The organism is Neorhizobium sp. AL 9.2.2, assembly GCF_013317225.1.
Taxonomy (GTDB): domain Bacteria; phylum Pseudomonadota; class Alphaproteobacteria; order Rhizobiales; family Rhizobiaceae; genus Neorhizobium; species Neorhizobium soli.
This window is the reverse complement of the sequence record NZ_JAALXU010000007.1, coordinates 57,672-113,795: the sequence shown is the minus strand read 5'-3', so window position 1 is coordinate 113,795 and position 56,124 is coordinate 57,672. Positions and strand designations below refer to the sequence as shown.

Below are 56,124 nucleotides of genomic sequence, written 5' to 3'. Positions count from 1 at the left end.
CCGATGGCGTAACGCTGGCGGACGGCATCCGTCAGGTCGGCGGAGATCCCGACACCGTATTCACGCGCACCGATATCAAAGCCTTCCTCGAACTGCATATCGAGCAGGGCACGGTGCTGGAGCGCGAAAACGTCGATATCGGCATCGTCGGCGCCATCACCGGCATCTCGCGGTTCGAGATCCTTGTCGAGGGCCGCGCCGATCATGCCGGTACCACGCCGATGAATGCCCGTTACGATGCGCTAGGGGCCGCATCGATCATCGTGCTCGGCATCGAGGAGATCGCCCGGGAGCTTGCGTCGGGTCAGAGCTATTTCGCTGGCACGGTCGGCGAGTTCTCGATGGAGCCGAACGCCGCCAACGTCATCCCCTCGCATGTGCGCATGCTGATCGATGCGCGTGCCGTCGATAATGCCGTGATGGACGAATTCGTCGCTTCCGTCACCGCGCTTTGTGCACAGACCGCGAGTGAGCGTAGCGTAACCATCGCCGACCCGCGCCGGGTCTCGCATGCGGCGCCGACGCCGATGTCGGACATGGTGACCGGCGTGCTTGCCGAAAGTGCGCAGCGGATCGGCGCGACCAGCCGACCGATGGTGTCGGGCGCCGGTCACGATGCGGCCTTTCTCTCAAAGGTGGCGCCGGCTGCGATGATCTTCATCGCCAGCAAGGATGGCCGCAGCCACGCGGCGGAGGAATGGTCCGACAACGACGATATCGCACTGGGCGCTGCCGTTCTCTACGAGGCGGTCTTGGCACTCGACAAACAATAGGGGCGAGGGCATGGGTCGCATACTGACGGAGAAGGATGTCGAGGCGGCGGTGCGCGGCGGCTCGGTCTATGCGGCGGGCGGCGGCGGCTGGTCGGATCACGGCCGCATGCTCGGCTATGCGGCCGTCTCGGTCGGCAGGCCCGAACTCGTGACCATCGACGAACTGTCCGACGACGACTGGGTGGCGACGGCTGCCGCGATCGGCGCACCGGCCTCGACCACCGCCTGGGAAATGCAGGGCATCGACTACGTCAAGGCCGTGCAGCTGCTGCAGGATGCGCTCGGCGAAAAGGTTGCGGCGCTGATGATCGGCCAGAACGGCAAATCCTCGACGCTCAACGGCTGGCTGCCATCGGCCATCCTCGGGACCAAGGTGCTCGATGCCGTGGGCGACGTGCGCGCCCATCCGACCGGCGACATGGGCTCGATCGGCATGGCGAATTCGCCCGAACAGATGATCCAGACGGCAGTCGGCGGCAACCGGGCGGAAAACCGCTACATCGAACTCGTCGTGCGCGGCGCCACCGCCAAGGTCTCGCCGATCCTTCGCACCGCCTCGGACATGTCCGGCGGCTTCATCGCCTCCTGCCGCAATCCGCTGCGCGCGTCCTATGTGCGCAACAATGCAGCGCTCGGCGGCATCAGTCTGGCGCTGACGCTTGGCGAGGCGATTATCGAGGCCGATGCGAAGGGCGGATCTGCCATCATCGACGCGATCGTCAGGACCACCGGCGGCACTATCCTGGTCGAGGCCGAGGTGACCGCCAAATCCGTGGTTTATACCAAGGAAGCCTTCGATGTCGGCACGATCACGCTTGGGTCAGGCGACGGGGCGATCACGCTGCATGTCATGAACGAATACATGGCGGTGGACGACGCCGGCGGCAACCGCCTCGCCACCTTCCCGGATATCATCGCGACACTGTCGCCGCCGGGCGAACCGTTGAGCGTGGGTCAACTCGAGGTCGGCATGCCGGTGTTTCTGCTGCATGTGCCAAAGACGCTCATTCCGCTGTCCTCCAGCGTCAAGGACCCGTCAGTTTATCCGATCTGCGAGAAGGCGCTGGGGATCAGCATTGCGGATTATGCGCTGGGGTAGGGAGAAAAAGACCCCGCCCCAAACCCCTCCCCACAAGGGGGAGGGGCTTAACCTGCCGCACCGACAGCGCTGGATATAGGACGCGACAGTGCCGCAGATCTTCTCCCCCCTTGTGGGGAGATGGCCGGCAGGCCAGAGGGGGTTTGGTTGCCGCTGCCCTCACCCCGCTCGCGGGGAGAGGCGACGTGCCTCGATCGGGGCAGGGAGAGTACCGCTGGTTTTCTCCCCCCTTGTGGGGGAGATGGCCGGCAGGCCAGAGGGGGCTTTCTTGGCCCAGCACTATATTGGGTGAGGCAATCCTCACGAGACAGGAGATCACGCCATGCCCAGGCCCAACCCGCGCCATCCGAACTTCCCGATCCCCGGCGGGCCCGAACTGCGCGCCAAGGGCTGGCGGCAGGAGGCTCTGCTGCGGCTTCTGGAAAACGTGCTGTCGGTCGGCGAGGATCCGGAAAACCTGATCGTCTACGCGGCGCTCGGCAAGGCGGCGCGCAACTGGGCGGCGCATGAGGCGATCGTGCGCACATTGAAGACGATGGACGAGGACCAGACGCTGATCATCCAGTCCGGAAAGCCGGTCGGGCTGTTGAAGACCCATGACAGGGCGCCGCTGGTGATCATGGCCAATTGCAACATCGTCGGGCAATGGGCGAAGGCCGAGTATTTCTACGCGTTGCAGGAAAAGGGCCTGATCTGCTGGGGCGGGCTGACGGCCGGTGCGTGGCAGTATATCGGCAGCCAGGGTGTCATTCAGGGCACCTATGAAATCTTCATGCGGATCGCCGAGAAGCGTTTTGGCGGATCGCTTGCCGGTCGCTTTATCCTGACCGCCGGCCTCGGCGGCATGGGCGGCGCGCAGCCGCTGGCCGGTCGCATGGCGGGCGCTGCGATCCTGGTGGTCGATATCGATCCGGAGCGGGTCGCCAAACGCCGCGAGATCGGGTTTCTCGACGAGGTTGCGCCGGATCTCGATACGGCGCTTGCGATGATCGATGCGGCGGTAGCCGACAAACGTGCCGTCTCGATCGGCCTCGTCGGCAATGCCGCCGACATCTACCCGCAGATCGTCAAACGCGGCATCGTGCCCGATATCGTCTCCGACCAGACCTCGGCGCATGATCTCGTCTATGGCTATGTCCCCAAGGGGATGAGCCTTGAGGAAGTCCGCCGGCTTCGCAAGGAGGGCCAGGGCCAGCTGATGGCGGCAAGCCTCGCCTCGATCGCCGATCATGTCCGCGCCATGCTGAGCCTGCAGGAAAAGGGTGCGGAAGTGTTCGACAACGGCAACCTGATCCGCACCCAGGCGCGCGAAGGCGGCGTTGCCAACGCGTTCGACATCCCGATCTTTACCGAAGCCTATCTGCGGCCGCTGTTCTGCAAGGCGATCGGACCGTTCCGCTGGATGGCGCTGTCGGGCGAAGAAAGCGATATCGCCCGCATCGATGATCTCGTGCTCGAACTTTTCCCGGATAATTTCATCGTCACCAACTGGATCCGGCTGGCGCGCGAAAACGTGCCCTTCGAAGGCTTGCCGGCGCGCATTGCCTGGCTCGGGCATGGCGAGCGCACGAAGCTCGCGCTTGAAGTCAACGCGCTGGTCGCGAAGGGCGAACTTGCCGGACCGATCGCGTTTTCGCGCGACCATCTCGATGCCGGCGCCATGGCGCATCCCAATATCATGACCGAGAACATGAAGGACGGATCGGATGCGATCGCCGACTGGCCTCTGATCAACGCGATGACGATGTGCGCATCGATGGCCGATCTCGTCGTCATCCATTCGGGCGGCGGGGGCTATGCGGGTTACATGACGTCAGCCGGCGTTACCATCATTGCCGATGGCACCGAAAAGGCCGTCGAACGGCTTGAACATTCGATCACCAACGACACCTCGCTCGGCATTATCCGCTATGCGGATGCCGGCTATGAGGAGGCGATCGAGGCTGCCGAAACGGCCGGCCTGAAATTGCCCTAGAACGGGTCGTCGTTAAAGCTTTGGAGGGGTGCGTTAACCTTTTGTTAACCACCCCGGCGCTACATCTAACGTCAACGATTTGTTTACGTAGATGACCAAAGTGCTAACAGACGCTCGCTCAATCCGTATCAAGGGCCGCTCGTTTTTGGCGGTCGTCTTGTCCCCCGATCTGCCGCTCGACAACTGGCTCTCGCGCCTTGACGATCTGGCTGCCCGCTCGGCCGGTTTCTTTCTCGACCGCCCGGTCGTGCTCGATATTTCCGAGATCTCGATCGACAAGATCGAGCTGAAGGACCTGCTCGAACAGCTGGCCGAACGCAATGTCCGGATCATGGGTATCGAAGGCGCTCGCCCGTCGATGCTTGGCCCCGGCATGCCGCCGGCGATGCGGGGCGGCAAGGCTGCATCCGATTTCGAAGTCCCGGAAAAGTCCGAGGATAAGTCGGCTCAAGAAAGCTCCGGACAAGTTGGCGCTGCTACCAAGCAAGGTGCCCAGCAGCCGGAAACGGATACCGACAGTCAGCTCCGCAACGAGCCGATCAAGGTTGCCGAGGTCCGGCCGGTCATCCAGTCGCTGGTGATCAACGAACCGGTTCGCTCCGGTCAGTCGGTCATCTTCGCGGAAGGTGACGTGACCGTTATCGGTTCGGTTGCCTCCGGTGCCGAAGTGATTGCCGGCGGTTCGGTGCATGTCTACGGCGCAATACGCGGCCGAGTCATGGCTGGATCATTGGGGAATGCAACGGCTCGGATCTTTTGCCGCAAGCTCGAGGCCGAACTGGTCGCGATCGACGGCATCTACAAGATGGCCGAGGACATGGACACAAGCCTTCGCGGGCAGCCGGTCCAGCTCTGGCTCGACGGCGACATCATCATGGCAGAAACGCTCAATTAAGAAATGTGAAAACGCAAATGATAACGGGCCGGCAGGACACAGGAGAGATTGGTATGGGGAAAGTCATAGTTGTGACTTCGGGCAAGGGAGGGGTCGGCAAGACGACCTCGACCGCGGCTCTCGGCGCAGCGCTCGCCAGCCGCGGCGATAAAGTCGTCGTCGTCGATTTCGATGTCGGGTTGCGTAACCTCGACCTCGTCATGGGTGCCGAGCGCCGGGTCGTCTACGACCTCGTCAACGTCATCCAGGGCGATGCGAAGCTTCCGCAGGCCCTGATCCGCGACAAGCGCCTCGACAACCTGTTCCTGCTGCCGGCTTCTCAGACCCGCGACAAGGATGCCCTGACATCCGAAGGTGTCGAGCGCGTAATGGCGGATCTGAAGCGCTACTTCGACTGGATCATCTGCGACAGCCCTGCCGGCATCGAGCGCGGTGCGACACTTGCCATGCGCCATGCGGACATGGCCGTCGTGGTCACCAATCCGGAAGTCTCTTCGGTGCGCGACAGCGACCGCATCATCGGTCTTCTCGATTCCAAGACGCTCAAGGCCGAAAACGGTGAGCGGATGGAAAAGTATCTTTTGCTGACCCGCTACGACGTCAACCGTGCCGAGCGTGGCGACATGCTGAAGGTGGACGACGTTCTGGAAATCCTGTCGATCCCGCTGATCGGCATCATTCCGGAAAGCATGGATGTGCTGCGTGCCTCCAACATCGGTGCACCGGTGACGCTGGCCGACGCCAAGAGCGCTCCGGCCCAGGCTTATTTCGATGCCGCGCGGCGTCTCGCCGGCGAGGTCCTGCCCATGACCATCCCGGGCGAAAAGCGCGGTCTCTTCGGCAAGATCTTCGGAAGGAAGGCCGCATGAACATGTTCCGCCTTTTCAACAGGCCGAAATCGGCGCCCGCGGCCCGCGAGCGTCTCCAGGTACTGCTTGCTCATGAACGCATGGTTGTCGGCACCGATCTGGTCGCCGTGCTGCGCGAGGAAATTCTGGCCGTCATCGCCAAACACGTCCAGCTGGACGCCGACCGCGTAACGGTAAAGATGGATCGCGACGAGCACTGCACTATCCTGGAGATCGACGTCGAGATCCCGCTCAATGCGAGCGCCCAGGCCGCAGCCTGAACGTCTCTATCGAGTTAGCCTCCCAAGGCTGGTTTGAAAGGCGGGTATGTCCGGCGGGACATGCCCGCCTTTTGCGTCGTCCCAGCGGACTTCCAGATGGCCGCCGAGCGCCCGGACACCCTTGTCGATGGCTTTGAAATCCGGGTAGCGGCTCTTGTATCCGCGGGTCTGGAAATACTGGCCGGTGCCGGCCTCTTCATCCATATCGCGCATGATCCACCGGATCGCGTAGCAGCGGCTTCGCAGCTGATCCAGCGCCGGAATGCCTGTCAGCTTGTAGGGCTTCCGGCTGCGGCGAAAACCGTAATAGCGGGCCGCCGCCTGGATCCGGTCCCAGCTGACGCCCGGAAACGCGTCGCAGATCTCTTTCCGGTCTGCGGCGGGATAGAGCCTGCGCAATTTCTGCCGGGCCGACCATCCCCAGGCCTGCCGGCGTGGTGCAAGACCCAGTCTCTGGCAGCGTGTCTGTATGGCCTTTTTCGACCGGGCATGCAGAACCTGGCTTATGGCAAAGTAATCGGGATGAAAGATCCGGCAGATCAGGTCTTCCTCATCCGTCCAGAGCTTGTGTCCGCTGACGGTGAAGCCCGAACGCAGTATCTTCAGTCGTGTCCGCTCGGTGAGAGCTAAGTCTTTCGCAAGCTGCGCCAGGTCCATTGCAGGGTCCTCTGACGCTGGCGGCTATGGCTTCTTGACGTTGAGCGCCCGGAACGAATTGAACGTGCCTCCCTTGTCGGTGAACAGGTCCACAAGCGGCTTCGGCAGACCGTTCAGCTCCCGCAGCTTGAGCGCGAGGAAGGCAAATTCCAGCTTGAGGCGATCGATTTCCTGCGCCCGGGCATCGAGAATGCGTGCCTCGATCTCAGCTTTCTGGCGAAGAAGATCATCCAGTACGGACATGACAACGCTCCAAAATATGACGTTTGAATTCGGCTTTCTTGAAAAATTGCATGCGGGAAAAACCGTGTGCGGTCACACGTTCGGACAAGCTGTCACGGAAATTCGATTTTGCCAATCGCCGTCGCCATTTCCAACGTCACCCGATTCTGATGTCGCTATGCTGGCGCGTGTTTACAGAGGTGCTATACAGGCCAATGATTTAGGTAGGCGTCTCGGGCAGTCGCAAATGCGAGGCGTCACTATCGCGGCCAATGACCATGCCTTCGGAGTTCCAGATGAATTTCCATTCGCCCTATAGCCACGGCTTCATTCGCGGCGCCGCCTGCACGCCCGTCTGCGAACTCGGCGACCCGGACTTCAACGCGCGTGCGACGCTGGATCTGGCCCGTGAAGGTCACGCGCGCAGCGTTGCGCTGATGGTGTTTCCGGAACTTGGCATTTCCGGCTATTCGATCGACGACCTGCTCGGCCAGGACGTTCTTCTCGATGCGGTCGAAAGCGCGCTTGCAACGATCGTCGAGGAAAGCAAGGCGCTGCTTCCCGTGCTTCTTGTCGGCGCACCGCTGCGTCACGAAGGACGTCTGTTCAACTGCGCCGTCGTCATCCATGCAGGCCGCATTCTCGGTGTGGTGCCGAAGACCCATATCCCGAATTACCGCGAATTCTACGAGAAGCGCTGGTTCGCATCCGGCCGCAGCGTGCGCGACATGATGATTTCGGTTGCCGGACAATCGGTGCCCTTCGGCATCGATCTGCAGTTTGCCGCTGAAAATATCCGCGATTTCATCTTCCACGTGGAGATCTGCGAAGACGTCTGGCTGCCAGCGCCGCCGAGCGATTTCGGCGCCATGGCCGGTGCTCTGATCCTCACCAACCTGTCGGCCAGCAACATCACCGTCGGCAAGGCGGAGATGCGCAAGCTGCTTTGCGCCACCCAGTCGGCGCGCAACTTTGCGGCCTATCTCTATTCGGCGGCCGGCCCCGGCGAATCCACCACCGATCTCGCCTGGGACGGCCAGGCCTGCATCTACGAACTGGGCGATCTGTTGGGCGAGACCGAGCGGTTTCCGGCCGGTCCGCAGATGTGCGTCGCCGATATCGATGTCGAGCGGCTGCGTCTCGAGAGAATGCGCACCGGCACGTTCAACGATGCCGCAACGCTGCATCTGACGGCAGGCAAGACGTTCCGGCGCGTCCTGTTCGACTTCGAGCGGCCGCAAGAAACGCTTGATCTGGAGCGGGCCATCCAGCGCTATCCGTTCGTGCCATCAGATCCGAAGCGGCTCGACCAGGATTGCTACGAAACCTTCAACATCCAGGTCCAGGGCCTGATGAAGCGGTTGAAATCGACCGGCATCAAGCGGCTCTGCATCGGCATCTCAGGCGGCCTCGATTCGACCCATGCGCTGCTGGTCGCAGCCAAGGCCTATGACCAGCTCGGCTGGCCGCGCACCGATATTCTCGGCTTTACCATGCCGGGCTTTGCCACCGGCGACGACACGAAGTCGAATGCCTGGGCGCTGATGCGCGGCATGGGCATTATGGCCGAAGAGGTCGACATCAAGCCGCTTGCCACCCAGCTTCTGCACGATCTCAAACATCCGTTCAGCGGTGGCGAGCCGGTCTATGACGTGACGTTTGAAAATGTGCAGGCTGGCCTGCGCACCGATTTCCTGTTCCGCGCTGCCAACCAGCGCAACGCGCTTGTGCTCGGCACCGGCGACCTGTCGGAGATCGCGCTTGGCTGGTCGACCTACGGCGTCGGCGACCAGATGAGCCATTACAACGTCAACGCTTCGGTACCGAAGACGCTGATCCAGCACCTCATCCGCTGGGTCATCGAGGCCGAGAGCTTCGATGACGAAACCAATGCGACGCTGCAGCGCATCCTCAATACGCTGATTTCGCCGGAACTGGTGCCGGCGGGCGCCGATGGCGCCATGCAAAGCACGGAAGACAAGATCGGCCCCTACGATCTGCATGATTTCACGCTCTACTATCTCACCCGTTTCGGCCTGAAGCCGTCGAAGATCGCCTATATGGCGCTGCAGGCCTGGAAGGATGCCGGCGCTGGTGCCTGGCCCTCGCATTTCCCGGAGGAGAAGAAGCGGCAGTTCGACCTTCCCGTCATCAAGCGCTGGATGGAGACGTTCCTGTTCCGCTTCTTCACCATCAGCCAGTTCAAGCGCTCTGCGTCGCCGAACGGGCCGAAGGTGACGTCGGGCGGATCGCTGTCGCCGCGCGGCGATTGGCGGGCGCCGTCGGATGGCAATGGCCGGATCTGGATCAAAGAGCTCAAGGACAACGTTCCGGACGCATGACCTCGGCGGGTCACAACACGCAATTGTCAGGCGGAATCGGCGAAATCGGGAAACCGATGGGCGCCTAAGGGGTTGTTCCTTCCAGAGACAACAGGGAAGGAGCTCAATTCATGGAACTCAACCGTCGAACCGTTCTCACCGCAACCGCTTTCACAGCGGCCGCTGCGGTGTTTCCAATTCCCAATATCGCACGGGCCGCCGCGCCGTTTGCACAGCCGAAGCTGCCATTCGGCGAGGGCGATCTGGCACCCGTCATTTCCGCAAAGACCGTGGGCCTGCATTACGGCAAGCATCACAAGGCCTATTTCGACAAGCTGAACACGCTGTCGACCGGCACCAAATATGCCGACATGGATCTTGAGGCGATCGTTGTGGAATCAGCCAAGTCCGATGCCGATGCGGACAAGAAGATCTTCAACAATGCCGCCCAGGCCTGGAACCATGTGGCCTACTGGGATCAGTTCGTTCCCGGTGGCCCGAACCGACCGCAGGGCGAGCTGGCAACGACGATCAACGAGACGTTCGGCGACTATGATGGCTTCATCAAGCGCGCCGTCGATATCTCGGATACGGTCTTCGGCACAGGCTGGGTGTGGCTCACTCGTGATGACGCCGGCAAGCTGGCACTGATCGGCTATGAGGACGGCAAGAACCCGATTGCTGTCGGACGTCCCGCCTATCTCGGCATCGATATCTGGGAACATGCCTATTACGTCGATTACGAGAACCGAAAGCCGGAGCATATCCGCGCCGTCCTCGACAAGCTCGTGAACTGGCGTTCGGTCGAGGAACGCATGGCCGCCTGAGGCTGCGATGTTCCCCTTAGTCAACAGAGAGAGGAGTGCCCATGGCCCAGGATCCATTTGAACCCGTACCCGGCCCAATCCCGCCAACACCCGCTCCGCCGGTCCCTCCGATCGGTGAGCCGGAGCCCGACAGGTTGCCGGATGAAGATCCGGTGCCGAACCCGGATGAAAACGACGATCCGCCGCAATACGCCTGAGTTAGCGGCTCACCACGAAGAACGGACGGCCGGTCAAGGGACCGGCTGTCTTTCTGTCTGCTTCGCCGGAAGGCGCCACAGGCCCGTCCGCTTTCCCCTCACCAGTGCCTGCATCGGCCGCTCCAGCGCCTCATAGGCGAGGACGCCGACCAGCGTGCCGGCGACCACGGCGATCGTGGTTGCCGCGACAGGCGGCAGGGATGCAGACGACAGGATCTTGACGGCGACCGAGACCGCAAACGTATGCCAGATGTAGATTGAGTATGACGCATCGCCGAGATAGGCGAGGGCAGGGATCTTTGGGACCGAGCGGCTCTTTTCAAGGCTGAGCGCGCCGGTCACCAGCATGATCGCAAGCGGTCCACAGGACCACGCATCGAATTCAAGCTTGAAAATCTGGATCGCCGCGAACCCGGCGATCGAAAGGCAGATCAGCGCCAGCCCGATCGGGGCCGGCGGGACCTCGCCGCGCTGCCAGAGTTTCGCAAGCGCTGCACCGGCCACGAATTCCAGAATGACCGGGGCCGTGTAGAAGCCAACCGACGGATTTTCGGGCGGCATGACGAGGCCGATTGCGACAAGCGTTCCGAACACCAGCGCCAGCAACGGAAGCCGGGCCGATGGGCGCGCAAACAGGGTGAGCGCAAACACGGCGTAGAAGAAGATCTCGTAGTTCAGCGTCCAGCCCTGCACGAGGACAGGCCAGAGTGCGCCGGTGCTGGGCGAGGCAACGGGCAGGAACAGCAGCGAGCCCAGCACATGCGGCAGGCTCAGCACGAGGTTTGGAAACGCACCGGCGAGGGCGCCGGCGATCATCAGAAGCGTCGCCGCCCAGTAGATCGGCACGATGCGCAGCAGCCGGTTTTTGAAGAACTTGCCGGGACTTGCCGAGCGGGCGTCGCTGATCGCCATCATGATAAAGCCGCTGACGACGAAGAACACGTCGACACCCGCCGCACCGATGGTGAAGTGCAGGCCGCTTTTCTCGCCGGCATGAAACAGCACCACGGCCAGCGCCGCAAAGGCTCTCAGATACTGGATCGAATAGAGAGTAGGCATTGTCTTCACGTCCTTCGACGCCCGTTCGGGCGTGTCAGCCTGCCGGAATGCCCGGTTCGCCATTTTGCCCGCGCTCGGGCCCCGTGGGTGAATTCGGCATGAAACCGTATTGAGGGCGGTCCGCCTTTGCCTTGACCGGCCTTACCGCCAGCGTCAGGCGACCGGCCATGAAGTAGAACAGAAAAGACCCGACCTGGTATGGGTTGAGGATGTCGATCTCCACGAAGGACCGAATCACAAGCAGGGTCGACAGCCCGACAAACAGCAGCGATTCCGGCGTGCGCGAGATGGTCAGCAGCCGTTTCAGATGGCCGGTGAGGCAGGCGATCAGGATGAAGACAAGCAGGCCCGTGCCGATGATTCCAGTCTCCACCATGCTTTCGATATAGGTGTTGTGGAAATGGAATCCGCTGCGGCCGGTAATGAAGAATTCCTGCCAGAGGCGTTCGGCCTCGGAGGCGCCTGGAACCCAGTATCCCTGGTAGCCCATGCCGATGATGGGAGACTGTGCAGCGGCGGCAATGCCCTGCTGCCATAGATAGGTGCGGCCCGTCAGGGTCGAGTCCTTGCCGAACACGCCGAGGATCGCATCCATCGCGCCGAACTGCAGCGCACCGACGATGCCGGCAAGCCCGAACACGAGCGCAATCGCAAAGAAGCCGCGTCGGTGCTTCGGCGAAAAGAACATGAACCCCTGCAGGCCGATGCAGAGCGCAACGACACCGGCCGTGGTTATGACAGAGGTCGCAGACTGCGAGGCGAGGAGGCAATAGGCCGACAGAAGCGCGCTGCCGCCGGCACCGATCATCCAGATGCCGCGCATGCGAAACAGCATCACCGCCGCATAGGAGAAGATCACGCCGAGCGACGCGAAGAAACCCAGCTGATTCTTGGAGGAAAATGCGCCGACGAAGCTGAACGTATTGTCCATCGCGTCCATCAGATAGGTGCCGAACAGGATCGAATAGACGAGCACGATCCCGGTTCCGATCAGGCCGCCGCGCAGCAGCGTCTTTGTGCTGAGCATCCGCATGGCAATCAATGCGCAGACGATATGCGTCAGATACTGGATGGCCGTGCGCAGCGACACGCCAAAGGCTGGCGACCAGAAAGCGGAGATGAAGCAGAAGATGCCGAACGAGAAGATCCAGAGAAACCGGGAATAGCGGCCCAGCACCCGTCGGTAGTCGGTTACGACCGGAAGGAACCATACGCCGTAATAGGCAAGGATCGAGATCTGCCCGAACCTGCTCGAATAGGCGAAGACGAAAAAGGACAGCGCGACAGCGGCAATCCCGTAGATCTCGTTCTTCTCCGGGTCGATCAGGGACGACTTGGCAATCTTCATCCGGTTACCCCTATTGCATCAGCAGTTCGGATGTCACCTTCACCACGTCGCCCGGCATTAGACGGGCATTCTCGTCCACGGCCACTTCCTTGGGGCCGTCGCCTTCGTCGCGCACGACGGTGTATTTGATCGTCGCGGCTGTCTTGCTCGGGTCGAAGCGCAGCGCCTCGGCGGACTGTGCAACTGCCTCCGAGATCAGTTGGCGGCTGGTGGTCAGCTGCAGGCCGAGCTTTTCAAGTTCCGCTTCGGTATCCTGAAGCTCCTTTGCCCGGTCTGCTTCCCAGTCGTTGCGCAGGTTGATCTCGTCCTGGTTCGCCTGGCTGATATCCTGCTTTGCCTTCAAGGTCGACGTGTCGATGTCGAGCAGGGTCGACTGGATGCTGGCCGTGCGCTCTTCGATGGTCAGAAGGCGGCTGCTGGTAGCCAGACCCTGTTCGGTGAGCCGGGACATCTTGTCCCGGTTTTCCGACACGAGATCGAGCTGGCGCTGTTGCGTCTCTGTCTTTTGCGCGAGCGACTTCACTTCGCTTTCGAGAAGGCTGCGCAGCTCGTTAAGGGCCTGCAGCTGCAGCTCATAGCGGTCGCGGCGCGATTTCATCAGCGATGTCTCGCTGGCAATCAGCTGCGCGGCATTGGGCACGTCTTTCAGTTCCGCCGGGATTGGCAGATCGCGCGATCCGGAAACCTCGGCCACAAGCCGTGCCCGGCGGGCAATCAGGCGGCCGCGCTGGTTGTCGTAGACGGCAACGTCGCCCTGCGCGTTGATGAAGTCCTTGGCAAAGCGCTGACCCGCGTCGGAACGGCGCAAGCCGCCGGCAAGGCTTACCGCCTTCAGCACGGTCAGGTTCGGGGAATAGGGAAACTCTCCCGGTGTCGTGACGTCGCCGGCGAGATAGACCGGCCGGTACTGGCTGATTTCAACCGAGGCAGAGGGCAGGTTTCGAAGCGCAAATTTGTCGCGCAGCTGCTGGCCGATCAGACCGGCAACTTCGGCGGTCGTCTTTCCGGCTGCGTCGAGATCGCCGATAAACGGAAGCGACAGCGCCCCGGACGGGCCGACCGTGTATTCGCCGCCGACCACTTCCCAGTCGCGCACCGTGCCATCGGCCGGCTGCCATTCGGCCACGCGGATGCGCAGCTTGTCCATGACGCCGAGCTTATAGCCGCCGCTGGCGGGACCGCTTGCGGCAGCCGCTGCAGGGGTCTTGGGTGCCGCAGCCTTGCCAGGTGTTGCGGTTTCGGCCTCAGTGGAGGTCTGTTGTGTGGTCTTCGGGGCTTTGTCCTGCGCCAGGACTGGCGCGACTGAACTCAGCAGCAGGGCGCCGGCTGCAAAAAGGAGCGCCGGCGAACCGCTTTTCGAATGATCGTTCTTCAACATCTACGGGTCCTTCAATCGCATTCAAACGCAAATCCGTGGGAGGTCGGCTCGCGCTTGTTTCGACTGTTGAGTTCGTCTGGTGACTTGTTCTTGGTTTTTCTTGCGGCCGGTGACCGGCCAGGATTTCTCAGGCTATCAAAAGAAACTCAGATCAATAGCTGCCGCGGGCAAAGCAGACCGCAGGGATGGTCTTTGCAATGATGGCGATGTCGCGAACCAGCGACCAGTTCTGGACGTATTGCGTGTCGAAAGCGATGCGGGTCTCGTAGGACACATCGTTGCGACCGCTGATCTGCCAGAGGCCTGTGAGGCCAGGACGGGTGCGAAGGTAGTAGACGGCAAAGGCGTCATAGACTTTCAGTTCCTCGTCCACGACCGGACGCGGTCCCACCACGCTCATTTCGCCACGCACGATGTTGAGCAACTGCGGCAGCTCGTCGAGAGAGAGCTTGCGCAGGACTTTGCCAACCGAAGTCACGCGTGGGTCGTCTTTCAGCTTGCGCGTCAGACGCCATTCTTCCGCGGCATGCGGATTGTCACGCAGATAGTTGCGCAGCAATTCGTCGCCGTCGGTCGCCATGGTCCGGAACTTGAGGCATTTGAAAATGCGTCCGTTATGGCCAATACGGCTATGGCCATAAAAGGCCGGGCCCTTATCGGTGAGTTTCACCAGGGCCATGATCATCAGAAATAGCGGGCTGAACAGGATCAGCGCGCATGCAGCTGCGGTCATATCGAAGCTGCGTTTAGCGAGGCCACCGATCGGGAGGGTACCGAAGGCCTGGTCGGAGTCTACAAACGGCGAACTAGCCGAACGTGTCGCTGACTTCATAGAGGGTAACTCCATTTAGGTTTTGCGATAGTCGGTGATGCCTTTCGGCGGGTCTTTTCGTCGACAATTTGATAATAAGTCTGTGTTCGGAATTTGATGCCAGCCAATTTTTTCCGACAGCGCTGTCCCGATGCGGGTCGATGCGCGCCAAAATCCGATCAGCACTCCGTTTTTTTTACAATCGATTGAATAGCGACCCCAGGTCTACTGTTCTTTTCTGGCAACTATACCCGGAGTTAGAATAATACCCGTGCCATTAGCGTATTGGGGGGCTTCTGCGCAGGGCCAGTCCAGAGCTAAACCTGTGATTGCTTCTTTGAGCAGGGCCAGGAAGTAGCTTGCGTATAAGACCAAAGGCCTACGCATTTCGCACCGCAATACAATGATGCAGCGCAATATGGCTTCGTCGGCCCTCGTCACCTTTGTAACAAAAGTTGAACGCCGGTGACCCCGACTCTGCGACATCCAGCAGCGGAATGTTCCAGACGGCGAGCTTCACGTCCAAATTGTGGCGGAAATGCGATTGGGGGCTGTGGTACCAAGGTAAGAAACCATTCACGCTAATCGCAAGGAACTGCCAAGGCGGGGCAGGGAACCGGCAAACCTTACGAAAGTTTCATTAATACTCGGCATAGCAGATGCTGTATTGCTTGCATCCGACTACTGCCGGTCCTATCGTGACGGTGCAGGGAGGAGCCTGCGTCTAGAAGCCAAGAACTATAAGCTGCTCGGGAGGGCGATCATGTATGCGCCGCGCGTATTTATAAGTATCCTTTGCGTCCTGGTCGTTTTCGCGCTCGCGTCCTTTTTCATCAGCGGGTCCGTCTACACAGCATTTATACACACGCTCCTCTGCGCGGTTATTATCCAGGTGGGTTATTTCGTTGGCATCGTTTACCTCGTTCACCGCGAGAAGCTCGCGGGTAGCAGGGGTCGGACAGATACCGCCGTCGCTGCGCGCTCCAGAGAGGTTTCCAACCTTCCGTCCGACGTGACGTCACACCTGCCTGCCCGGGATATCTAGCCGGCGCTCTCAGTCCCATTTCGGTTTTTGTTGCAGTGCTTCCATATGGAGGCCATCTTCCTGCGTTCAGGTCCTCGCACGACGAACGATGGAGACAGTCTCATGGAGAGCGCAACGGCCCACCCCGATGTTCAGACGATTTGCGTCGTCATCGCAGCCAAGAACGCAGCAGACACGATCGCCACCGCCGTCCGGTCCGCGTTGCAGGAAGCGCTTGTCAGCGAAGTCGTCGTGGTCGATGACGGCTCGAGCGACGACACGGCCGGCGCTGCCCGCAGTGTGGATGATGGCAGCGGGCGGCTGCAGATCATCTCGCTGGAGAAGAACCAGGGCCCGTCTGCTGCGAGAAACCGGGCGATCGCCGCTTCCAGTGCGCCGCTGATCGCCATTCTCGATGCGGACGATTTCTTCTTTCCCGGACGGTTCGAGCCAATGCTGGCGCTCGGCGACTGGGACATGCTGGCCGACAACATCGCCTTCATCTCCGATCCTGCCGCCGCAGTGCCGCCCCAAAAGTTCGAATCGAGGGCGCGGACGATCTCGCTCATCGAATTCGTCGAGGGCAATATTTCCGAGCGCGGAAAGCCGCGCGGCGAGACAGGGTTTCTGAAGCCGATCATTCGTCGCTCGTTCCTCGATGCCCATCGTCTTCGGTACGACGAGGGCCTGAGGCTTGGCGAGGATTACGATCTCTATCTGCGGGCTCTGGCCAAGGGTGCGCGCTACAAGGTGATCGAGCATTGCGGCTACGGCGCCGTCGTCAGGGCCGATTCGCTCAGCAGCCGCCACCGGACCCATGACCTCAAGACGCTATACGAAGCGGATGAGGCGATCCTGTCGGATCCGCTCCTGCCGACGCAGGCAAGGGCGGTGATTACCCGTCACCGCGACCACATCCGGGAACGCTACGAGCATCGCGCCTTCCTCGATACCAAGTCGAATTCGGGGATTGTCGCGGCCGCTAGCTACATGTTCGGCCGGCCGCAGTTCCTGCCCTATGTCGCGCAGGCGATCCTGCTGGACAAGATGGAGGCAAGACGTGGCGGACCGGTTCCGGCCGCCACGCCGCATGCCATGCGCTATCTGCTTGCCGGGGTTCCGGCAGCAGCGGACCCTGCCGCCGTTCAGAAGTAGTCGCGGCGGATCTCGTCCAGAACAGCGCGAAAACGCTGCTTCTTGTCTTGGAGCATCGCATCCGGGCTGAGCTGTGGCTCGGTCCGGCTGGCCTGCCAGAGCGCCAGGATCGACGGTGCCGCAAGGACCTGCTTCGCCATGCCGCGAAGGCCTGACTGAGCAGGAGCTGTCGGCGCAGACGTCCGCGTCATCACCGACGCATCCGCGCTTGCGGGTTCGAGATGGGCCGGCTGCTGGCCGCCGCCGCCGTCGAAGCTCATTCCCCAGAACTTGGTTTTCTTGGCCACTGCCTCGGCGCGCGTCGAAACCGGCACGAAGTGCGGATTGTAGGTCGCACCGACGGACTGTGCCCAGTCGTTCCACTTGAAATTGTTGATGGATCTGGATGTGCTCACCGCAATCCACGGCACCCGGAACGCATCGGCCAGGATCGCGCCGTGCATGGATTCGGCAACAATCATCTCGGACTGGGCAATCGCCCGGATGACCGATTTCGCCTCGCCGCGCGGGTCGAGCCAGGTCAGTCCGGCGGGCTCGCAGACCGATTGCCACATGCCGAATTCCGCCGATTCCCAATGGGGAACGAAAGTCTTCTTGTGGATCTTCGGCAGGTTTTGGAATTCCGGCATATCGGGGATGAGGGCCGCGGGGTCAGTGATACCTCTGTCGAGGGGAAGACCGAGCTTCGCCGCCGTCAATGGTCCGCGCACGCAGCGCACGTCCCATTCGGGATCATTGATATCGGGTGCCTCGCCATAGCCATAGCCGCTGCCGATCACCAGTTTCTTCTGCCCGGGCGGAAGCAGGACGGGGTTGAGAACGGTACCGACGCCGACCAGCATCGTATCGGCGTGGACGTCGCGAAAGCCCGGAAGAAGATAATCCCAGAGCCACAGATTGAGGTCGTCGCCGAAATTGCCGTGGTGGGATGCCCAGTAATAAGGTTGCATGCAAGCCTCCTGATGGGAGTGAAGTCTTTGTAAAAAATGCGAAGTTTACGTCGCCGAGCGCTCGCGCGCACCCATACCGAGTTTCCCTGCGCCCAGTTCGAAGGCCGCGCGGATCAGCGCCGGATCGCGCATCACCCATTTGGCCAGCAGGCCGAATTCCGGGCTCTGGCGCCGCTTCATCCGCCCGGCCTGGCTCCACAATGCCTGCCGTCTTGCGGTGTTCTTATAACCTGCAATCGACGCGACGTCGCCCGGCCTGTTGCTGAAACGCTGTTCCAGCGTATCAAGCGCCACCCAGGTGTTGAACTGCTGGCGCAGGAATTCCGGCGACTGGTTGTCGATCGAATGGAAGATGTTGATGCCCATGCCGCGGGCAGCGCCCGGCTCGTCGCAGAGGATCGTCCGCTTCGATTTCAGGATGCAGTCGCAGAAGAACAGCACGTCTTCGGCGGCCAGTCTCAATTCGGGCTCGAAGCGGACAGCCTCGAAGACCGGACGGGACATCACCATGCAGGTGAGATGCAGAAAGCTCCAGTTGCGCAGCATGACGCTTGCCAGGTCCTGAAGCTCGATGATGAGCGGCTTTTCCGATAGCCGTGTGCCGCCTTCGGTCTTCTCCAACTGCGCCATGCCGAAGTGGTAATAGAACTCTTCGCTCGCCTGCATCGAGGCCCAGTAGCACTCGGCGCCGAAGCGGCTCATGCTCTCGAATGCGTTGGTGAGATGATCCGGAAGCCACACGTCGTCGCTGTCGAGAAGCGCCACAAAACGCGTTTCGGCGGGCACCGCGTCCAGCCCGGTATTGCGCGCCGCCCCCGGCCCGCCATTCTTTTGTTCGATGATTCGGATGCGCTCGAGCCAGGTCGGATCGGCGTCCTGAAGTTCGATTTTTGCGTTATGGGGTGACTCGTCGTCCACGACGATGATATCAAAATCCACGAAGCTCTGGCTGAAAACAGATTGCAGGGCCCGGGTAAGGATACCCGGTTCCCGTTGATAAAATGGAATAATTACGGTGAATGTCGCCATGTTTCTGCCCCTGCTTTTTTCAAGAATTGCAAACCGCTAGCCGCCTGGACGGCTTGGATTGCGGCTTCACGCTGGCTCTCAATCAGTATCCAACAATAGGAATTCGAAGATGGCCCCAACCCAAGGCGTGAAGACGATCACGACAAATGTCGGTTGGAGTGTGCTGTCAAAGACCGCCACATTCGGGCTGAAATTTGTCACTGTACCGATATTGGCAAGACTGTTGACCCCGGAAGATTTCGGAACGGTGGCTGTCGCACTCACCGTTGTACAGTTTTTGGCGATGATTGGTGGTGCCGGTTTGACGTCGGCGCTGATCGTCGATCGGGACAGTGGCATGGATACGGTGCACACCGTTTTCTGGGCCAATCTCGCGATGTCTCTGATCATGTCGGTGATCCTTTTCCTCGGCGCAAATGGCATCGGCAGCTGGATGGGTGCGGCCCAGAGCGCCGATCTCCTGCGTATCATGGCCTTTCTCATTCCGCTGCAACTGACGGCCGATGTCGCCTATTCGCTGCTCGCCCGCGAGATGAATTTCAGCAAGGACGCGATCCTCAGCACGGTGTCGGAAACCACGGCGGCGCTGGTCGCCTTGGCGCTTGCCTTCATGGGGTTCGGCATCTGGGCGCTGGTCGTGCAACTGTTTTCCTCGGCGGTGATCCGGCTTGTCGGCCTCTACTCGATCACGCGCTACGTGCCGCGTTTTGTCATCAAGCCGGATCGGATGGGGCCGCTGGTGCGCTATTCTTCAGGGCTGATGGGGTCCGAGATCGCCAATTTCGTGACTTTCCAGGCGCCAATGGTGGTGATCGCGCGTATGTTGACGCTTGCCGATGCGGGTGCCTATTCGGCCGCCAACCGGTTTGCCAGCATTCCGAATCAGGTCGTGCTGTCGGCGGTAATGGGCGTGCTGTTCCCCGCCTTCAGCCTGATGGGCGACGACCGCAAGCGCCGCACCGACGCCCTGATGCTGTCCACTCAGGTAATGACGGTGGTGCTGGCGCCGGCCATGTTCGGGCTGTGGGCGGTGGCGGAACCGGCCATGCTGGTGCTGTTCGGGCCGCAATGGGCCTATGCCTGGCCGGTGCTTGGCCTGCTCGCGCTGTCGAAGGCGATCGTAACGCCCTGCAGCACGTTCATCCCCTATCTGAAGGGCACGGGCCAAAGCCGGGTTCTGTTCTGGTCGGCGGTGCTGCGCGCCATTGCAACGACACTCGCCATCATCCTCGGTGCCACCTATGGCAGCCTTGTCGATGCCATGGTAGCGCTTTGCGTCGTCAACGCCATCACGCTGGTCGGTTATTCCTGGGCCGTGTTCCGGGTCGACGGCATTCCGTTCTTTTGGGGTCTGATGACCAGCAGCCGGTCGATGCTCACCTCGCTCGTCATGGGCGTTGGGGTCCGGTTGACCCTTTCCACCTTCGAAGCACAGCTCACCAGTCCCTATCTCCAGCTCCTCGTTGGCGCTGTCGTGGGCGGCGTGCTCTACGGCGCCATGTTCCTCGTGACCGAAAGGGCGCTCGTCAAAAAAATAATTGGCATGGTCAAGCGCCGTCGTGGCGGTGCGGTTGCGGAGGCGCCGCCCGCATGACCGAGGGCAACCTTGCCTCACCGTCGCAACGCATTTTCGCCTCAATCGCGCCGCAATTCGTGTTCGATGCGAATCGATTTGATTGAGGGTCGCCTGAGACGTCAATAATTTTCACGACAAAGTTATTTTTTTCGCCGTTGTGCACTGCAGCATGAAATATCGCGGATCCCCCCGGAAACCATAGTGTTTCAGTACTCGCGAAAGTAGAATTTTCTGATGGAACGGGTAACGTGATGCCGCTGAGGGCAGGGCGCATCCAGGCTTTTCGCCGCGCCGCCACATTTTGTGCCAAACTGCACCTGATCCTTGGCACTCGATAATGCGGGCTCAAAGTCTGCTCTGATTGAAACGGTGGTGACGGGAGGCGCCGCCCAAAAAGGGTAGTTCGTTTGACTGTTGATCAAACCATTTCCTCCCGTATCAATTTGATGCGCATCCTTCTGATCTCGGGCATCGTGTTCGTCCACGTCCCGTTCGATCCGCAGACCAGCCCGTTCCTCGGCCAGAACGGTTTCTTCGATTGGCTCCGCGTGTTTTTTGGCGACAGCCTGTTTCGTATCGGCGTGCCGTGCCTCAGCGCGATTTCCGGCTATCTGCTGTTTCGCCGTGGCTGGGATGCTTTCGACTACGGCAAGGTGATGCAATCCAAGGCGCGAACCGTGCTTGTGCCGTTCCTGTTGTGGAACCTCGGCCTGTTCGCCGTCGTCCTTCTGGTGCAGCGCGCCGGCATGGGCATCGGGTATTTCCCGGACCTGTGGAATGCATCCTCCCGTGAACTGGCGAACTATGCGTTTGCGAGCGAGAATTTTCCCGTCGACATCCCGCTCTATTTCCTGCGTGACCTTGTCGTCTGCATCGCCCTGTCGCCAATCCTTGCCTTCTTCGTGCGCAAGGCTGCGGTGCCGACGCTGGTCATCCTGTTCGTGGTGGCGATCCTGCCGGATCTCACGCTCTTCATCGTTTTGAAGAAGTCGATCCTGTTCTCCTTTACCTTCGGCATCTTCCTCGCGTTGAACCGGATCGATCTCTCGGCGCTCGACCGTTTCGCCGTTCCCGGAACGGCGCTGGTTGTAGCCGCCGCCGTCCTGTTGTCGATCGCGCTTTATCAGACGGGACCGGACTATTCCTGGTCGCTCGAGCTTCTGCGCAACGCGCTGTCGATTATCGGTGCCGGTGGATTCTGGCTGATGTCGGCACTTGCTATCCGCTCGACGCTCGGCAAACGGCTGGCCGCCACCGGCAGCCTCAGCTTCTGGATCTTCTGCGCCCATTACCCGCTGCTCGTGGTGATGTGGATGGTCTGGAACCGCATTGCGGGCGATCAGCTTTACCCGCTGTTCTATGTCGGCGCGATTTCCTCGGCCTTCGTGATCCTGGTGATTTCGAATGCGCTGGTGTCGCGCCTTATGCCCGGCCTTTACCAGACGCTGACGGGCAGTCGCGGCCGCAAGGCAAAGCTTGCGCAGACACAGAACTCCAATTCGTCCGGGCATTCCGCGCATGGCCGCGAGCCCGCCCTGACCCACAGAAGAGGTGAAACATGACGGCACCAGCCAGACAGATTCGACCCGCTTTCCGAGCCGCTGCAACGGCAATCGCCGCGTTGACGGTACTCGCCTGCGCTCCAGCTTTTGCCCAGGCGCCTCCCGCACCGGCCCCCCAAGCACAGGCCCCTCAACCTCCGGCGCCTCCCGGGCCAACCCCTAATGCCCCGGATCAGGCAGGCAACAAGCATCCCGGTGGCAAACCCCATCCGGGTGGCAAGCCGCAGCCGGATGCCAAGGGCACGTCCTTCGTCGAGAATTTCGATCGGCTCGACCGGTCGTTCTGGTTCGTTTCGAACGGCTGGAACAACGGCGCCCATCAGAACTGCACCTGGTCGCAGCGCCAGGTCACGACGGATGGCGGCAATCTCAAGCTCACCTTCGAGGAGCGCCAGAACAAGGACCGCAAAAACGTCTGCGGCGAGATCCAGACCCGCGCCCGCTTCGGTTACGGTACCTATGAGGCGCGCTACAAGTCGGCGACCGGTCCTGGCCTCAACTCAGCCTTCTTCACCTATATCGGCCCGACCGACAAAAAGCCGTGGGACGAGATCGACTTCGAGGTGCTCGGCAAGAATGTCGATCAGGTTCAGCTCAACCAGTATATCAATGGCAAGGGCAAGAACGAGAAGATCGTTCCCGTCGCCGGTGGCGCCGACAAGGGCTTCAACGACTACGCCTTCATCTGGGAGCCGGAGCGGTTGCGCTACTTCCTCAACGGCAAGCTCGTGCAGGAAGTCACCGACCCGTCGAAGATCCCGCAGAACGCCCAGAAGATCTTTCTGAGCCTGTGGGGCAGTGATACGCTGAAATCCTGGATGGGCCCGTTCGCCTATTCCGGCCCCACCACGATGGAAGTCGATCGCATCGCCTATACGGCGCTCGGCGAAGACTGTGCTTTCCCGCAATCCGTGCTTTGCACGCTCAACTGATCTTTCGACACGGAGTTGAATGACTTGACACTGCAGGTTCTCTATCTGGCCCATGATCTTGCCGACCCGGCCATTCGCCGGCGGGTGCTGACGTTGAAGACCGGCGGCGCCAGCGTCACGGTCGCAGGCTTCAGGCGTGCGGGAAACCTGCTGGGCCAGGAAGACGGCGTGCGTTCCATCGATCTCGGTTCAACGCAGGACGGACAGTTCAGCCAGCGCATCAAGGCCGTGATTGCTGCCCGGATGCAGCTGCAGAAGAGGCTTGTCGGCGTTCCGATGCCGGATGTCATCATCGCCCGCAATCTGGAAATGCTGGTTCTCGCCGAGGGGGCAGCGTCCTTGTTCGGCGGCGACGTGCCCGTCGTCTACGAATGTCTCGATATTCACCGCCTGCTGCTCGATGAGGGTGTGAAGGGGCGGGTGCTGCGTGCCGTGCAGCGGCATTTCGCAAAGTCGGCCCGGCTGCTGATCACCAGCTCGCCGGCCTTTGTCGAAAACTTCTTCAAGCCGAAATCCGGGCTCGATCTTCCGGTCCTTCTGCTCGAGAACAAGGTTCTGCAGCTGGGCGAAGCGTCCGTCGCAAAGCCGCAACCGCGTCTGCCCAAGCAGGGTGAGCCCTGGAAGATCGGCTGGTTCGGTGCGATCCGCTGCCGCAAGTCGCTCGATATCCTGACGGCCTTCGCCGAAAAGATGAACGGCGGGGTCGAGGTCATCATCCGCGGACGGCCGGCCTATAGCGAGTTTGCCGATTTCGACGCGCAGGTGAAGAACGCGCCGTTCGTGCGTTTCGAGGGTCCCTACCGCAATCCGGAGGATCTGGCGGAGATCTACAACGAGGTGCAGTTCACCTGGGCGATCGATTTCTTCGAGGAAGGGCTGAACTCCGAGTGGCTTTTGCCGAACCGTCTCTATGAAGGCGGGCTGCATGGCGCGGTTCCGATCGCGCTTGCGCGCACCGAGACCGGCCGCTTTGTGGCTAAGCGCGATATCGGCATCCTTCTCGACAACGCGACGCCTACCGATCTGGAAACCCTGTTCTCGGGCATGACCGACGCACTCTACCTCGATCGGTTCGCCCGGCTTGCGGCCGTCGATCGCAGCCAGTGGGTTACTGATGCAGACGATTGCCGCGCGCTGGTCGACAGGCTTGCGGGCCTCAATCGCAATATTTCGCTGGCCGTACCGTCGGTACCGGCCGTTTCAACCGTGCAGTCGTGAGGTGAGATAGGTCATGCGTGTGCCTTCGAATGCCGATGTTTCCCATGGCGACCTGTCCTTGATCCGGACACTGATCGTCGTTCCGTGCCTTGATGAGGCAAAGACCATCGAGCCGCTGCTGCGCAAGCTCGATCAGCAGCGTAGCTCGGCCAGCGACATGATCGTCGTTGCCGATGGCGGCAGCAAGGACGGCACGCAGGAGATCGTCCTTCGCGTCGCTCAGGAACTGCCGAACGTGGCGCTGATGCACAATGCCAAGCGCATCCAGAGTGCGGCGATCAATCTCGCCGTCCAGCGCTTCGGCGCGGAGTTCGAATATCTGATCCGCATCGACGCGCATGGCGATTATCCCGACGATTATTGCCGGACGCTTCTGCAGGAAGCGGTGTCGCTTGAGGCGGATTCCATCGTGGTCGGCATGGAAACGGTCGGCTTTGGCCTGTTCCAGCGGGCAACGGCTGCGGCGCAAAACTCCAAGCTCGGCAATGGCGGCTCCAAGCACCGGGCCGGCGGCGGCGGCGAGTGGGTCGATCACGGCCACCACGCCCTGATGCGCATCTTCGCGTTTCAGGCTGTCGGCGGCTACGACGAGAGCTTCAGCCATAACGAGGATGCGGAACTGGATTTCCGCCTTCGCCAATCCGGCTTTCGCATCTGGATGACCGGCAAGACCTACATGACCTATTATCCGCGTTCCACCGCGTCGGCGCTGTTCCGGCAGTATCTCGGCTATGGCCGCGGCCGGGCGAAGAACCTTTTGAAGCATCGGTCGATCCCCAAGATCCGCCAGGCCATTCCGTTGGCGGTCGCACCTGTTGTGATCGGCGCGGTGCTGGCGGTCCTCTACTGGTGGGCGGCCATTCCGCTGGTTGTCTGGGCGGTCGCCTGCCTCGGCTATGGCGTCTGGATGGCTGTGGGCCAAAATAACCCGCTCGGCCCGCTTGCTGCGGTGTCGGCGATGATCATGCATTTCGCCTGGTCGGCAGGTTTCTGGCTGGAACTGATCGGCATCAAATCGAGGAGGCGTGCATGATCGTGGCTGGCAGCGGCAAGCTCCGCATCGATATCGGCATCTGCACCTATCGGCGCCCGGAACTGGAGGTCACGTTGCGGTCGCTGTTCGCGCTCGACGTGCCTGAACACACGCAGGTCCGGCTGATCGTCGCCGACAATGACGCGGAGCCGAGTGCGCAAGCGCTGGTGGAGCGGCTGAAAGCCGTCTCGCCCTTCGAAATTCAGTATGTTCACTGCCCGAAATCGAACATCTCGATTGCGCGCAATGCCTGCCTTGCTGCCTGCCAGGCCGATTATCTCGCGTTTATTGACGACGACGAAACGGCCGGTCCTGGATGGCTTGCAGCGCTTGTCGATCGCGCCGAAGCGACGTCCGCCGATGCTGTCCTCGGCCCCGTCCGCGCCATCTATCCGGATGATGTTCCGGCCTGGATGCGCAGCGGTGATTTCCACTCCACCAATCCCGTCTGGGTCGATGGCCGTATCATCACAGGCTATACCTGCAACGTGCTTCTCGACATGCGCTCGCCGAAGCTTGCGGCCCGCAAGTTCGCGCTGTCGCTCGGCCAGAGCGGTGGCGAGGACACGCACTATTTCACCCAGCTGACCGATGCCGGCGGACAAATCGAGTTTGCCCGTGACGCTCTGCTGGAAGAGCCGGTGCCACAGAAGCGCGCCAGCTTCTCGTGGCTTGCCAAGCGCCGCTTCCGCTCCGGCCAGACCCATGGCCGCATCGTTGCGGCAAAGAGTGCCGGTCTGTCGCGGATCAAGAAGGCCGCAATCGCTGCGATGAAATTTGGCTATTGCGCCGTAGTCACCGTCGCAACTGTCGCAATTCCGGTCACACGCACGCGCTATGCTCTCCGGGCAGCGCTCCACGCCGGGTCTGTGATGGGGACGCTCGGCATGCGCGAGATCCGCCAGTACGGCATGGTGGAGGCCACATGACTTCCGTTGTCCCAGTGCCCGATGTCAGCTTCGTCATCGCCGCCTACAATGCTGAGGAGACGCTGGAGAGGGCGATCGATAGTGCGCTTGCTCAGGTCGACGTGTCCCTGGAAGTGATCGTCGTCGACGACTGCTCAAGCGACGGCACCCGCGAGCTTGCGCTTCGCTGCCGCGATCGCGATGATCGCGTCAAGCTCATCGTCCAGCCCGTCAATGGCGGACCGGCTGCCGCGCGCAATGCGGGTTTCGATGCGGCAACCGGCCGCTGGATCGCCGTGCTCGATGCCGACGACACGATCCATCCGCAGCGCCTGAAGCGGATGATCGCACGCGCCGAGGCGATGGATGCACGGATCGTGGTCGACAATATCGACGTCGTCCCGCTCGAAGGCGGCCAGCCGACGGCGATGTTTTCGCGCTCCGATCTGGAAGCGCGGAACACGCTTGAGCTCGCCGATTTCATCGAATCCAACATCATCTTCGAAAGCACGTTCAATTTCGGTTACATGAAGCCGATTTTCCGCCGCGATTTCCTCAATCAGCACGGCTTGCGCTTTGATGAGAACCTGCGGATCGGCGAGGATTACATCCTGCTTGCATCTGCGATCGCGAGCGGCGGCGTCTGCGCCATCGAGCCCGAGGCCGGTTACGTCTACCATCTGCGCCACGGTTCGATCTCGCGGGTGCTCAAACCCGAACATCTCACGGCGATGCTTGCCGGCGACGAGAAGTTCCTTAAGCGCTTCTCTCTCGAGCCGCGGGCAATGACCGCCCAGCGCCGCCGCACGCAGAGCATTCGCGAAGCGGCCTCCTTCCTCACACTCGTCGACGAGATCAAGAAACGATCATTCGGCGGGATTCTGAAAACGGCAATCGACAACCCGCGGGCGCTCAAGCACCTGCGCATGCCGATTGCCGTCCGTATGCGCCGGTTCGCAAGAGCTGCCGGCGTTTCTTGACAATCCGATCGACGGGGCGGGGGCGTCCCGGAAAGGACAACGACACTATGGAAATGAGACCTGTTCGCAAGGCGGTCATTCCGGTTGCAGGCAATGGAACACGGTTCCTGCCGGCCACCAAGGCAATGCCAAAGGAAATGCTGACGATCGTCGACAGGCCCGTCGTGCAGTATGCGGTGGATGAGGCCATGCAGGCCGGCATCGAGCACATCATCTTCGTGACCAGCCGCAACAAGACTGCGATCGAAGACTATTTCGACAGCAATCCCGAACTGATCGCCAGCCTCACCCGCGCCGGCAAGACCGTTCAGGTGACCCAGCTCGAAAAGATGCTGCCGCTCGCCGGCACCGTCAGCTACACCCGCCAGCAGGTTCCGCTCGGTCTCGGTCACGCCGTCTGGTGCGCCCGCGAACTGGTGGGCAACGAGCCCTTCGCGCTGCTTTTGCCGGATATGGTGTCCTACGGCGCCCGCGGCTGCATGGCAGGCCTCGTTGATCTCTATGAGGAAGTCGGCGGCAACGTCTTCGGCGTCGAGCAGTGCGCGCCCGAGGAGACGTCCAGCTACGGCGTCGTCGCGATCGGCGAAAGCAAGCAGCACGGCTTCGAAGTGACCGGCATGGTCGAAAAGCCGGCACCGGCCGATGCACCGTCGAACTATTACCTTAATGGTCGCTATATCCTGCAGCCGCAGATCTTCGAACTGCTGGAAAGCCAGGAACGCGGAGCCGGCAACGAGATCCAGCTGACCGACAGCATGCAGAAACTGCTGCAGAAGCAGCCGTTCCACGCACAGCCCTATACCGGACGGACCTTCGACTGCGGTTCCAAGCGCGGTTTCATCGAAGCCAATGTGGCCTTCGCGATGTTGCGGAGCGATATGGGCGAGGAGATCTATCACTCCGTCAAGGAGCTTCTCGCCAACCACGAATCGAAGGTTAAGGCGGCTTAAGGGCCGCTCCAACGTCGCAGTCAGACCAAAGCCCGAGGAACGGCAGTCCATTTCTGCCGTTCCTCTCGACAATTCCGGAAAGCGGACAAAGCCATGGACCAGGTTAATTATAGGCCGATGAACATCTTCCCGAACGAGCAAAAAGAAACTGACACGTTCATCGACCTCGACAAGCTGTGGTCGGCAGCCATGCGTCGGCTTGGCGTGATCATCATCTGCGTGGTCGCCATGGTCGCGCTTGCGGCAGCCTATCTGTTTACGGCGCAGCCGAAATACACGGCCGCGACGCAGATATTGGTGGACGACAACCTGTCCCGCTATGCGGAAGAGGAAACCGAAGGCCAGACCGCGCAGCAGATCGATAACCGCATGTCCAGTTCGGTCGAGATCCTGAAATCCAAGGCGCTGGCGCTCAGCGTCGTCGACAAGGGCAAGTTTGCGGAAAACGACCTGATCGTCGATCCGCCCAAATCGCCGGTCGATCTTGCCAAGGACATGGTGAAAAGCGTTGTCTCGCTGGTGTCATCAGGCGGCCCGTTGCCGAGCGAAGACCAGGTGCGCGCCGGGCGCCGTGAAAAGGCTGCCGCCATCCTTCAGCAGTCGATCACCGTCGAGCGCGTCGGACGCAGCTCGGTCATCTCGCTCTCCGTCCGCTCGCCAGACCCGGTTCTTTCCGCCCAGCTTGCCAAGACCTATGCCAGTTCCTTCCTCACGGAAGAGCTTAACGCCAATTTCGACGCGACCGAGCGCGCTTCCGTATGGCTCCAGGAGCGTTTGAACGACCTCAATATCCGGGCACAGCAGGCATCGCTGACGGTCGAGCAGTATAAGCGCGACAACGGCCTCGTATCGCCACGCGGCGAGCTGATGTCCGCCCAGCAGCTGTCTGATCTCAATACCCAGCTGATCTCGGCGCAGGCCGAAGTCGCCAGCGCCCAGGCCCGCTACAACCAGTACAAGGTGATCATCGACAAGGGCTCGGAAGCAGCCGTCGCAAATGCTGTCGTCGCCAACCGCGATACAGACAACACCGTGCTGCAGAACCTTCGCCAGCGCTACACGACGGTCAACGACCGTGAAAAGGGCGTGGTCGAGCAGTTCGGCGCCGATCATCCGCAGGCAGTCGCACTTCGCTCCGAAAAGCAGGACCTGGCACAACAGATCCTGCGCGAACTGCAGCAGCTGACCGGTTCGTTCCGCAACGAGCTGGATGTCGCAAGCTCGCGCGAGCAGTCGTTGCGCGCCAGCATCGAAAGCGTCGCCGGCCGCAACCAGGATGCCAATGTCTCCATGGTGCAGTTGCAGGAGCTGCAGCAGCGTGCCGATGCGCTGAAGACGCTCTACCAGTCCTATCTGCAGCGGTTCGAACAGGCGTCGCAGCTGCAGTCGCTGCCGATCGCCAAGGCCCGCGTCATCTCGGAAGCCGGCGTGCCGATCTCGCCGTCCAGCCCGCGCAAGACGCTCACCATGGCTCTGTCCGTCGTGCTTGGACTGCTGCTCGGCGGCGCACTTGCAGCGCTTCTGGAATTTCGCGAGCGCTTCTTCCGCACCGGCGCCGACGTGCAGGACAAGCTCGGCGTCCGCTTCCTCGGTTACCTCCCGAAGATTGGCAGCGCCCAGACCGACGACAACGGCTCCGACAAGCCGGCCGATGCGATCGACGGCCAGATCCTGCCGGAGGGCGATCCGATCGCGCTTCGTCGCAAGATGCGTGTCGCCGTCGAAGCGCCGCGCTCGCAGTTTGCCGAAACGCTGCGCAATGCCAAGCTTGCCGCCGATATCGTGCTGCAGGGTCGCAAATGCTCGGTCATCGGCGTCGTCTCCTGCCTTCCCGGCGAAGGCAAGTCGATGGTTGCCGCCAACCTTGCCGGCCTGATCTCGTCCAACGGCGTTCGCACGCTGGTCATCGATGGCGATCTGCGCAATCCGGGTCTCTCCAAGATGCTGGCGAGCGAACCGGATGTTGGCCTGATCGACGTCGTCCTGCAGAAGGTTCCGTGGACGGCTGCCGCCCGCGTCGACCGCCGCTCGCGCCTGACGATCCTGCCGATGACCACCCGCAGCCGTCAGCTGGCCCATACATCGGAGCTTCTCGCCTCGACCGGCATGAGCCAGTTCCTCGAAAGCATCAAGGACACGTTCGACGTCATCATCGTCGACCTGGCACCGCTGATCCCTGTTATCGATGCGAAGGCCTTCGAGCCCTATGTCGACGGCTTCATCTTCGTCACCGAATGGGGTGTCACGCCGGTCAAGGCAGTGCAGAGCGTGCTTCAGTCGGAACCGCAGATCGCCGCAAAGACGATCGGCGTCATTCTCAACAAGACCGAGATGGGCGAACTGCGCAAATATGCCGATCCGGGCGCGCCTGAGCGCCTGCATTCGAGCTACTCGTCCTATTACAAGGATGCCATTCCCGGCGTGCCGCGCTAAGTCGCGACACGTTCCGAAAGACTGATCGAAGGCCGCCGCTCCCTGAGGAACCGGCGGCCTTTGCGTTTCAATGGTTTGACCTGTCCATTTTCCAGATTTGCACCGATCCGCGCTTCCGTGCGGGAACAGAATTCCTTACCATGCCCAGATACCGATGATCAGCGAGGCCGATTTCATGAGCACTCTCAACCGTTTCTCCGTTCAACCGCTGGCATCCATGACGCGGCTGCTCGCCGACGTCGCGTCAGCACGGCGCGAGCCGGATCTGGTCATCCGGGATGCACGGATGCTCTCCACCTATTCGGAACGTATCCTGCCCGGGCGGGAAATCTGGCTCTCCGGCGGCCGTATCGCCGCGGTAAAGCCCACCGGTTCCTACAAGGGAACATCGGCCAAGATTTACGACGCAAAGGGCGGCATTCTGGCGCCGGGCCTTGTCGATCCGCATATCCATATCGAATCCTCGATGGTGACGGCCTGCGCCTATGCGGAGGCCGCCCTTCTCAACGGCACCACCACGATCTTCTGCGACAGCCACGAGATCGGCAATGTCATGGATGTCGCCGGTGTTGAGGCGATGCTGGAAGACGCGCGCATGGCGCCGCTGTCGATCTTCCTGACGGTGCCGAGCACCGTTCCCGCCACCTCGCCGGAACTGGAAACCGCCGGTGGCGACCTGACGCCGGACAAGATCGCGGCGCTGTTCGACAAATGGCCGGAAGCGGTAGCGCTCGGCGAAAAGATGGATTTCGTTCCCGTCGCGATGGGCGACGAACGCAGCCATGCGATCCTCGCTGCCGCACTGTCGCGCGGCCGTCCCGTATCGGGCCATGTCTATGGCCGCGAATTCGTCGCGGCCTATGCGGCCTCCGGCGTCACCGACACCCATGAGGCGATCGACCGCGATATTGCCGACGATCTGCTGGAGGCCGGCGTTTGGCTGTTCCTGCGCGGCGGCCCGCCCACCACGCCCTGGCATTCGCTGCCGCAGGCGATCAAGACCATCACCGAGCTTGGCGCCTCGCACAAGCGCGTCGCTGTCTGCACCGACGATCGCGATGCCGAGGATCTGCTCGCATTCGGCATGGACTGGGTGACCCGCGAGGCGGTCAAATACGGCATGACGCCGGAACAGGCCTGGGCCATGGGCTCGCTGCATGGCGCCACCCGCTTCGGCATGGAAAACGAGATCGGCGGTCTTGGCGGCGGACGGCGTGCCGATCTGGTGCTCCTGTCCGATAACCTGGAGCCGGTCAGCACCTGGTATGGCGGCGAACTGGTCGTGGACCAGAAGAAGATCACGCCGGTTCTGGATGAGGCACTGTCAAAACCCTATCGCTATCCGGAAGCCGCCTATCATACGGTGAAGCTGCCGAAGAACATCAAGCTGACGCCTGACCTGCCGACCGAGACCGTCATTGCCCACACGATCAAGACGGAGCTGCCCGGCATCACGCTCGGCCACGTCACCGTCACGCTCGAACCCGCCAACGACTGGCAGACGCAGTTCGATCGCCACGGTCTTTGCTTTGTCACGGTCGTGGAACGTCACGGCAAGTCGCCGGGCAATGTCGCGCATGGTCTGCTCAACGGTTTTGGTCTGAAGAAGGGCGCGGTCGCCTCGTCTGTCGGGCATGACAGCCACAACATCATCGTCGCCGGCACCAATGAACGCGACATGCAGGTGGCGCTCGATGCGATCGAGGCTACCCAGGGCGGCGTCTGCGTCGTGATGGATGGCAAGGTGACGGCCATGGTGCCGCTGCCGATTGCCGGGCTTTTGTCCGACAAGCGCGTCCACGCGGTCGCCGACGAGGTGAAGGCGCTGAAGCTCGAATGGGAAAAGGCCGAATGCACGATCGCGTATATGGGCTTCAATCTCATTCCGCTGTCGGTCATTCCGGATATCCGCATTACCGACAAGGGCCTCGTTCTGGTGCCGGAAATGCAGATCCAGACCCTGTTCGAACCGGCATGAGAGCTTGAGCATGACACCTGAAAACACCGATCTCGCCCGCGTTCTCGCCCATATCGATGCCAACAGCGACAGTTTTGTCGAACGGGTGATGGAGTATGTGAAGCACAAGTCGATCAGCGCCTCCAACGAGGGGATCACGGAAGCCGCCGATATCCTCGTCGGCATCCTCAATGGCCTCGGCATGCAGGCCCAGACGATCACCACCCGCAACCACCCGATGGTGATCGGACGGATGGAGAACCAGCCCGGCAAGCCGACCGTGCTGCTCTACGGCCATTACGACGTGCAGCCGCCCGAGCCGCTGGATCTCTGGAAGAGCCCGCCCTTCGAGCCCGAAATCCGTGACGGCCGCATCTACGCGCGCGGCATCGGCGACAACAAGGGCCAGCATTTCGCCCAGTTGCTGGCGATTGAATCCTATCTCAAGGTGGTTGGCGAACTGCCCTGCAATGTGATCTTCCTGCTCGAAGGCGAGGAGGAGATCGGCAGTCCCCATATGGCGGAATTCGTCGCGGAGCATGCCGACAAGCTCAATGCCGATCTCGTCGTGACCTCGGATGGCTCGCTGCATGACAGCGGCCGCCCGGTCGTCACGTTTGGCGTGCGCGGCGTCGCTTCCTTCGAGCTACGTGCAAAGACTGCCAACCGCGACGCCCATTCCGGCAATTTCGGCGGCGTCATGCCGAATGCGATCTGGAAGCTCGTGCATCTGCTCGCAACCATGAAGAACGACCGCGGCGAGATCACCATAGACGGCATCTACGATCCCGTCGTGCCGCCGACCGATCTGGAATTGCAGGCGATGGCGGCTTTGCCGCTCGATGTCGACAAGATCAAGGCCGAGCTTGGCATGACGGCGATCGAAGAGCCGCTGGATCGTCCCTATTACGAGCGGCTGATGTTCCAGCCGACGCTCACCATCAACGGGCTGCATGGCGGCTATGGCGGGCCGGGGCAGAAGACGGTTCTTCCGAGCGAAGCCTATGCCAAATGCGATATTCGCCTCGTCGAGAGCCTGACGCCGGACTACGTGTTCGAAAAGGTCCGGGCGCATGTGGAAAGATACGCGCCCGACGTGGAGTTCGTGCCGCAAAACTCCATGCTGCCATCGAAAACGCCGATGGACAGCCCGTTCGCATCCGTGATCCGCGAGGCGATCGTCGCTGCCCGCGGCGTCGAGCCACTGCTCTACCCAAGCCTCGGCGGCAGCCTTCCAGACTACGTCTTCACCAAAATCCTCGGCAAGCCTGCTTTCGTCGTCCCCTATGCCAATGCCGACCAGGCAAACCACGCGCCCAACGAAAACCTCAAGCTCGACCTCTTCCACGCCGGCATCCGCACCGGTGCTGCGCTGCTGGCGAAGCTGGGTGAGATGAAGGGGTGAATGGTAGGGCAGGGATGGTGGATTTCGCCAAACCGCTCAGTCGATCACCAGCATGTTGGCAATGGTCTGTCGAAGATCTATGCCGAGGCTGTGGTCGTAGGCTGCCCATGCGCTGGTTATAATAAGTGCCCATAGGACGCTGAACAGGGATCCGACCAGAAAATATTCGGCGAATTCACGCTGATCCAGCTTCTGGAACCTGGCGACCGTTTTCAGTGCTATCACGGCGGCGAGGATCTCCCAACTGTGAACAACGATCCCGGCCGCGAGTATCAGCCTCTCCAGAATGCCGATCACTCGTCCGGCGCTGATGGTCGAGGGAGGACTTTCCGAGACCATGTCCTTCAGGCCGGTCAGATCGAAAAGCTTGCGACATAGCCAGTTGCCTCCGTAAGTCAGCAAGCCCAGTGCGACAGCCGTATAGACGAGTGCGTGGATCATGCGTGCTGCCTTTCGAGCGACAAGGAACCGTCCAGTTCGGCAAGGGCCTCTTGAATGGCATTCCATTGAAGCAGGTAAAGATCAAAGTCTCCAGAGTTTCTGACCTTGTAGATGCTGTGCACGGAAACATTGCGTAGTTTCGCGATCTCGCTTGCCGTCTTTCCCGCCAGAAAGGCCTGGATGTCGTGACGCTGGGTCGGCGTCCATCGACGTTCGATGGCGGTCAGCGTTGCGCCGCCTGCCTCCAGCAGGGTCTCGAGCACCTGATAGCCTGGAATGTGGAACCGGTAATAGGTGGTGGCCGCTTTCTCGTTGAGCTTCGCCCTCGTGGCGGCGAGACCCGTCCCCATCATGTTCCAGGCGCGCTCTGGGTTGAGCGGCGTTTTCAACGCGGCAACTCCGATTGCAAACCGGCAGTCGATGGAATCGCGCATCAAATCGTATCGAATCTTGCGGGCAATCCGCATCGCACCAGCAAGCGAGGTCGCGAAACCCTGGAACTCGTCTCCCAAGGTGATCGTAAGCGGCGAGGCCAGGATTCGAGCAGATTCGGTGTTCTGACGGTCGATCGCTGCGTTAAATTGTTCATGGAGGCGTTCGATAGATGGGCTGATCTCGCTTTGAACGATATCACCCATGATGATCGCAAGAGGATTTTTGTTTGACCCTATCATGGGTCAAATCTACGATTTACCCAAAAAAGGGTCAATCAGAAAATTGACCCCAATCTGGTTCAAAGCTCCTGCCCCTTTCCAACCGGTTCAAACCCCACTGCAACGCTGCAGTTTACATTGCCGCGCTGGCCGCCTAGGCAGGGTGCCACATCAGGAACGGGTAGGTTACGGGTCATGTTGATCAAGCAGAGCGACTATCACCGCATTTATCGGGTCATCAACAGCCTGCTCGTAAACGAGAACGCCAATACCGCCGTTGCCGGCATGTATTTCAGCACGTTCGGGGCGTTCATCCTGCGCCAGCATTATGGTGTGACTGCCACGCCGAAAAGCGGGCTGGCCGCCTACAATCTCGGCGGCACCCGCATCCTCTTCGCAGACCAGCGCGAAGACGGGTATGTCACGGGTGCTGGCGAGAATTTTCATTGCTGGGTGGAGGCCGACGGCTGGGCGATCGATTTCATGGCGCCGGCGTTTTCGCAGAGCGCGTCCGAGCTTCGGGTGCCCTCTAAGATGTTCCAGAGGCCTCTTTCGGCCATGGCTTCAAGCATCAACGATCTCGAGCAATCCGGCGATTTCTTCTATCAGTCGGAGCCGCAAGCAAGCGCAAGGCGCTTCGCGGATTGGCACAAGCACGCGATGATCGGTGATCTCGCCTCGGTTGCCGCAAACTGGTTCCGGAAGTCGCCTAAGCAGATGCCGAAGTCACTGTCCATCGCGAGCGAGCCGGGAAAGAGCGTACCGTTGCTGGGGAATGCGCTTTCGGGCGCCTGGTGATGGCGGAGGCTTGCGGGCCGGGACAGGTTCGCCGATAGCGGCCAGCTCCGCTACGGGGCGTTACAGGGCGGGATGCTTGCGCACCCCGCCGCCCTTGTGAATTCAGCCCTTCTTCAGCGCAGCGTAGGCCACAGCCATCTTGGCGGCGAGGCGGGCGTTGTTTCGGACCAGTTCGATATTGGCTTTCAGGCTTTCGCCTTTCGACAATTCGTTGATGCGGGCGAGCAGGAACGGGGTCAGTTCCTTGCGGCCGATGCCGCGCTCATCTGCTTCGCGCACCGCATCGGCAATTGTGCCGTCGATGAAATCGGGCGTCAGGGCGGCTTTTTCCGGGATCGGGTTGGCGATCAGGAGGCCAGTGCCGGTGCCGAGCTGGTGGTGGAAATGCATGGCGCTTGCAATCTCTTCTGCCGTATCCAGCCGGTGATCGGCCTTGTAGCCGCTCTGGCGGGTGAAGAAGGCCGGAAAGTCCTCGGTGCCGTAGGCAATGACCGGGACGCGCTGGGTTTCGAGATATTCCAGCGTCTTTGCGATATCGAGGATCGATTTCACGCCGGCGCAGACGACGGCTGTCCTGGTGCGGCCAAGCTCGGTCAGGTCGGCGGAGATGTCGAATGTCTGTTCGGCGCCGCGATGCACACCGCCGACGCCGCCGGTTGCGAAGATCTCGATACCGGCGAGCTCCGCCAGAAGCATCGTTGCGGAAACCGTCGTACCCGCCGTCTGGCCGCGCACCATGGCAACGGCGAGATCGCGGCCGGAGGCCTTGACCACGCCCTTGGCCTGAGCCAGATTTTCCAGCTCGTCCCGTTCCAGACCGACGCGGAGTTCACCGTCGATGACGGCGATGGTTGCCGGCACGGCGCCGTTTTCACGCACGACCGCCTCGACCGACAGCGCCGTCTCCAGATTGGCCGGGTAGGGCATGCCATGGGTGATGATGGTCGATTCGAGCGCCACGATGGCGCCGCCGTTTGCGAGAGCGTCTGCAACTTCCTGGCTGAGTTTCGGCTTCAGCAATGACATAGGATTTCCTTTCTGGAAGCAGTTCCGGCAAAGCCGTGGAGCGGTTTTGCGTCTGGACCTGCGTTGGGATTAAACACTGGAAGCACTCGCGTACTTCAGGACAAACGGTGCATATGGGCCTGCAAAAAGGCCTCGGAGAGTTCGGGGTGGACGCTTGCCGCACTTTCGGTGGTGAGCGTCGCCACCAGCGCGCCGATGCGGGCAGCGGTGTGGATGTCGTCGCCGGCGATCACCCGGTGCAGGGTTCCGGCAATCATCGCATCGCCGGCGCCGGTCATGTCGATGGCTTTCGCCTCGACCGCTTCGAAACTGGCTGAAGCGTCTATGCCGGCAACGGCGATGCCGGCTGCCCCCATCGTCACCACCGCCTCGCGGGCGCCGGCTGCCTGCAGGCCGCGTGCCGCCTTCAGCGCGTCGTCGATCGTCTCGCGGGCCGACAGTCCGAGAATGGCGTTCGCCTCATCGATATTCATGAACAGAAGGTCGATACCGGTCAAATCCTTAGGCAGGCGCATGGCCTTTACCGTCGAGACGGCGTCGATCGCCAGCCGGAAGCGCGCGTCGCGCCTGCGCGTGATCAGCGCTGCCAGCGTCTCGGCCGGCGGATTGCAGTCGGAGAACACGAAGCTTGCGGAAGCCAGATGCGGCCAGACGCGGTCGAGATGTTCGGGCCGCAGCAGATCGAATATGCCCATGTCGGCAATGCCGAGCGAAAGATCGCCGTGCGGATCGAGGATGGCCGCATATTCGGCGGTCGGCCGCTCGGTGCTGATGATCATCTGACTGACGTCGATGCCGCGCTCGCGCATATAGGTCATCAGCGTGCGGCCGCCCTCGTCGTCACCGACGATCGAGATGAAACCGGTTTCGGTACCAAGACGGGCGAGGTTTTCGGCCACGTTGCGGGCAACGCCACCCATCGAGCGGGTGCTGTCGACGGGGTTGGACGTGCCCTGAACGATTTCCTGCTTCGCGTGGTATTTCCGGTCGAGAACGGCGCCGCCGAGACAGATCGCGCGTGACGGCTGCGGCATCACATAGCCGCGGCCGAGAACATGGCCCTTCTGCATCAGCTGCACGATATGGGCTGCCACCGTGGAGCGGGCGAGCCCCAGCATCTCGGCAATCTCCTGCTGTCCCGCAAAAGGATTGTCCCTGATAATGCCGAGAACGGCGGCTTCCTGGCTGGTCAGATCGTCCATCGTGGCTTCCCGTGAAGGATCACGGTTTATAAACAACTGTTCATCGCGTCAACAGTTGTTTTGCGCGCGCTTCACGCCGTCAGTTGCGCACCCGAAGACCGTCCATCAAAAGCATAATCAGCCGATTGCCGCTGGCGCGCCATTCGGGCGAATCCGGAATGGAATAGATGCTCGACATGGCGTGCATCAGATCCGCCTGGCCTATATCGCTGCGGATGAGATTTGCCTCGCGGCCGTTTACGAGAAGCCGGTCGAGCGCCTGCCGTATGGTCCCGAACCCCTCCGCAAACAGTGTCGTGTTGGAGCTGGCGATAATCTTCAGGCTGTTGGCCATGCCTCGCTTGGTTGCCATATAGCCGACGAAACGCAGCATCCAGAGCTCCAGTGCCTTGTCGGCCGGATGGTTGGCGGCAAGTTCGTCCGCTGCTGCCGCCAGTGCCGTCAGCTCGCGGCGATAGACGAGTTCGACCAGATGTTCGCGGGTCGGGAAATGCCGATAGAGCGTGCCAATGCCGACGCCGGCCTGGCGGGCAATCTCTTCCAATGAGGTCTCGACGCCCTTTTCCGCAAATGCCTGCGCTGCCACCTCGACCAGCTTGTCGCGGTTGCGGCGAGCGTCCGCGCGAAGTTTCGGAGCCGGGGTCTGTGCATTTTTCGGCGTGGCCAAAGCCCGAAATCCTGTTCCAGTGGTTAGGCTCTCTGGGGTCGTAATCCTGGTTTCCGGCATCCTGAAACGGATGTTTTCGAAATCCAGCCTTGACTGATCTCAGCGAGCGGCTAGTTTAAACGGAGTTGCCTCCGTTTGAGGCGGCGCATATGTCTTTTTAGATCAGAAGGCGGCCGGATGTCATGTCGAAAGATTTCGCTCCGCCTTATCGACCGCAATCGGCGGCGCGCGTTTAGACGATATCATCGACCCATGCCCTCGCCAGACGGCCGGTCCAGCCTAATTCTTTGAAATTCTCTTCGTGAAGATTGCAGGAGCCTGTCATGACACGAACCATTCACCTCAACCTCGATATCAACGGCAAGGGTTACGACCTCGATGTCGAGCCGCGCGTGACGCTGCTCGATGCGCTGCGCGACCATCTTGTACTCACCGGCACCAAAAAGGGTTGCGACCAGGGCCAGTGCGGCGCCTGCACCTGCCATGTGGATGGCAAACGGGTACTATCCTGTCTCACCCTGGCGGCCCAGGTCGAAGGCCGTCAGGTAGAAACGATCGAAGGACTGTCTGGGGCCGACGGAACCCTGCATGCGGTTCAGGCGGCATTCCTGGAGCAGGACGCCTTCCAGTGCGGTTATTGCACGCCTGGCCAGATCATGTCGGCAGTCGCCTGCATCCGGGAGGGGCATGCGGGATCGGATGCGGAAATCCGCGAATACATGTCCGGCAATCTCTGTCGCTGCGGCGCCTATAACAGCATCGTCGCTGCAGTGCGCCAGGCCGCGCAGGCCGTCGTTCCTGCAACGAAGGAGATGGCCGATGCGTGATTTTTCCTATCTTCGCGCCGCGACCCTCGATGAGGCCCGCCAGGCGGTGCTGCAGGCAGGGGCATCCATCCTGGCCGGCGGCACGACCCTGATCGACCTTGCCAAATGCGGCGTTGCCGAGCCGGAGACGGTCGTCGATATCTCCCATCTCGAAGGTCTCTCCGGCATCGAGGTCACACCCAGCTCGGTCACCATCGGCGCGCTTTCGCGCATGTCTGACGTTGCCGATCATGCGGGCATCCAGGCGGAAATGCCGGCTGTCTCGGAATCGCTGCTGCTGGCGGCGTCGGCGCAGCTGCGCAACATGGCGACGATCGGCGGTAACGTGATGCAGCGTACGCGCTGTCCGTATTTCCGCGATCCCGGCACGTTCCCGGCCTGCAACAAGCGCAATCCCGGCTCCGGCTGTTCGGCACTTGGCGGCATCACCCGCAACCATGCGGTTCTCGGCACCAGCGAGCACTGTATCGCCTCCAATCCGGGCGATCTGGCTGTGGCGCTGGTCGCATTCGATGCGGTCGTCGATCTAGGGTCCCGCACGGTTCCGTTTGATGAGTTCTTCCTCCTGCCCGGCGATACCCCGGACAGGGAAACAGTGCTTCAGCCCGGCGAGATGATCGTCGGCCTGTCGATCCCGAAAAGCGCTGCAGCGAAGAACTCCACCTACCTGAAGGTCCGAGACCGCCAGTCCTACGAGTTCGCCGCCGCAAGCGCTGCCGTCGGTCTGGAACTGGAAGACGATGGCCGCACGGTCAGGGATATTCGCGTGGCACTTGGCGGCGTTGCCACCAAGCCATGGCGGGCGCGCGCCGTCGAACAGGCGCTGATCGGCAAAGTGCTCGACGCTGCTACCATCAAGACGGCGAGCCTGCTTGCCATGGAGGGCGCCGTTGCCCAAGGCGACAATCAATACAAGATCGATCTTGTGCCACGGGTCGTTGCCCGGGCGATCGAGACGGTCTCGACGGACAAATCTGGAGGTCTCGCATGACTATTATGCCCCCCCGCAAACACGGCGATGCCTCTGACGGCATGGTTGGCGGACGTCTGACCCGGTTCGAAGGCAGCCTCAAGCTCACAGGTGCTGCCACCTATGCGCTGGAATACCCGATCGATAACCTTGCCCACGCGGCTCTCGTGCAGAGCACGATCGCCGCGGGCCGCGTCGTCAGCGTCGATGCGAGCAGAGCGATCGCCTCGCCCGGCGTCCTGATGGTGCTGACACCCGAAGACGATCTCGGACTGCGCGTTTCCGCCGACTGGCAAGGCAACCGGCCGGAAGACAAGGCCTATCATCCGCTGCCGCGCGAGGTGCAGTTCAACGGCCAGTCGATTGCAGCGGTGATCGCCGAAAGCCGCGAACAGGCGACGGAAGCCGCAAAGCTTGTTGTCGTCACTTATGAAGAAACGTCGCCTGTCATGAGCATCGACGATCCGGCGGCTGGCGAAGGCAAGCTGATGGACAATCTCACCATCGGCTGGGGAGATGCAGAGGCCGCCCTTGCGGCATCGCCGGTCCGGATCGAAAGCGAATACAGCACGCCGCGCGAATACCACTGCGCCATGGAGCCGCACGGGCTGACGGCGAAGTGGGACGGCGACGAGCTGACGATCTGGGAGCCCAGCCAGTGGTCGCACGGCATGGCCCGCATGTATGCCGAATGGTTCGGCATGGACTACGAAAAGGTGCGGATCATCTCGCCCTATATCGGCGGCGGTTTCGGCTCCAAGGGCCAGCCGCTCGCCTATGGCGCGGTGGCGGTTGCGGCGGCGAGAAAGCTCGGGCGACCGGTCCAGCTTGCCGTCACACGGCCGCAGAACTTCACCAGCTACGGCGGTCGTGCGGCAACCCGCCAGACGATCGCGCTCGGCGCTTCCGAAGACGGCGTGCTGCAGGCGATCGTCCATCGCGGCAGGACAGAGACGTCAGTCTATATGGATTACCCGGAACAGACGGGAGCGGCGACGCCCATCCTCTACAAGGTGGAGAACTTCTCCTCCCAGTCGCGCGTCGTGCCGGTCAACACCGTCACACCGGGCGCGCTTCGGGGACCGGGCAAGAACCCCAGCGCCTACGGCATCGAAAGCGCCATGGAAGAGCTTGCCTACAAGCTGGATATGGATCCGCTGGAACTGCGGCTGAAGAACTATGCCGATCACGACTATCAGTCCGGCAAGCCTTGGTCGACGCGGATGCTGCGCGAAGCCTTGACGCAAGGGGCTGCCGCCTTCGGCTGGGAGAAGCGCAGCCATCAGCCCCGCTCGATGCGCGACGGCAAGACGCTGATCGGCTGGGGCATCGGTTGCGGCACGTTCCCGGTTATCCGGGCACCGTCGGAAGCGATGATCCGCGTCCTCGCGAACGGCCGCGTCGAGGTGGTCAGCGGCTCGATCGATATGGGGCAGGGCACCTATACGATCCTTGCCCAGACGGCAGCCGAAGCGCTCGGCGTGCCGGTCTCAGAAGTCGACGTGCTCCTGGGTGACAGCCGCATGCCGGGTTCGTCGATCGCCGGCGGATCGATGCTGGCGGGATCCATCACCGGTGCCGTCCACAAGGCAGCGATCGCAGCGCGCGACGAGTTGATCGGCCTTGCGCTCAACGAGACCGGATCGCCGTTCCGCGATACCGGCGCCAACACGCTTTCGATGGTTGGCGGGCGTATCGAGGCATCGCGTGGCGGTGGGCCTTCGCTGTCGCTGCAGGAGCTGATGCAGGCGGTCGGCCGCAATGAGCTGGAGATCCGCCGCAACACGCTTGCCGAAAACGCGCAGACGCCTGATGATCAGAAACAGGCCTGGACCACCATGTCGAAAGTGCAGGGGCCGACCTCGGGCGACCTCTCCATGCACAGCTGGGCTGCCCATTTCGTCGAAGTCCGCATCGATGAGGATTTCGGGACGATCCGGGTGTCGCGCATGGTCTCTGCCTTCGATTGCGGCCGTCTCTACAATCCGAAGCTGGTGGAAAGCCAGTGGAAGGGCGGCATTATCATGGGCATCGGCCAGGCGCTGCTGGAGGAAGGTGTCGTCGATCCGCGCAACGGCCGCACCATCAACAGCAACATGGCCGACTATCTGGTGCCGACCAATGCCGACATTCCGGATATCGAGGTGATCTCGGTGGGCGTGCCGGATCTCGACGCATCCACGCTCGGCGGCAAAGGAGTTGGCGAAGTCGGCATCGTCGGCGTCGCCCCGGCAATCGCCAACGCCGTCTTCCACGCGACAGGCAAACGCATCCGCGACCTGCCGATCACGCTGGAAAAACTGATGTGATCTCTGGGCTGTCGCCTCTGGCGGCAGCCCTTCTCACACTTTGCGGTATCGGCTGGCTTGAACCCTCGTTTGCGGTGTTACCGCAACCCAAGAGGTCCCCACACCCTTACGTCGCCAGAACTTGTTTTCGGATCACCAACGACCGCATGGATGTAGCTGTGGTTAGGCTTTGCATCCGGAACTCTGGAAGGAAACGTAGTACGTGCAAATAGCATGAGGCGGGCATCTGCCTTGGGATTTCCAGTCGATTTCCTCATGGAAACTGTGGCCATTTTTCCCGCCGCATCTGTCCTGATCATGACCTCTCCAATTCGTTCACCAGGACTGCAGCCGACAACGAGAAAGCTCAGTAAGACTAGGGCTATCGGACGCATGAAAATTCCTGGAGCAACGGAAGGGTGATCAACTTTCCGTTGCATATTCTTCAAGGCAAAGCAACGGGATAGGCCGACGCCGCTCAATCCTCCGAATACCTTTCCTCGGCCCATGGGTCACCGCGCATGTGGTAGCCGTTCTTTTCCCAGAAGCCGGCATTGTCGATGCCGAGGAAGTCGATCCGCTTCAGCCATTTGGCGCTTTTCCAGAAGTAGAGATGCGGCACGACAAGGCGCACCGGTCCACCATGCTCTTCCGTCAGCGGCTTGCCCTCCCAGTGGGTCACGATGAGCGCGTCGGGGACTGCGAAATCGGAGAGGAGGACGTTGGTCGTGTAGCCGTCATAAGCGGTCAGCATCACCGCGGTCGCCTTGTCGGTCGGCTCCACGGCATCGAGCAGGTCGCGGGTGGACACGCCCTTCCAGTCGTTGTCGTAGCGCGACCAGGTCGTCACGCAATGGATATCGGAGCGCATCTCGGTCTGCGGCAGTGCCTGGAAACTGTCCCAGTTGAAGGTCGTCGGCTTGTTGACGAGCCCGTAGATGTCGAGCTTCCACTGTGACGGCGAAATGCTGGGCTGCTGGCCGAGATCGAGCACCGGCCAGTTCTTGACCAGATGCTGGCCGGGCGGTAGGCGATCGGTATCGGGTCGCGCATGCCGGCCTGTCAGGAATTTTCCCTCATCGGCCCATTTGCGCTTGGTGCTGGTGAGCTTGGAATCCTGCGGAAGATTGTCGTCCATAAGTGGTTCTCCTTGCCTCCGAGGATAATCTGATAAACAACAAGGGCAATCAATTCCTGACTTCCCCGCCCGAGATTTCGTCGAGACCCCATGCCCGCCTCCCATCCGCGCCCGAATGCCCGCTTCAACCCTTTGATCGAACAACTGTCCCTGCCACCGGTTCCGGCCGTCGCGGCCTGGGGTCGTGCCTATGACACGGCTCTGGGTCCGCTGATCGACCTGTCGCAGGCAGTGCCCGGCTATCCGGCCCATCCGGACATGCTGCGGCTTCTGGGCGAGACGGCATCGTCCAAAGCCTATACCGGCTACGGCCCGATCGAGGGCGAGGCGGTTCTGCGCACCGCCTATGCAAGCCACGTCGCGGAAGTCTATGGCGCAGCGCTTGTCGAGGAAAACATCCACATCACCTCCGGCTGCAACCAGGCTTTCGTCTGCGCGGCGATGACGGTCGCCGGTCCCGGCAGCACCATCCTGATGACCGAGCCGTTCTATTTCAACCATGAAACGACGCTTGCCATGATGGGTATCGGCACCGCCTTCGTGGCATGTTCTGCCGAAAACGGGTTCCTGCCGGATCTGGTGTCGCTCGAAGCCGCGATGACCGATGGGGTGAAGGCGCTGGCGCTGGTGTCGCCCAACAATCCGACCGGCGCCATCTATCCGGCGTCCCTGCTCGAGGCGATCTTTAGGCTATGCCAGGACAAAGGTATCTGGCTGATTCTCGACGAAACCTATCGCGATTTTCTGCCGCAAGCGGGAAGCCGTGCCCATGGCCTGTTTTCGCAGTCCGGATGGGAAGAAACGCTGATCAGCCTCTACAGCTTTTCCAAATCCTTCTGTATTCCCGGCCACCGTCTCGGCGCCATCACCGCCGGCGAGGCGGCGATCGGCCAGATCGCCAAGATCATGGACAATCTGCAGATCTGCGCGCCGAGAGCCGCCCAGGCAGCGGTTGCCGAAGCGCTGCCGCTGCTCACCGCCTGGCGCGAGGAAAACCGTCAGGAAATCGGCCGTCGCGCCGAAGCGCTGAAAACGGTCATGCGCGGCGTCTCCGGTTGGAAGCTCGATGCGATCGGCGCCTATTTCGCCTTCGTGCGGCATCCCTTCCCGGGCAGGGGCTCGGCCGAGGTGGCCGAACAGCTTGCCAAACGCGCCGGCATCAGCTGCATCCCCGGCGTCTATTTCGGGCAAGGCCAGGATGGCTATCTGCGGTTTGCCTTCGCCAATGCGGATGTCGAAACCATCGGTCTTCTGGAAGAACGTTTGCGGAACTTTTCGCTGTCGTAAAGTGGTTGCCGGCTCTATAAGGAACCATGGTTCAGAGAGCAGGCAGCGCCGATCTTCCGCTTCATGGTGGCCGGGTTCCCCGGTGGCTGGGCGACCGCATGACCAAGCTCGGCGCCGTCATCACCGAAGCCATCGTCCTGCATTACGGCCGTGACGAATTGCTCAGCCGGTTGGCGCATCCGTTCTGGTTTCAATCCTTCGGGTCGGTGATGGGCATGGACTGGCATTCGTCCGGCATCACCACCAGCGTCATCGGCGCGCTCAAACGCGGGCTGACGCCGATGTCGGGCGAACTCGGCATTCATGTCTGCGGCGGGCGCGGCCGCAATTCGCGGCAGACGCCGGATGAGTTGATCGCCATCGGCGCCCGCGTCGGTATCGATGGTTTCGCCCTTGCCAAGACCAGCCGGCTCGTCGCCAAGGTCGACAGCGCCGCCGTTCAGGATGGTTTCGATCTCTATCTGCACGGTTTCATCGTCACCGACGATGGCAAATGGGTCGTCGTCCAGCAGGGCATGAACGGTGACCGGAAGCAGGCGCGACGCTATCACTGGCAGTCGCAGGGCCTGAAAAGCTTCGTGGATTCGCCGCATGCGGCGATCGAGGGCCGCGGCCAGGGCGACATCGTCAACCTCGCCGATCACCGGGCAGAGGCCTCGCGCCACGGCCAGCTCGATCTGCTCGCATCGCTCGGTCCCGACCGCATTGTCCGCGAAGTGATCGCGATCGATCCGGGCCGGCAGCGCAAGAAGGATCTGTCGCAGCCGATGCTGCCGCATCTGATCATGCCTGATCATCACGACGTCCGCGAAGAAGACGTCAACATGAAGCGCCTGCATGGCACGCTTGCCGCCGCTGCCGATCGTGGCCCGAAGGATTTCGAGGATCTGCTTCTGACGCCTGGCGTCGGAGCCCGCACGGTGTCGGCGCTCGCCATGGTCGCCGAAGTCGTGCACGGCGCACCCTGCCGTTTTTCCGATCCGGCGCGGTTTTCACTCGCCCATGGCGGCAAGGACCGGCATCCGTTCCCGGTGCCGATCCGGGTCTATGACGAGACGATCAGGGTGATGAAATCGGCCGTCGGCAAGGCAAGGCTTGGCCGCGACGAGGAAATGCAGGCACTGCGCCGCCTAGACGACCAGGCCCGCCAGCTCGAAAAATACGTGACCGGCCCCGACCTCAAGGAAATCGTCGCCGGCGAATTTTCCCGCTCGCACGAATGGGGTGGACGCAGCGTGTTCGGCTGGGAGCCGGAGGCGGAAGACGATAAACGGACGGGATAGTTGCCTTCTGCGATCGTCCCATATCCACCGAAACTGAAGGCACCTCGTTCCAGAGACGGCCGGGAGACCAGCAATTTGTCGCGTGAAACGGAGACGCGAAGCGTCGGGTGGCGATCGTTCGCGGCCGATACTCTGGCCCTCATCCTGTTCTTCACCACGACCGGCATTATCAACGAGCGGTTCGTTGCGGGAATGAGTTGGGAGCAGGTGTTTGACGCGCGCCTTCTCGGAGCCGTGCTGATGGTTCCGTCGGGGCGTCCATACGGTCTTTGGCGAGACTGGGTGATGCGCTTTGCCGGCCCCGGGCGCGTGTCGCAGATCCTGTGGGATACGCTCGCGCTCGTCAGCTTCCAGGTGCCGCTCTATGCCGCGATCCTCGCCATCAGCGGGGCTGATAGTGCTGAGTTGCTGCGGGGCACGTTGGGTGTGATCGTGATCATGCTGGCATCGGGTCGGCCCTACGGAGCGTTCCTCAATTTCATCAGGCGCCGCTTCGGCCTGTCGCCGGGCGGAACGAAGCCGATGTCCCTCAACACGTGAATGGGCCCGGGAAGAAATCCCCGGGCACGAGACTGCTGGCAAACCCTAAAAAAGCTTGTTTGACGAGAGGCATACCCCACTCTCCCTCATCCTCGCCCTGGTGGCGGGGATCCAGCGACACGACGTCCGTCGGGTCAAAGACTCGTTTTAGCTCAAGGACTTGAGCTGACTGGATCCCCGCCACAAGGGCGAGGATGAGGGGAGTTTGGTGACAGGCTCAGTTTCCCAAGTAACGTGCAGAATTGTTAGATAAACCAGCAGTCTGATGCGCCCGGGAAGAAATCCCCCGGCACAAGATTCTCTCGGCGCTCGCTCCCTTACGGGATCAGACGGTTTGCGCGCAGATCTTCGAACAGATCGAAGAAGGCGTCGTCGGTCGGCTGGTATTCGAGGAAGCCGAGGCGCCGGCTCTTCGACATGTCGGTGACGACTTCGATCGGGCGTCCGAGATCGGCGTCCGTATGCCACGGCGAGACGAGTCGGTTCATATCCGGTTCGGCCAGATTGTGGCGTTCTGCAATCTCGCGCCAGATCGCAGCATCCTCGGCCATCTGCTTTTCGAGCGGCTGTACGGTGCCATCGAAGGTGGCGGGTTCCAGCTCGAACCAGGCGGCGATGCGGCTCCACATCCACTTCCAGCGGAAGACATCGCCGTTGACGACGTTGAATTCGCCGTTGGCTGCACCCGGTGTCGTGGAAGCCCACAGGAGATGGCGGGCGAGAAGGTTGGCGCTGGTCATGTCGGTCAGCCCCTCCCACTGCATCTCGACGCCCGGGAAGCGGAAGGGGCGGCCGGTGTGCTTGCAGATCGCAGCGTAGACGGCAAGCGTCGTGCCCATGTTCATGGCATTGCCGACAGCCTTGCCGACGATCGTGTGCGGGCGATGGACGCTCCAGGTGAAGCCGTCGCGGGCGGCTGCCGCAAACACTTCGTCTTCCTGGGCGTAGTAGAAATTATCGACCTCGAGCCGGCCCTGTTCCTCGCGGAACGGCGTCTGCGGCAGGGCGCCCTTGCCGTAGCTCTCGAATGGTCCGAGATAATGCTTGAGGCCCGTCACCAGCGCCACATGCTTGACGGAGCCTGCCGGAGACAGCGCGTCGAGGACATTGCGCACCATCGACGAGTTGACGCGGATGTTTTCGGCTTCGGTCGACTGCCGCAGCCAGCTCGAGATGAACACATGCGAGGGATCAAGACCCGCCAGCGCTTTCGAAAGCGAGGCCGGATCGAGAAGATCCGCGGCCACCGGTGTCACGTTCGTCTGCTGCTGAGGCGTGCGCGACAGGCCGAGAACCTGCCAGCCGTCGTCGCCCAGAACCTTTGCTGTTGCGCTGCCGACAATGCCGCTTGCGCCCACGATCAATGCTTTTTTTGTCATAATTGCTCCTGTCGTTCTGAGCCTGATCTAGTGTCTTGCGGCAGACTGTGCCAGAAGGCACCCGAATGGGACATAGGCACCCTGACGTAACCAGATGGGGAACAGATCATGCAGCCAGGCTCACCTGACAACGAATGGCGCGAAGACTGCGCACCGCGCCGCGTCCTCGACCTTTTCTCCTCCAAATGGACGAGCATGATCCTGCATGTGCTCGATACGCGGCTGGAGGGCTGTGCGCGGACCGGCGTTCTGCTGCGCAGCCTGCCCGGCATTTCGAAGAAAATGCTGACCCAGACCCTGCGCGACATGGAAGCCTCGGGTCTTGTCATCAGGCGCGTCTATGGCACGGTGCCCCCGGCAGTCGACTATACGCTGACGCCGCTCGGCAAGCGTTTCGTCGAGCTGATCGATCTGCTCTACGGTTGGGGTCGAGACAATGCCGATGCGCTGGACGCGCTCAAAGCGAAGAAGGGCGAGGGAGCCTAGATCAGGGATTGGGCCTCCCAGTTCGGATGGAACGATGGTAGCCGGCCCGTGTTCTCCTTGGAACAAGGGAGACTTGCTATGTCAGACCACAAAGACGTCGACCCCGCAGCCGATACGGCTTCCAAGGAAGCGACCCGGTTCGGCAGCAGCCAGCCCAAGGTTTCCGAACAGTCAAGGGATAGCATCCACCCGGCCGCCGATGCGGCTGAGGATGTACAGGCTGACCACAAGGTCGAGAAGAGCTTTGGTACCGGCGAGGATGGGTCAGTGCGCAAGACGGATGAGGCAACCGTCGAACTCAATCGCGCCCGCAAGGCGGCTGGAGCCGAAGGCTCCGGCGTCCCGAGCGATCATGAGGCCGACGCCGGCGACATCGGCGGCTGAGACTTCCACCCGCGGTCGCCGCGGGTGAGAAACTACTGGATATGCGGCGGCGCTTCTTCGCGCGCCGCGATCCGGCCGGCGAGTTCGCCGATGCGGCGGATCGCTCCCTCCAGCACATCATCAGGCACCGTCAGCGATATGCGTAGAAAGCCTGCCGCTTGATCGCCGAAGGATGTGCCGGGCATGACTGCCACCTTTTCCTCGCGCAGCAGTTCCCAGGCAAATTCCTCGCCACCGAGGCCTGTTGCCGTCACGTCGAGCAGGATGAACATTCCACCTTCCGGCATCATCGGCTTGACCAGATTGTTGCCCTTCAGCACAGTTTCGACGATCGCGGCGCGCCTGTGATAATTGGCGCGCATCACGTCGGCTGTCGGGAAGTTTTGAGACAGCGCCATGGCGGTCATGTCGGCAATGAAGGGCTGCACGCCGAACAGCATGATTTCAGACACCGGCAGCAGACGTTCGCAAAATTCCTCCGGGCCGGCTGCCCAGCCGGATCGGAAACCGGGTGCCGCATGCGACTTGGAGATGGACGAGACCACGATCGTGCGCTCCGCCAGTTCCGCCATGTCAAAGGGTGAGGCAAAGCTGGTGCCGTCGAAGATCAGCTGTTCATAAACCTCGTCGCAGATGATCCAGAGATCGTGCTTGCGGCAGATCTCGCCGATCCTTGCGATTTCGGAGGCTGACAGAACGGCACCGGTCGGGTTGTGCGGCGTGTTCAGAAGCAGCACGCGTGCTTCCGGCGTCACGGCCCGTTCCAGATCGTCCGGCTGCATGTGGAATTTCTTCTCCGGCCGCAGCGGCACGGGGATCATATGGGCGCCGGTGGAGGCAATCACGCCTTCATAGGTCGCGTAAAGCGGATCGCCGACCAGCACGCCATCGCCAGCGCCAACCAGACCGGTCATGACGCAGTAGAGCGCGCTCTGGGTGCCGGGAAAGCAGAGGAAATTCTTTTCCGTCACGCTGCTGCGGCGTTTCGAATATTTCGCAACAAGCGCCTTCAGCGTATCCGGCTCGCCGCGACCGTTGGAATAGCGGGTGCGGCCGGCATACATGGCGCGCGCGGCTTCATCCAGCAGCGCCTTGTCGGGCACGACGTCAGGCTCGCCGATCGTCAGCTCGACCACGTCCTCCCCCTCGGCCTTCATGCGCCTTGCGGTCAGATGCAGCGCCCAGCGGCCTGAACCGAGATGGGCGAGACGGTCGGTGATCGTGGCATAGCGCATGAATAGGCCTCATGTTAGAGGATTAGGATGGGCCGCCTCTAGCAAATACGCCGCGCCGGAGCAAATGGCGCGGCGATGGTGCTGGCGCTCAATCCTTGTTTCCCGTCCGGTAACGACCGCCCACATGCCGGGCCGGCAGTCTCGGTGCACCGAACAGCTTTTCGCGCAGCGTGCCCTCGCGATAGCCGGTCTTGTAGACACCGCGTTCCTGCAGAATGGGGATCACCAGCTCGATCACGTCGTCGAAACATTCCGGCACCACGGTGCGCGACAGGTTGAAGCCGTCGACATCGGCTTTCTCCATCCACTCCTGCAGGCGGTCGGCGATCTGTTCGGCGGAGCCCACCATCGGCATCTGGCGGCTGCCGAGAATCATCTGGTCCAGCAGCTTTCGCTTCGTCCATTGCGGTCCGGCGCTACGGGTCATCGCCTCGACATTGGAGACGATGGCATCGCTTTTGCCGGTCTGGATCGGTTCGTCGAGATCGTAGCGCGCAAAATCGATGCCGAGCGATGCGCTGGCATGGACAAGTGCTGCCTCGGAACTGGCATGGCTGCGATAATCCTCGAACTTCTCCTGCGCTTCCTTTTCCGTGCGGCCGGTGATGATCGTTGCGCCAACAAAGACTTTGAGATCATCGGCGGTTCGGCCTCCGGCAATCGCGCGGGCGCGAATATCGTCGACGAGGTCCCGCACGCCTTCCATCTTCTGGCCGTTGACGAAAACGCACTCGGCATGGGTGGCCGCAAACGCGCGGCCGCGGGTGGAGGAGCCGGCCTGATAGAGAACCGGCGTTCTCTGCGGGGAGGGGGCGGAAAGATGCATCGCGTCCAGCCGGTACTGCCGGCCTTCGTGGCTGATCTTTCGAACCTTGGCCGGGTCGGCGTAGACACCGGCGGCGCGGTCGAACACGACGGCATCGTCGTCCCAACTGCCTTCCAGCAGCTTGTAGATCACGTCCATGTATTCGTCGGCGAGATCGTAGCGATCGTCATGCGCCATCTGCGCATCGAGGCCGATCGCCTTGGCCGCGCTGTCGAGATAGCCCGTCACGATATTCCAGCCGATGCGACCACCGGTCAGGTGATCGAGCGTCGACATGCGGCGGGCAAACAGGAAGGGTTGCTCGTAGGTGAGGTTCGCGGTGACCCCGAAAGATAGGTGCTTGGTCACGGCGGCCATCGCCGGCACCAGCAGCATCGGATCGTTGACCGGCACCTGCACGGCGCCCCTCAAGGCCGCATCCGGGCTTTCGCCGTAGACGTCGTAGACGCCCACCACATCTGCCAGGAAAATCCCGTCGAACAGGCCGGCTTCCAGCCGTTTGGCGTAATCCGTCCAATAGGCGAGTTCGGTGTAACGGTTGGACTGGTCGCGCGGATGCGTCCACAATCCGTGCTGGATATGGCTGACACAGTTCATGTCGAAGGCGTTGAATCGGATTTCGCGCAAAGAGCATTCCCCCGCGTTGCAGATCTGGTGCGTCTCTTATAAGTTCCTATCGTCCACTATAGAAGACGATCGTTCGGAGGCAAGCGGATAAAGCCATGGAAGCAGATGTTGGAGATGCCATTGCATTGCGTCTCAGAACGGAACGCGAGACACGCAAATGGTCGCTTGCGGACCTCGCCGAACGCTCCGGCGTGTCGAAGGCGATGATCAGCAAGATCGAGCGCAGCGAGGCCAGTCCATCGGCCGCCGTGCTCGGCCGGCTGTCCGGCGCTTTCGGCCTGCCGCTGTCGGTGCTTCTGGCACTGGCGGAAGGCGGGGAGGAGCGGCTGCGCGTCCAGTCGGGCCAGCCGGTCTGGACCGATCCCGAGACCGGCTATACCCGCCGGGCCCTGTCGCCGCCCAATGCGCCGCTCGAACTGATCGAGGTTCTGCTGCCGCCTGCCGTGCGCGTTCCCTATCCGGCCTCCGCCTTCGCCTTCCAGCATCAGCAGATCTGGCTTCTCGCGGGCGCGCTCGACTTTACCGAAGGAACGGTGCGTCATTCTCTGAGGGAGGGCGATTGTCTGATGCTGGGGCCGCCCGCCGACTGCGTATTCTTCAATCCCGGTAAGGTCCCGGCGCGTTACGTTGTGGCGCTTTCCCGAAGGTAACGGAGCAGAACGGCAGACGTGAAAAAGGCGCTTCCCGAAGGAAGCGCCAGTTGGGGAGATTGTGACTTTGCCGGTCGCGCTGATGGATGCGACCTACAAGTCCGTGAACACGAACCCCTGGCGGTTTGTTCCCGCAGAAAGTGTGAAATCCTTTTCTTGCCCGGAACGATCCGATATCCTGTCGGTTACACCGCAAGAACGGATCGAAGCCTGGGAGGAGGATGCGATGCTGGGATTGGGTCATTTCTGGAAACAGGTGCAGGCCCGCAAGGCGGAAACGGCAACGCCCGAGTTTGCCGATCGCAGTGATGCCGGCCGGCATCTGGCCGAGACACTGCAAATCTCACAATCCTTGTCCTCTGTCGCCGGCGATCCCGTGGTGGTCGCCGTGCCGCGCGGCGGCGTGCCGGTGGCGTTCGAAGTGGCGCAGCGGCTTGGACTGCATCTCGATCTCTTGATCCTGCGCAGGATCGCTGCCCCCGGCCACCCGGAATTTAGCATCGGCGCCGTTGTCGACGCCAAAGAACCAATCGTCCATATCGACGAGGCAAGCGTGCGGCGCTTTCCCCTGCCTCCTGGCTATCTTAACACGGAGCGGCAGCATCAGATCGCCGAGGTCGACCGCCATCACCGGATGTATTTCGGCGAGGATCACGCCGACGAGCACGATCTTGCCGGGCGTCACGTCATTCTGATCGATGAGGGGCTTTCCGATGCCGGGTCGATGGAGGTCAGCATCCACGCGCTCAGGCAGCTGGGTGTCGCGATCATTACCCTTGCCGTACCGGTCGCCTCGCAGGACACGCTCGATGCAATCAGGGACAAGGTTGAAGACGTGGTCTGCCTGTCGATCCCGCCATCATTCGGCGATGTCGGTGACCACTACGAGGATTTCCCGGAAACCACCGATCAGGACGTCGTCCGGCTGCTCACGGAAGCCAGACGGTCGGAGCGGTTGCTCAACTAGATTTCAATCGTCGCCAACAACGGCAAGTGGTCGGATGCCCGCCGCGTCAGCGGTGTCGAGACCACTTCGGCATCGATCACCTTGATGCTGTCGGAAACAAAGATGTGGTCGAGCCGAAGCAGCGGAAAGCGGGACGGAAACGTTGCCCGCCAAGGTTTGACAAGCGCCGTCTGCACATCGGTCAGGCGCTTGGCCGCATGCCGGTAGGTCCTCGTGATCGGTGTCGAGTTGAAGTCGCCGATCAGAATGCGCGCCGGGTTTTCCTTCTCGAGGCCGCCGAGCCAGTCCGGGCCCGTCAGCTCCGTCATCTGCGCCATCCGGTCTTTACCGCGGAGTCCGAGATGGGTGTTGAAGACCTGCAGCGGTTTGCCACCGACGTCGATTTCCACCCAGACTGCGCCGCGCTGCTCCCCGATCGAGGAAAGCATGTCGGCCTTGATCACTTTCAGCGGCAGGGATGTCAGAATGGCGTCGCCGTAACGTTCCTCGGCCACATGCAGCGCCGCGTGAAAATGGTAGTCCATCTCCACCTCGCGGGCGATGATATCGACCTGATCGACGCCACCGGTGCGCGAGCGGCCGACATCCAGTTCCTGCAGGCCGATGATATCAGGCTTCAACTCCGAGATGACGTCGGCGATCCGCGCGGGATCGAGCCGTCGATCGGTGCCGATGCAGCTATGCACGTTGTAGCTCAGGATTTTCAGGCGGCGCCGGGAGGAAGTTTGAGGCGAGGTGTTGGAGGGCGGTTTGGGAAGCGCATCGATCATAGCGCGGGAACACCTTGGACAGTCATTTCGTTCCACCCTGCACAGCATGAATGGAGATGGAATGAAGATCTGGCGGCCCCTCATCAAATGTCTTGTGGTTGCCGCGGTCTGCCTTGCCGCACTCCTCGTCTACCGCAGCCTGCAACGCTACACATGGGACGAAATCGAGGAGTCCGTGCTGTCCATCGCCGGCATTCGGTTGGTGGCCGCGTTCGGCTTCGTCATTCTCTCCTATGCCTGCCTTGGCATGTTCGATGCGCTTGGCGTGCGCTATGCGGGCAAGCCGCTTGCCTACTATAAGACGGCACTCACATCCTTCACAAGCCTGTCGATCGGCCACAATGTCGGCATGGCAGCGCTCAGCAGCGGCGCGGTCCGTTACCGGTTCTACTCCCGCTGGGGCCTTCAGCCTCAGGACATCGCCAAGGTCATCGTGTTTTGCGGCGCGACTGTTGGGTTGGGGCTTGCCACACTGGGCGGCATTGCCATGCTGCTCGATGTCAATGGATCGGACGACTTCTTCGGCCTTGGCAGGAGAGACAGGGCCGCCATCGGCGTCGCCTGTCTGGCCGTGCCGGCTGCCTATTTACTGCTTTGCGCTTTCGTGCGCCGGCCGTTGCCCGTCCGCTCCTGGCGTTTCACGCCGCCGGATCTGTCGCTCGCGATCGGCCAGATCATCGTCGGCACACTGAATTTCCTCTGTGTCGCCTCCGCGATCCGCCAGCTGCTGCTTGCGTTTACCGATGTCGGATTCCTGCAGGTCGCCAGCGCCTACGTGACCGCCAATCTCGGCGCGCTGGTCAGCCACGTGCCGGGCGGTCTCGGCGTGCTGGAAGCGGTCATGCTGAACCTGTTGCCGGGCACATCGGCGATCGGGGCACTGATCGCCTTCCGCGTCCTCTACTTCTTCGTGCCGCTCGCGATCGGCGTACCGGTGCTGATCGCAAGCGAGGCCTATTACCGGCGTCAGGGAAGTGCCTATTCAGGCCGCGCGGCGGACGGAAAGGCGTGAAAACAGCTTCCTGATCCCGGACTTGATCTCCGGGATCGGCCAGAACGGCTGTTTCGGATCGACAATACCGGTGCCGAACAGCGAGGTGATCTCGCCCTTCAGCGTATCCACCTCGAAAGGCCGCAGGCAACGTGGGTTGACGTTCAGGATGTCGATCGCCGCCAGCATCGATCCGGTTTGCTGAATGATGCGCGAGACATCTTCCTTGTTGGCACAGAGATGCTCGGCCAGAAGATCGTCGCGTAGATCAAGGATTGCCTTCTGCGACGCGGCCTCGACGGTCTCGAGCGCGATATCGCATTCCGTATCGAGCCCTTCCGACCGGTTGTTGAGATTGGACGAGCCAACCCGCACGAAGCGGTCGTCGACCACGATCAGCTTGGAATGAACGATGATCTCGCGATCGTTGCCATCGGCATCCGGGGTCGTGGCGTAGTAGATCCGCAGCCGGCCGTAGCGATCGGCGCGCTTCAGGCGGCGAATCAGGCGGGTGCGGTTGTTGCCCATCATTAGCTTTTCGAGGAAGCCGTGGGATTCGCGCGTCACGATGATGACGATTTCCGGGCCCTGCGCCGCCTTGAGCTTGCGGGCAAGTGTGCGCGCCACGCCGAAGGAGGCGAGATACTGCGTCTCGATATAGAGGTGCCGCTCGGCTGCCTTCAGCGCATCATGGGTAAGCTTGATCGCCTCGCGATGACCGCGGCGACCCTTCCATTTCCAGGGTTCGGTCAGCGCAAGTCCGCTGCGGCAATTGGTGAGATTGGGTTCGAGATCCTGCGGCCAGGCGGCTTCGCCCGCAACCGTGACCGGTTCGAGCTCGATCTTCGTCACCTTTTTCCAGCGCCGGCGCGTCACGTCGCCGATC

53 protein-coding genes and 1 pseudogene (2 of these 54 running past the window's edge) are annotated in these 56,124 nt (G+C 61.6%); 35 read left to right on the top strand and 19 right to left on the bottom strand.

Going from position 1 to position 56,124, the window contains the following annotated elements:
- The 6 genes from G6K99_RS15475 to minE form a co-directional block, all read left to right on the top strand.
- A protein-coding gene (locus G6K99_RS15475; protein ID WP_174197080.1) for a Zn-dependent hydrolase crosses the window boundary here: on the top strand, positions 1–773 show its 3' portion. It extends 466 nt beyond the left edge of the window; 773 of the gene's 1,239 nt are visible here — the last part of the coding sequence; the start codon falls outside the window, past its left edge; its stop codon occupies positions 771–773.
- 10 nt (positions 774–783) lie between these two features.
- Positions 784–1,872, top strand: coding sequence for a DUF917 family protein (locus G6K99_RS15470; RefSeq protein WP_174197079.1), 1,089 nt, complete (start codon positions 784–786; stop codon positions 1,870–1,872).
- 322 nt (positions 1,873–2,194) lie between these two features.
- Positions 2,195–3,847: a urocanate hydratase gene (locus G6K99_RS15465; RefSeq protein WP_174197078.1), complete on the top strand. Its 1,653-nt coding sequence runs from the start codon at positions 2,195–2,197 to the stop codon at positions 3,845–3,847.
- A gap of 91 nt (positions 3,848–3,938) precedes the next feature.
- Complete coding sequence (gene minC, locus G6K99_RS15460) at positions 3,939–4,742, top strand: septum site-determining protein MinC (RefSeq protein ID WP_174197077.1); 804 nt, start codon at positions 3,939–3,941, stop codon at positions 4,740–4,742.
- 53 nt (positions 4,743–4,795) lie between these two features.
- Complete coding sequence (minD, locus tag G6K99_RS15455) at positions 4,796–5,611, top strand: septum site-determining protein MinD (protein ID WP_062581861.1); 816 nt, start codon at positions 4,796–4,798, stop codon at positions 5,609–5,611.
- Complete coding sequence (gene minE / locus G6K99_RS15450; RefSeq protein ID WP_062461607.1) at positions 5,608–5,871, top strand: cell division topological specificity factor MinE; 264 nt, start codon at positions 5,608–5,610, stop codon at positions 5,869–5,871. The genes minD and minE overlap by 4 nt, the downstream gene beginning before the upstream one ends.
- Before the next feature lie 6 nt (positions 5,872–5,877).
- Here minE and G6K99_RS15445 read toward each other — a convergent pair whose 3' ends face one another.
- The gene (locus tag G6K99_RS15445) at positions 5,878–6,528 is read right to left on the bottom strand and encodes a hypothetical protein (protein ID WP_174197076.1); all 651 of its coding nucleotides are present in this window, start codon (positions 6,526–6,528) and stop codon (positions 5,878–5,880) included.
- A gap of 24 nt (positions 6,529–6,552) precedes the next feature.
- Positions 6,553–6,771 (bottom strand): hypothetical protein, encoded by a 219-nt coding sequence (locus G6K99_RS15440; RefSeq protein WP_062461605.1) that lies wholly within the window; start codon positions 6,769–6,771, stop codon positions 6,553–6,555.
- A gap of 275 nt (positions 6,772–7,046) precedes the next feature.
- Between G6K99_RS15440 and G6K99_RS15435 the strand changes: the two genes are divergently transcribed.
- The 3 genes from G6K99_RS15435 to G6K99_RS15425 all read left to right on the top strand — a co-directional run bounded on the left by G6K99_RS15435 (position 7,047) and on the right by G6K99_RS15425 (position 10,095).
- Entirely contained in the window at positions 7,047–9,092 is a 2,046-nt protein-coding gene (locus G6K99_RS15435) for an NAD(+) synthase (protein ID WP_174197075.1), read from the top strand.
- A gap of 110 nt (positions 9,093–9,202) precedes the next feature.
- Entirely contained in the window at positions 9,203–9,898 is a 696-nt protein-coding gene (locus tag G6K99_RS15430; RefSeq protein WP_062461599.1) for a superoxide dismutase, read from the top strand.
- A 41-nt stretch (positions 9,899–9,939) separates the two neighbouring features.
- The gene (locus G6K99_RS15425; protein ID WP_092659468.1) at positions 9,940–10,095 is read left to right on the top strand and encodes a hypothetical protein; all 156 of its coding nucleotides are present in this window, start codon (positions 9,940–9,942) and stop codon (positions 10,093–10,095) included.
- A gap of 33 nt (positions 10,096–10,128) precedes the next feature.
- Here G6K99_RS15425 and G6K99_RS15420 read toward each other — a convergent pair whose 3' ends face one another.
- Positions 10,129–11,154, bottom strand: coding sequence for an acyltransferase (locus G6K99_RS15420; protein WP_174197074.1), 1,026 nt, complete (start codon positions 11,152–11,154; stop codon positions 10,129–10,131).
- A 34-nt stretch (positions 11,155–11,188) separates the two neighbouring features.
- A complete protein-coding gene (locus G6K99_RS15415; RefSeq protein WP_174197073.1) occupies positions 11,189–12,502 on the bottom strand; it encodes an O-antigen ligase in 1,314 nt (437 codons plus the stop codon).
- Between the two features lie 596 nt (positions 12,503–13,098).
- On the opposite strand from G6K99_RS15415, the gene G6K99_RS23550 reads away from it, so the two are divergent.
- On the top strand, positions 13,099–13,242 hold the full coding sequence (locus G6K99_RS23550) for a hypothetical protein (RefSeq protein WP_371816217.1): 144 nt from the start codon (positions 13,099–13,101) through the stop codon (positions 13,240–13,242).
- Positions 13,243–13,310: 68 nt separating this feature from the next.
- On the opposite strand, the pseudogene G6K99_RS23545 reads toward G6K99_RS23550, so the two are convergent.
- Together G6K99_RS23545 and G6K99_RS15405 are read right to left on the bottom strand one after the other, a co-directional pair.
- Positions 13,311–13,880 (bottom strand): annotated as a pseudogene (locus tag G6K99_RS23545) (polysaccharide biosynthesis/export family protein); the annotation flags it as partial.
- A 151-nt stretch (positions 13,881–14,031) separates the two neighbouring features.
- The gene (locus G6K99_RS15405) at positions 14,032–14,712 is read right to left on the bottom strand and encodes a sugar transferase (RefSeq protein ID WP_062461596.1); all 681 of its coding nucleotides are present in this window, start codon (positions 14,710–14,712) and stop codon (positions 14,032–14,034) included.
- Positions 14,713–15,454: 742 nt separating this feature from the next.
- On the opposite strand from G6K99_RS15405, the gene G6K99_RS23430 reads away from it, so the two are divergent.
- Together G6K99_RS23430 and G6K99_RS15395 are read left to right on the top strand one after the other, a co-directional pair.
- Positions 15,455–15,736: an exopolysaccharide production repressor protein gene (locus G6K99_RS23430; RefSeq protein ID WP_082472025.1), complete on the top strand. Its 282-nt coding sequence runs from the start codon at positions 15,455–15,457 to the stop codon at positions 15,734–15,736.
- 102 nt (positions 15,737–15,838) lie between these two features.
- A complete protein-coding gene (locus G6K99_RS15395; protein WP_174197071.1) occupies positions 15,839–16,870 on the top strand; it encodes a glycosyltransferase family 2 protein in 1,032 nt (343 codons plus the stop codon).
- On the opposite strand, the gene G6K99_RS15390 is transcribed toward G6K99_RS15395, so the two are convergent.
- On the bottom strand, positions 16,861–17,820 hold the full coding sequence (locus tag G6K99_RS15390; RefSeq protein ID WP_174197070.1) for a polysaccharide pyruvyl transferase family protein: 960 nt from the start codon (positions 17,818–17,820) through the stop codon (positions 16,861–16,863). The two genes, G6K99_RS15395 and G6K99_RS15390, sit on opposite strands and share 10 nt — an antisense overlap.
- A gap of 45 nt (positions 17,821–17,865) precedes the next feature.
- The gene (locus G6K99_RS15385) at positions 17,866–18,849 is read right to left on the bottom strand and encodes a glycosyltransferase family 2 protein (RefSeq protein ID WP_062461584.1); all 984 of its coding nucleotides are present in this window, start codon (positions 18,847–18,849) and stop codon (positions 17,866–17,868) included.
- A gap of 109 nt (positions 18,850–18,958) precedes the next feature.
- Here G6K99_RS15385 and G6K99_RS15380 point away from each other — a divergent pair, with 109 nt between their 5' ends.
- The 11 genes from G6K99_RS15380 (at position 18,959) to G6K99_RS15330 (ending at position 33,803) form a co-directional block, all read left to right on the top strand.
- Positions 18,959–20,443 carry a lipopolysaccharide biosynthesis protein gene (locus tag G6K99_RS15380; RefSeq protein ID WP_174197069.1) on the top strand — a complete coding sequence of 495 codons (1,485 nt, stop codon included), beginning with the start codon at positions 18,959–18,961 and terminating at the stop codon, positions 20,441–20,443.
- A 389-nt stretch (positions 20,444–20,832) separates the two neighbouring features.
- Complete coding sequence (locus tag G6K99_RS15375) at positions 20,833–21,987, top strand: acyltransferase (protein ID WP_244631494.1); 1,155 nt, start codon at positions 20,833–20,835, stop codon at positions 21,985–21,987.
- Positions 21,984–22,919: a family 16 glycosylhydrolase gene (locus tag G6K99_RS15370; RefSeq protein WP_180215544.1), complete on the top strand. Its 936-nt coding sequence runs from the start codon at positions 21,984–21,986 to the stop codon at positions 22,917–22,919. Before G6K99_RS15375 ends, G6K99_RS15370 begins: the two co-directional genes overlap by 4 nt.
- A 24-nt stretch (positions 22,920–22,943) precedes the next feature.
- Complete coding sequence (locus G6K99_RS15365) at positions 22,944–24,137, top strand: glycosyltransferase (protein ID WP_174197068.1); 1,194 nt, start codon at positions 22,944–22,946, stop codon at positions 24,135–24,137.
- A 13-nt stretch (positions 24,138–24,150) separates the two neighbouring features.
- Positions 24,151–25,170, top strand: a complete 1,020-nt coding sequence (locus G6K99_RS15360) for a glycosyltransferase family 2 protein (protein WP_174197067.1) — start codon at positions 24,151–24,153, stop codon at positions 25,168–25,170.
- Positions 25,167–26,099: a glycosyltransferase gene (locus tag G6K99_RS15355; RefSeq protein ID WP_174197066.1), complete on the top strand. Its 933-nt coding sequence runs from the start codon at positions 25,167–25,169 to the stop codon at positions 26,097–26,099. The genes G6K99_RS15360 and G6K99_RS15355 overlap by 4 nt, the downstream gene beginning before the upstream one ends.
- Positions 26,096–27,058: a glycosyltransferase family 2 protein gene (locus tag G6K99_RS15350; RefSeq protein WP_174197065.1), complete on the top strand. Its 963-nt coding sequence runs from the start codon at positions 26,096–26,098 to the stop codon at positions 27,056–27,058. Before G6K99_RS15355 ends, G6K99_RS15350 begins: the two co-directional genes overlap by 4 nt.
- A 47-nt stretch (positions 27,059–27,105) precedes the next feature.
- The gene (locus tag G6K99_RS15345) at positions 27,106–28,008 is read left to right on the top strand and encodes a UTP--glucose-1-phosphate uridylyltransferase (RefSeq protein WP_062461568.1); all 903 of its coding nucleotides are present in this window, start codon (positions 27,106–27,108) and stop codon (positions 28,006–28,008) included.
- 93 nt (positions 28,009–28,101) lie between these two features.
- On the top strand, positions 28,102–30,441 hold the full coding sequence (locus G6K99_RS15340; protein ID WP_174197064.1) for a Wzz/FepE/Etk N-terminal domain-containing protein: 2,340 nt from the start codon (positions 28,102–28,104) through the stop codon (positions 30,439–30,441).
- Positions 30,442–30,616: 175 nt separating this feature from the next.
- Positions 30,617–32,419: an adenine deaminase gene (locus G6K99_RS15335; RefSeq protein WP_174197063.1), complete on the top strand. Its 1,803-nt coding sequence runs from the start codon at positions 30,617–30,619 to the stop codon at positions 32,417–32,419.
- A gap of 10 nt (positions 32,420–32,429) precedes the next feature.
- Positions 32,430–33,803, top strand: a complete 1,374-nt coding sequence (locus G6K99_RS15330; protein ID WP_174197062.1) for a M20/M25/M40 family metallo-hydrolase — start codon at positions 32,430–32,432, stop codon at positions 33,801–33,803.
- 36 nt (positions 33,804–33,839) lie between these two features.
- Here G6K99_RS15330 and G6K99_RS15325 read toward each other — a convergent pair whose 3' ends face one another.
- Together G6K99_RS15325 and G6K99_RS15320 are read right to left on the bottom strand one after the other, a co-directional pair.
- Entirely contained in the window at positions 33,840–34,244 is a 405-nt protein-coding gene (locus G6K99_RS15325) for a hypothetical protein (protein ID WP_062581889.1), read from the bottom strand.
- Positions 34,241–34,882 (bottom strand): SatD family protein, encoded by a 642-nt coding sequence (locus tag G6K99_RS15320; RefSeq protein WP_113111834.1) that lies wholly within the window; start codon positions 34,880–34,882, stop codon positions 34,241–34,243. Before G6K99_RS15320 ends, G6K99_RS15325 begins: the two co-directional genes overlap by 4 nt.
- Positions 34,883–35,092: 210 nt before the next feature.
- On the opposite strand from G6K99_RS15320, the gene G6K99_RS15315 reads away from it, so the two are divergent.
- Positions 35,093–35,695 (top strand): DUF2026 family protein, encoded by a 603-nt coding sequence (locus G6K99_RS15315; RefSeq protein WP_092659498.1) that lies wholly within the window; start codon positions 35,093–35,095, stop codon positions 35,693–35,695.
- A gap of 102 nt (positions 35,696–35,797) precedes the next feature.
- On the opposite strand, the gene G6K99_RS15310 is transcribed toward G6K99_RS15315, so the two are convergent.
- From G6K99_RS15310 to G6K99_RS15300, 3 genes are all read right to left on the bottom strand, one after another.
- Positions 35,798–36,721, bottom strand: a complete 924-nt coding sequence (locus tag G6K99_RS15310) for a pseudouridine-5'-phosphate glycosidase (protein WP_174197061.1) — start codon at positions 36,719–36,721, stop codon at positions 35,798–35,800.
- 95 nt (positions 36,722–36,816) lie between these two features.
- On the bottom strand, positions 36,817–37,923 hold the full coding sequence (locus G6K99_RS15305) for a carbohydrate kinase (protein ID WP_174197060.1): 1,107 nt from the start codon (positions 37,921–37,923) through the stop codon (positions 36,817–36,819).
- Between the two features lie 79 nt (positions 37,924–38,002).
- Entirely contained in the window at positions 38,003–38,650 is a 648-nt protein-coding gene (locus G6K99_RS15300) for a TetR/AcrR family transcriptional regulator (RefSeq protein WP_174197059.1), read from the bottom strand.
- A 263-nt stretch (positions 38,651–38,913) separates the two neighbouring features.
- Here G6K99_RS15300 and G6K99_RS15295 point away from each other — a divergent pair, with 263 nt between their 5' ends.
- Genes G6K99_RS15295 through G6K99_RS15285 form a run of 3 tightly spaced genes read left to right on the top strand, consistent with a single transcriptional unit; the run spans position 38,914 to position 42,696 of the window.
- A complete protein-coding gene (locus G6K99_RS15295) occupies positions 38,914–39,417 on the top strand; it encodes a (2Fe-2S)-binding protein (RefSeq protein ID WP_174197058.1) in 504 nt (167 codons plus the stop codon).
- Positions 39,410–40,408, top strand: coding sequence for a xanthine dehydrogenase family protein subunit M (locus tag G6K99_RS15290; RefSeq protein ID WP_174197057.1), 999 nt, complete (start codon positions 39,410–39,412; stop codon positions 40,406–40,408). The genes G6K99_RS15295 and G6K99_RS15290 overlap by 8 nt, the downstream gene beginning before the upstream one ends.
- The gene (locus G6K99_RS15285) at positions 40,405–42,696 is read left to right on the top strand and encodes a xanthine dehydrogenase family protein molybdopterin-binding subunit (protein ID WP_174197056.1); all 2,292 of its coding nucleotides are present in this window, start codon (positions 40,405–40,407) and stop codon (positions 42,694–42,696) included. The genes G6K99_RS15290 and G6K99_RS15285 overlap by 4 nt, the downstream gene beginning before the upstream one ends.
- 457 nt (positions 42,697–43,153) lie before the next feature.
- Here G6K99_RS15285 and G6K99_RS15280 read toward each other — a convergent pair whose 3' ends face one another.
- A complete protein-coding gene (locus tag G6K99_RS15280; RefSeq protein ID WP_113166837.1) occupies positions 43,154–43,813 on the bottom strand; it encodes a sulfite oxidase-like oxidoreductase in 660 nt (219 codons plus the stop codon).
- A 90-nt stretch (positions 43,814–43,903) separates the two neighbouring features.
- Here G6K99_RS15280 and G6K99_RS15275 point away from each other — a divergent pair, with 90 nt between their 5' ends.
- From G6K99_RS15275 to alaE, 3 genes are all read left to right on the top strand, one after another.
- Complete coding sequence (locus G6K99_RS15275; protein WP_174197055.1) at positions 43,904–45,100, top strand: aminotransferase; 1,197 nt, start codon at positions 43,904–43,906, stop codon at positions 45,098–45,100.
- Between the two features lie 26 nt (positions 45,101–45,126).
- A complete protein-coding gene (locus G6K99_RS15270; RefSeq protein WP_174197054.1) occupies positions 45,127–46,383 on the top strand; it encodes a DUF763 domain-containing protein in 1,257 nt (418 codons plus the stop codon).
- 75 nt (positions 46,384–46,458) lie between these two features.
- Positions 46,459–46,923 (top strand): L-alanine exporter AlaE, encoded by a 465-nt coding sequence (gene alaE, locus G6K99_RS15265; RefSeq protein WP_174197053.1) that lies wholly within the window; start codon positions 46,459–46,461, stop codon positions 46,921–46,923.
- Positions 46,924–47,240: 317 nt separating this feature from the next.
- On the opposite strand, the gene G6K99_RS15260 is transcribed toward alaE, so the two are convergent.
- Positions 47,241–48,302, bottom strand: a complete 1,062-nt coding sequence (locus G6K99_RS15260) for an SDR family oxidoreductase (protein WP_174197052.1) — start codon at positions 48,300–48,302, stop codon at positions 47,241–47,243.
- A gap of 108 nt (positions 48,303–48,410) precedes the next feature.
- Between G6K99_RS15260 and G6K99_RS15255 the strand changes: the two genes are divergently transcribed.
- Both G6K99_RS15255 and G6K99_RS15250 read left to right on the top strand, forming a co-directional pair.
- A complete protein-coding gene (locus G6K99_RS15255) occupies positions 48,411–48,788 on the top strand; it encodes a helix-turn-helix domain-containing protein (RefSeq protein ID WP_062581919.1) in 378 nt (125 codons plus the stop codon).
- 78 nt (positions 48,789–48,866) lie between these two features.
- Entirely contained in the window at positions 48,867–49,172 is a 306-nt protein-coding gene (locus G6K99_RS15250; protein ID WP_174197051.1) for a hypothetical protein, read from the top strand.
- A 32-nt stretch (positions 49,173–49,204) separates the two neighbouring features.
- Here the strand turns inward: G6K99_RS15250 and G6K99_RS15245 are convergent, their stop codons facing one another.
- Both G6K99_RS15245 and G6K99_RS15240 read right to left on the bottom strand, forming a co-directional pair.
- The gene (locus G6K99_RS15245) at positions 49,205–50,407 is read right to left on the bottom strand and encodes a pyridoxal phosphate-dependent aminotransferase (protein ID WP_113166831.1); all 1,203 of its coding nucleotides are present in this window, start codon (positions 50,405–50,407) and stop codon (positions 49,205–49,207) included.
- Positions 50,408–50,495: 88 nt separating this feature from the next.
- Positions 50,496–51,860, bottom strand: coding sequence for an LLM class flavin-dependent oxidoreductase (locus G6K99_RS15240; protein ID WP_244631492.1), 1,365 nt, complete (start codon positions 51,858–51,860; stop codon positions 50,496–50,498).
- Between the two features lie 95 nt (positions 51,861–51,955).
- On the opposite strand from G6K99_RS15240, the gene G6K99_RS15235 reads away from it, so the two are divergent.
- Positions 51,956–52,510, top strand: a complete 555-nt coding sequence (locus tag G6K99_RS15235; RefSeq protein WP_174197050.1) for an XRE family transcriptional regulator — start codon at positions 51,956–51,958, stop codon at positions 52,508–52,510.
- 61 nt (positions 52,511–52,571) lie between these two features.
- Positions 52,572–53,477 (top strand): phosphoribosyltransferase, encoded by a 906-nt coding sequence (locus tag G6K99_RS15230; RefSeq protein WP_371816205.1) that lies wholly within the window; start codon positions 52,572–52,574, stop codon positions 53,475–53,477.
- Here the strand turns inward: G6K99_RS15230 and G6K99_RS15225 are convergent.
- The gene (locus G6K99_RS15225) at positions 53,474–54,247 is read right to left on the bottom strand and encodes an endonuclease/exonuclease/phosphatase family protein (protein ID WP_174197049.1); all 774 of its coding nucleotides are present in this window, start codon (positions 54,245–54,247) and stop codon (positions 53,474–53,476) included. The two genes, G6K99_RS15230 and G6K99_RS15225, sit on opposite strands and share 4 nt — an antisense overlap.
- Before the next feature lie 61 nt (positions 54,248–54,308).
- On the opposite strand from G6K99_RS15225, the gene G6K99_RS15220 reads away from it, so the two are divergent.
- Positions 54,309–55,259 (top strand): lysylphosphatidylglycerol synthase domain-containing protein, encoded by a 951-nt coding sequence (locus G6K99_RS15220; RefSeq protein WP_174197048.1) that lies wholly within the window; start codon positions 54,309–54,311, stop codon positions 55,257–55,259.
- Here G6K99_RS15220 and G6K99_RS15215 read toward each other — a convergent pair.
- Positions 55,230–56,124, bottom strand: partial view of a phospholipase D-like domain-containing protein gene (locus tag G6K99_RS15215; protein WP_371816204.1) — the 3' portion only. The gene runs 644 nt beyond the window's last position; only the last 895 of its 1,539 coding nucleotides appear in the window; its start codon lies off the right edge, out of view; the stop codon is at positions 55,230–55,232. The two genes, G6K99_RS15220 and G6K99_RS15215, sit on opposite strands and share 30 nt — an antisense overlap.

What these genes read in the sequence shown, in the direction of transcription:
- G6K99_RS15465 (WP_174197078.1), top strand. Translation starts at nt 2,195, where the DNA reads ATGCCCAGGCCCAACCCGCGCCATCCGAACTTCCCGATCCCCGGCGGG.
- G6K99_RS15325 (WP_062581889.1), bottom strand. Translation starts at nt 34,244, where the DNA reads ATGATCCACGCACTCGTCTATACGGCTGTCGCACTGGGCTTGCTGACT.
- G6K99_RS15285 (WP_174197056.1), top strand. Translation starts at nt 40,405, where the DNA reads ATGACTATTATGCCCCCCCGCAAACACGGCGATGCCTCTGACGGCATG.
- G6K99_RS15310 (WP_174197061.1), bottom strand. Translation starts at nt 36,721, where the DNA reads ATGTCATTGCTGAAGCCGAAACTCAGCCAGGAAGTTGCAGACGCTCTC.
- G6K99_RS15295 (WP_174197058.1), top strand. Translation starts at nt 38,914, where the DNA reads ATGACACGAACCATTCACCTCAACCTCGATATCAACGGCAAGGGTTAC.
- G6K99_RS15395 (WP_174197071.1), top strand. Translation starts at nt 15,839, where the DNA reads ATGGAGAGCGCAACGGCCCACCCCGATGTTCAGACGATTTGCGTCGTC.
- G6K99_RS15290 (WP_174197057.1), top strand. Translation starts at nt 39,410, where the DNA reads ATGCGTGATTTTTCCTATCTTCGCGCCGCGACCCTCGATGAGGCCCGC.
- G6K99_RS15430 (WP_062461599.1), top strand. Translation starts at nt 9,203, where the DNA reads ATGGAACTCAACCGTCGAACCGTTCTCACCGCAACCGCTTTCACAGCG.
- G6K99_RS15250 (WP_174197051.1), top strand. Translation starts at nt 48,867, where the DNA reads ATGTCAGACCACAAAGACGTCGACCCCGCAGCCGATACGGCTTCCAAG.
- G6K99_RS15350 (WP_174197065.1), top strand. Translation starts at nt 26,096, where the DNA reads ATGACTTCCGTTGTCCCAGTGCCCGATGTCAGCTTCGTCATCGCCGCC.
- G6K99_RS15255 (WP_062581919.1), top strand. Translation starts at nt 48,411, where the DNA reads ATGCAGCCAGGCTCACCTGACAACGAATGGCGCGAAGACTGCGCACCG.
- G6K99_RS15445 (WP_174197076.1), bottom strand. Translation starts at nt 6,528, where the DNA reads ATGGACCTGGCGCAGCTTGCGAAAGACTTAGCTCTCACCGAGCGGACA.
- G6K99_RS15335 (WP_174197063.1), top strand. Translation starts at nt 30,617, where the DNA reads ATGAGCACTCTCAACCGTTTCTCCGTTCAACCGCTGGCATCCATGACG.
- G6K99_RS15405 (WP_062461596.1), bottom strand. Translation starts at nt 14,712, where the DNA reads ATGAAGTCAGCGACACGTTCGGCTAGTTCGCCGTTTGTAGACTCCGAC.
- G6K99_RS15415 (WP_174197073.1), bottom strand. Translation starts at nt 12,502, where the DNA reads ATGAAGATTGCCAAGTCGTCCCTGATCGACCCGGAGAAGAACGAGATC.
- G6K99_RS15260 (WP_174197052.1), bottom strand. Translation starts at nt 48,302, where the DNA reads ATGACAAAAAAAGCATTGATCGTGGGCGCAAGCGGCATTGTCGGCAGC.
- G6K99_RS15340 (WP_174197064.1), top strand. Translation starts at nt 28,102, where the DNA reads ATGGACCAGGTTAATTATAGGCCGATGAACATCTTCCCGAACGAGCAA.
- G6K99_RS15390 (WP_174197070.1), bottom strand. Translation starts at nt 17,820, where the DNA reads ATGCAACCTTATTACTGGGCATCCCACCACGGCAATTTCGGCGACGAC.
- G6K99_RS15360 (WP_174197067.1), top strand. Translation starts at nt 24,151, where the DNA reads ATGCGTGTGCCTTCGAATGCCGATGTTTCCCATGGCGACCTGTCCTTG.
- G6K99_RS15355 (WP_174197066.1), top strand. Translation starts at nt 25,167, where the DNA reads ATGATCGTGGCTGGCAGCGGCAAGCTCCGCATCGATATCGGCATCTGC.
- G6K99_RS15275 (WP_174197055.1), top strand. Translation starts at nt 43,904, where the DNA reads ATGCCCGCCTCCCATCCGCGCCCGAATGCCCGCTTCAACCCTTTGATC.
- G6K99_RS15385 (WP_062461584.1), bottom strand. Translation starts at nt 18,849, where the DNA reads ATGGCGACATTCACCGTAATTATTCCATTTTATCAACGGGAACCGGGT.
- G6K99_RS23430 (WP_082472025.1), top strand. Translation starts at nt 15,455, where the DNA reads ATGTATGCGCCGCGCGTATTTATAAGTATCCTTTGCGTCCTGGTCGTT.
- G6K99_RS15330 (WP_174197062.1), top strand. Translation starts at nt 32,430, where the DNA reads ATGACACCTGAAAACACCGATCTCGCCCGCGTTCTCGCCCATATCGAT.
- G6K99_RS15370 (WP_180215544.1), top strand. Translation starts at nt 21,984, where the DNA reads ATGACGGCACCAGCCAGACAGATTCGACCCGCTTTCCGAGCCGCTGCA.
- G6K99_RS15245 (WP_113166831.1), bottom strand. Translation starts at nt 50,407, where the DNA reads ATGCGCTATGCCACGATCACCGACCGTCTCGCCCATCTCGGTTCAGGC.
- G6K99_RS15315 (WP_092659498.1), top strand. Translation starts at nt 35,093, where the DNA reads ATGTTGATCAAGCAGAGCGACTATCACCGCATTTATCGGGTCATCAAC.
- G6K99_RS15235 (WP_174197050.1), top strand. Translation starts at nt 51,956, where the DNA reads ATGGAAGCAGATGTTGGAGATGCCATTGCATTGCGTCTCAGAACGGAA.
- minE (WP_062461607.1), top strand. Translation starts at nt 5,608, where the DNA reads ATGAACATGTTCCGCCTTTTCAACAGGCCGAAATCGGCGCCCGCGGCC.
- G6K99_RS15225 (WP_174197049.1), bottom strand. Translation starts at nt 54,247, where the DNA reads ATGATCGATGCGCTTCCCAAACCGCCCTCCAACACCTCGCCTCAAACT.
- G6K99_RS15280 (WP_113166837.1), bottom strand. Translation starts at nt 43,813, where the DNA reads ATGGACGACAATCTTCCGCAGGATTCCAAGCTCACCAGCACCAAGCGC.
- G6K99_RS15345 (WP_062461568.1), top strand. Translation starts at nt 27,106, where the DNA reads ATGGAAATGAGACCTGTTCGCAAGGCGGTCATTCCGGTTGCAGGCAAT.
- G6K99_RS15320 (WP_113111834.1), bottom strand. Translation starts at nt 34,882, where the DNA reads ATGGGTGATATCGTTCAAAGCGAGATCAGCCCATCTATCGAACGCCTC.
- G6K99_RS15300 (WP_174197059.1), bottom strand. Translation starts at nt 38,650, where the DNA reads ATGCCGGAAACCAGGATTACGACCCCAGAGAGCCTAACCACTGGAACA.
- G6K99_RS15440 (WP_062461605.1), bottom strand. Translation starts at nt 6,771, where the DNA reads ATGTCCGTACTGGATGATCTTCTTCGCCAGAAAGCTGAGATCGAGGCA.
- G6K99_RS15470 (WP_174197079.1), top strand. Translation starts at nt 784, where the DNA reads ATGGGTCGCATACTGACGGAGAAGGATGTCGAGGCGGCGGTGCGCGGC.
- G6K99_RS15220 (WP_174197048.1), top strand. Translation starts at nt 54,309, where the DNA reads ATGAAGATCTGGCGGCCCCTCATCAAATGTCTTGTGGTTGCCGCGGTC.
- G6K99_RS15435 (WP_174197075.1), top strand. Translation starts at nt 7,047, where the DNA reads ATGAATTTCCATTCGCCCTATAGCCACGGCTTCATTCGCGGCGCCGCC.
- G6K99_RS15380 (WP_174197069.1), top strand. Translation starts at nt 18,959, where the DNA reads ATGGCCCCAACCCAAGGCGTGAAGACGATCACGACAAATGTCGGTTGG.
- G6K99_RS15425 (WP_092659468.1), top strand. Translation starts at nt 9,940, where the DNA reads ATGGCCCAGGATCCATTTGAACCCGTACCCGGCCCAATCCCGCCAACA.
- minD (WP_062581861.1), top strand. Translation starts at nt 4,796, where the DNA reads ATGGGGAAAGTCATAGTTGTGACTTCGGGCAAGGGAGGGGTCGGCAAG.
- G6K99_RS15305 (WP_174197060.1), bottom strand. Translation starts at nt 37,923, where the DNA reads ATGGACGATCTGACCAGCCAGGAAGCCGCCGTTCTCGGCATTATCAGG.
- minC (WP_174197077.1), top strand. Translation starts at nt 3,939, where the DNA reads ATGACCAAAGTGCTAACAGACGCTCGCTCAATCCGTATCAAGGGCCGC.
- G6K99_RS15420 (WP_174197074.1), bottom strand. Translation starts at nt 11,154, where the DNA reads ATGCCTACTCTCTATTCGATCCAGTATCTGAGAGCCTTTGCGGCGCTG.
- G6K99_RS15270 (WP_174197054.1), top strand. Translation starts at nt 45,127, where the DNA reads ATGGTTCAGAGAGCAGGCAGCGCCGATCTTCCGCTTCATGGTGGCCGG.